Origin of the sequence: Streptococcus sp. BS35b (genome assembly GCF_000286475.1) — a bacterium.
In the GTDB taxonomy this organism is placed as follows: domain Bacteria; phylum Bacillota; class Bacilli; order Lactobacillales; family Streptococcaceae; genus Streptococcus; species Streptococcus oralis_W.
Genome location: NZ_ALKH01000001.1, coordinates 1 through 57,671, shown reverse-complemented (window position 1 = coordinate 57,671; position 57,671 = coordinate 1). Strand labels below are relative to the sequence as shown.

The window sequence follows — 57,671 nt, the reverse complement described above, 5'->3', positions numbered from 1 at the left end:
ATTTCTTCAGCTGCCTCTGCTGTTCTAGCTACAATTAAGATAGAATCATCATCAGCTAGACAGCTAAAAATCTGTTCAGAAAATGCTTCAACCAACTGACTCTTCACAAAAGTAGTATTTCCAGGGATGACAGAAAGATTGATCATATTTCCCATTAACTCAGAACTCACAATGTTGTCCTCAGCCAACTGCAAACTTTTGACGATTGATTTTGGCAACTCATAGATATAGGTGTTGTTCTTCAAAGGAATTTTAACAATCCCGAGCTCCTTGATATCCCTTGAGACAGTGGCTTGAGTAGCAGAAATACCTGCTTTCTTCAAATGCTCAACAATTTCTTCCTGAGTCCCGATTTGATAATCCGTAACAAATCTTCTAATTTTTTCAAGTCTCTCTTTTTTATTCATCTTTAAATTCTCTATGTGCTCTCTCTACAACTTTTTCTATTTCAGGGGCAACTTGATTACTTGCTCCCTCTTCCTTTTTCAAATATGCCAGAAATTCGATGTTTCCATGTCCACCTTGGATTGGTGAATAGTCTAATCCAAGCACTGAAAAACCTTGTTCAACTGCCATAGCAGTGACAGATTCAAGGACATGTTGATGAACCTTGGCATCGCGAATGATTCCATTCTTCCCGATTTGCTCACGACCTGCTTCAAACTGGGGCTTAACTAGAGCCACAACCTGCCCTTGATCAGCCAAGACACGGTGCAAGGCAGGCAAAATCAAACTTAGAGAAATGAAACTCACATCAATACTGGCAAAGCTTGGTTCCTGCTCAAAATCAGTCTTTTCAGCATAGCGAAAATTGAACTGCTCCATGCTGACAACTCGTGGGTCTTGGCGTAATTTCCAAGCCAACTGATTGGTACCGACATCGACTGCAAAAACTAACTCAGCACCATTTTGCAACATGACGTCAGTAAATCCTCCAGTGGAGGCCCCAATATCAATCGTGGTCGCTCCCTCCACTGACAAATCAAAGACCTGCAAAGCCTTTTCCAGTTTTAGACCACCTCGACTGACATACTTGAGTTTTTCACCCTTGAGTTTTAGTTCAGTATCATCTGGGATTTTCTCTCCTGGCTTGTCAAAGCGTTCTCCATTAAGGACTGCTACGACTAGTCCAGCCATGACACCGCGCTTGGCTTGTTCACGCGTTTCAAACAAACCCTGTTTATAAGCTAGTACATCCACTCTTTCCTTAGCCATTGATTCTCAAACTTTCTACTATTTTCACAATCGGTGCTGTTTCAAAGGGAATCTGCTGGGCAATTTCTTCTAATTTAGCCTCGGCTTGATCTAAAGTTTGGTTACAAAAGGCAATGGCCTCTTCCAAGCCCAACAAGGCTGGATAGGTTGATTTTTCAGCCTGTAAATCCTTTTGTGGAGTCTTACCGATTTCCTCAAAACTAGCTGTCACATCCAGCACATCATCTCTGACTTGAAAGGCCAGTCCGATTAATTCACCAACCGTTTTCAGTTTTGCTTGGATTTCAGGCGCTAATTCTGCTATGATAGCGGCGGCTTGGAAAGGATAGGCTAGTAATTTTCCAGTTTTATTGGCATGAATGGTCTGGAGTTCTTCCAAGGACAAATGCTGGTGTTCGCCTTCCATATCTAAAACCTGCCCTGCAACCATGCCTAGACTTCCTGAAGCAAGGGATAAGTTGGCAATCAAGTCCACCTTGATCTGACTTGGCAAATCCGCCTGCGCTATTAAGGCATAGGGATCTAGGAACAAAGCATCTCCTGCCAATATTGCCATCGCTTCGCCAAATTTCTTATGATTGGTTAACCGCCCTCGACGGTAATCGTCATCATCCATAGCAGGAAGGTCATCGTGAATTAAGCTCCCTGTATGAATCATTTCCAAGGCCGCTGCCACCTGCGCGTGTGCTGGTTTAATGGCGACTTGCAAGGCTTCCAGAACCTCTAACAAGAGAAAAGGCCGAATACGCTTGCCCCCAGCATGAATGGAATAGAGAACGGACTCTCGCAAACTAGAGGCAAACTGCTGGTCTCCATAAAAATCTTCCAAAGCCGATTCAACAAGAGCTAATTTTTCTTGCTTCTTCATTCAAAATCACTTTCTGTTCCGTCTTCTTGCATGACCTTGACCAAGGTTTTTTCAGCCTTGTCCAGCGTCGCTTGGAGCTCTTTTGACAAGACCATGCCCTTTTGAAAGGCCGCAATCGCATCTTCCAAAGCAATTTCACCATTTTCTAAACTTTGGACAATGGTCTCCAGTTCTGCTAGATTTTCCTCAAATTTCTTTTGTTTTGACATCTTTAACCTCTAATTCTACTTGACCATCTCGCATCAAAAGCGTCACTTGGTCTTTTTTATTCAACATCTCAACCGAATCTACTACTGACTCTTCTTTTTTGACAATAGCATAACCACGCGCCACGATTCGACTGGTATCCAACATCAGTAGAGTTTCTGAAAGTCTCTTGACTTCAGCAACCTTGGCATCATAAACCAGCGCCATTTGGCTACGTAGGAGCTTGTCCAACTGACCTAAACGGTCTTGATAACGCTGGATTTTGGTTATAGGTGATAATTGGACTAGTTGATGCGTCCTTGCTTGGACTAGCTGTTTATTATCAGAAATCCGTGTTCGCAAACTTTGTTTTAATCGCAGTTGCAGTTGATCTAACCGTTGCAAATAACCATCATACAAACGCTCTGGTTGTCTAAAGATTACTGACTGACTGCATTTTTTCAGAGCTTCTTTTTTTCTTGACAGGACATTCTGAACTGCTGTCGCCATCCGCTTTTCTTGATTTTGCAAATGGGTCAGAAGATCCAACTTGGTTACAGGTGTTGCCAGTTCAGCTGCAGCTGTTGGCGTCGCAGCACGGCAATCAGCTACAAAGTCCGCCAAGGTCACATCTGTCTCATGCCCCACACTGGAGATAACTGGCAAACGGGATTCAAAAATAGCCCGTACCACAATCTCTTCGTTAAAAGCCCAGAGATCCTCAATGGAACCCCCACCACGACCAATGATGAGAACATCTAGGTCCTCACATTGATTGGCACGTGCAATATTTCGAGCAATTTCCTCCGCTGCTCCATCACCTTGCACCTTAGTCGGATAGAGAAGGATATCAACACCTGGAAAGCGTCTGCTGACAGTCGTGATAATATCTCGAATAACAGCTCCACTGCGACTGGTTACCACACCGATTCTCTTAGAAAATTGGGGAAGAGGTTGCTTGAAGCGTTCATGAAATAAACCTTCTTCTGTCAATTTTTTCTTGAGTTGTTCAAACTGAATCGCAAGCGCCCCAACCCCATCAGGCTCAGCTTTTTCAATGATGATAGAATAGCTACCGCTCGGTTCATAAACCTGAACTCGCCCAATCACATTGATTTTCATCCCTTCTTCGAGGTCGAAGCCTAATTTCTGATATATCCCTGACCAGATGGTCGCTTGAATGACTGCATGATCATCTTTTAAGGAGAAATATTGGTGAGTAGGTCGTTTACGAAAGTTGGAAACTTGGCCAGTTAAATAGACCCGTTCCAAGTAAGGGTCTTTATCGAATTTCATTTTCAGATACTTGGTCAAAGTTGTTACCGATAAATACTTTTCCATCTCCACCTACTATTCATTTTCTTGCTTTTCCATGGGTATTATTATACCAAAAACATGCTTAAAAATCTCCTTTTGCATACCGAAACGAAAGGAAAAATAGAAAAAGGAGGCATTGCCTCCTCATCTGATTATTTGCTGTTTCGTGCTTCTTCCAAAATCTTAGAAATTTTGGTGGTCAAAAGGTCGATAGCAACAGTATTGCTGACCCCTTCAGGAATGACGATATCGGCATAACGCTTGGTCGGCTCAATGAACTGGTGGTACATAGGTTTTACCACACCTAGATATTGGTCAATCACGCTATCCAGACTACGGCCACGCTCTTCCATATCACGCTTGATCCGACGAATAATACGCACATCATCATCTGTATCCACAAAAATCTTGATATCCATCAAATCGCGCAGACGCTTGTCCTCCAAGACCAAAATCCCCTCAACGATAAAGACATCCTGAGGCTCCTGACGATAGGTCTTGCTACTCCGTGTATGCGCTGTATAGTCATAAGTCGGGATATCCACTGGGCGCCCTGCCAACAATTCCTTAATCTGCTCGATCATCAAGTCTGTATCAAAGGCAAATGGATGGTCGTAGTTGGTTTTGACACGCTCTTCAAAAGTCAAGTGAGACTGATCCTTGTAGTATGAATCATGCTCAATCATGGAAATCTTTTCATCAGGAAAATGCGATAAAATGGCTCTTGAAACACTTGTTTTTCCTCCACCAGAACCACCTGTCACTCCGATAATGATTGGTCTATTTTGCATGCTATCCTCCGTTTTTTTATCCGTCGTCTATTTTATCACATTTTTAGCAAAAATTATAGTCTGATTTGGATAGTCTAGGGGAAACAAATCCATCCCCACACTCCAAGTTAGACTAGCCAAAAACCTTTCTTGGCTTGTAGAGATTGCCCCTTTTTTCTAGAATGGCTAGCAATGTATCTCCCTCAAAGGCAGCTAATTCTTGGTCCGTTTGGTCTAGCTTGATAAAACGACCAAAGCGCACTTCTGTAGCCTCTTCTGGACTTAGGAAAACTTTGACAAGATCCCCCGTTCCAATTTCAAGAGGATGGAGAAAGTCCAGTTGACCAGCCTCCACTTTTTCAGCAATTTCGTCCAAGGTAAGAGCATCCTCCAGTTGTAACCCTGCAGCACTAGTCCGTGTCAGATGGGACATATGGGCTGCATAACCAAGCTTCTCTCCCAAGTCAACTGACAAGGTACGGATATAAGTCCCCTTACTGCATTTCACACGAAATGTAAAACGTGCGAGGTGATTCTCATAAGAAATCGGACTAGTCCGCTCAAATTGATAAATAGCCACCTGACGTTCTGGACGCTCCACTTCCTGACCAGCACGCGCATACTCATAGAGCTTGCGACCATTGACCTTGACAGCCGAATACATAGGTGGAATCTGAGTAATAGGCCCAGTCAGACTCGCAATCGCTTCATCGACAGTGGTTTCATCCAAGGGCGACAAAACAGGTGTCTCTGCGACCACTTCTCCACTGGCATCCTCAGTCGTCGTTGAATAGCCAAGAGTGATTTCCCCCTCATAGACCTTGCCCTCGTCCTGCATAAATTCGACCATACGGGTTGCCTTGCCAACCGCGATTGGCAGAACTCCCACTACATCCGGATCCAAGGTCCCACCATGACCAATCTTCTTGGTTCCCAAAATCTTACGCAGTTTAAAAACCGCATCATGCGAAGTCATCCCCGCTTCTTTTTTTAAATTGATAATACCGTTCATTCATTAACTTTCTAAAAATACTAAAACTCTCTTTTGGAAATCCTTATTCTGCTCATAAAGTGCATGGCCGCACTCTGGCAAAATAGTGAGCTGGCTATCTTTGATATGCTGATGCAATTCAAGTGAAGCTTCTACGCCTAGAACATCATCCTTTTCTGCTCCAATGATTAGCGTAGAACAGTTTATTTTTTCCAAAATGGTTAGGCTATCGTGTTTCAAACAAGATACAGCCTGAATAGCAATGCGTTGTTTATCTTTAATACGGCCAAAAATTCCCATTATTCGATAAAGGTATTTGAATTTTCCGAAGGATTTAGTTGTGTAAGAGTGACTAGCAATATCAACCATCAGTTCTTTATAAGTCCCTATTTGACTCAGGCTTAGCCAGCGTCTAATCCGCTCCCTACCAAGCTCACTTAGTTTTGCAGTTGTAACAGCTAAAATCAATCTTTCAACCTTTTCTGGGAAATCTACAGCCACCCATTGAGCAATCATGCCACCCTGGGAAATCCCCATGACGGCAGAACTTTTTAATTTCAATACATCCATAGCTTCCGCTACATCAGCAGCCATATTTCGTGTTGTATAATTTTCTGGCACCTTATTGATGCGACTAAAAACATAAACTTTATAAAGCTTGGCAAATTCTCGGTAAGTTAAAGCTAGCATTTGAGCCATGCCCTTAACTGTCTGTAATCCATCCCCCAACCCTGGTATGATAACGAGAGACTTCTTTCCTTTACCAAAGGTCACATAATCCATGCTTTTCTGATCTAGTTGAAGGACTTTATTTTTCGAAGAGTAAAACATTATTTCCTCACCCCCCCTTCAGCGCTTCAAACTTCGCTTTCATAGTTGGATTTTTTCGGGTCAATTTTTTAACCGAAACATCTTCCAACTTGTTATTAGCGAGGCGGAGTTGGTTTTCAGATATGGTTAGGAACTTCTTGACCTCTTCCATCCGTTTGATAGCCTTGTCGATTTCATCAATTGCTTTACCAAAGTTGGTCGAAGCAGAGTTGTAGTTTTTGGCAAAAGCTACTTTGAAGGCATCCAAATCTTCCTCAAAATGTGTAATATCGATATTTTGCTCTCGAACCAAGGCCAACTCTTGCTTGTATTTAAGGGAATTAAGCGCTGCATTTCGCAGGAGACCAATCAACTGAATAAAGAATTGAGGGCGAACCACATACATCTTTTCATACTCGTGGCTGACATCAACAATCCCTGTGTTAAAGTAGTCATTATCTGCTTCTAACATAGTCACCAAAACTGCATACTCACAGTTCTTCTCCCAACGGTCCTTGTCTAATTCCTTGTAGAAATCGGCATTCTTGTGCTTCTTCTCTGTTCCATCCGCTTCATTTTTCATTTCAAACATGATGGAAATGATTTCGATACCATTTTCATCACATTCACGGAAGATAAAATCTCCCTTAGAGCCTCGCGCAGAGACCTTGTTATCCTTCTCAAAGTAGGCATTTGGAAAGGCAAAACTACGAACCTTGTTAAACTCACTCTCTGCATATTGTTCCAAACTTTCACCGATAGCTTTTGTGGATTGTTGAGCTTTGAAATTCTTGTAGAATTCGACTTGTTCACTGGCTGCCTTGAGCTGGGCTTCATAGTTTTGTTTAACAGAAGCAAGAGAAAGCTCATTTTCCTTTTCCTGCAAGAGGAGCTGGTTTTTGACCTGATCACGCTCTCTTTCTAAATCAGAGAGAGTCTTTTGCAGTTGATTTTCATACTCCAAACGCAAGGTAGCCAATTGGTTTTCCAAGGCCTGTACTTCCTTGTCCTTTGCTAATAAGGCCTGGTGACTTGTCTGCTCAACTTCCTTCTTAGCTAACTCTTTCTCTGTATCAAAGTTTTGGATTTGACTCTGCAATTGCGCAATTTCTTGGTCCTTCTGAGCCAGTTTAGTCTGTTGCTCATTCATGGCCTTTTGCTCAACCAAGGCCAGCTCCTGCTTCATGCGATCGTGTAATTCCTTATCAAACTCTGTCGTTCTCACTTGAGATATGAGTTCGGCATACTGGCTTTCATTTACTGTAAAGACTTCCCCACAGTTGGGACATTTGATTTCGTTCATAACTTTCCTCTTTCTAGACTTCTTTATCCATTATATCATGCCTGAGGGAAAATCAAAAACAGCGAGTCGAAACCCACTGTTTATATCTGTTACTTTAAATTTTTTCCAAGGCCAAACGCAAATCTTCAATCAAATCCTCTACATTTTCAAGACCGATAGACAAGCGGATTTGGTTTGGTGTGACTCCTGCTGCTTCTAGGTCTTTTTCTGACAACTGACCGTGAGTGGTTGTCGCAGGATGGACAACAAGCGATTTAGCATCCGCTACGTTTGCAAGGTCAGAGAAGATTTCCAAATTATCAATTACCTTGCGAGCTTCTGCCTCTCCGCCTTTAACATGGAAGGTAAAGATTGAACCAACACCTTTTGGCAAATATTTCTCAGCCAAGGCATGATATGGACTGTCAGCTAGTTTTGGATAATTTACCTTCTCTACCTTAGGATGATTTACAAGGAAATCAACAATTTTCTCTGCATTTTGCACGTGACGTTCAACACGAAGAGAGAGGGTTTCAAGTCCTTGAAGTAAGAGAAAGGCATTAAATGGTGACAAGGCAGCACCTGTATCACGAAGCAATTGAACACGAACAGCGATAATAAAGGCTGCTGCACCCACATCCCGAGTATAGCTCAAGTTATGGTAGCTCGGGTCTTCCTCAACAAATTGAGGGAACTTCCCTGAAGCTTCCCAGTCAAAACGACCGCTATCAACAATCACTCCTCCAATAGTCGTACCATGCCCACCGATAAACTTAGTTGCTGAGTGAATGGCAATATCTACACCGTGAGAGAAGACGTTAATCAAATATGGTGTGGCAAAAGTGTTGTCTGAAATGAGAGGAATATTGTGCTTATGCGCAATCTCAGCCAATTTTTCTAAGTCAGGAATGTTAATCAAGGGATTCCCCAAGGTTTCAATCAAGACAAGTTTGGTATTGTCATTGATAGCTGCTTCTACTTCCTCCAAATTATCCACATCCACAAAGGTTGTTGTAATCCCATAACGAGGAAGGGTTTCTTTCAAGAGGTTGAAGGTCCCACCGTAAATAGTTGACGCAGCCACCACATGGTCACCTGCGTGAGCAAGCGCCAAAATAGTGTAGGTTACAGCAGCCATACCTGATGCTGTCGCTAGCGCTCCAACACCACCTTCAAGAGCAGCTATTCTTTCTTCAAATGCCGCTGTTGTAGGGTTGGTAATACGAGTATAGATATTGCCTGGTTTTCTCAAGGCAAACAAATCGGCACCTTCTTGCGTGTCATCAAAAACGAAGGATGTTGTTTGATAAATCGGTACTGCACGGGATTTAGTCGCTGGATCAACTACTTGCCCAGCATGTAATTGTAGGGTTTCAAATTTAAAATCACGAGTCATAAGACGACCTCCAAATAGCTTCATTAGGGATATTGTATCATCTTGTGCTAGTCTTTTCCAATACCGTTTTTCTATATTTTGATATAAGGAACAACTATGACTAGTCTTACACATCAAACAAAAAAGCACGATTCACTCGTGCTCATTTCTTTAATCGACATAAGTATCTTCGTTTTTATTGAGGAAGGCGTAAGGCAAGCCCATCAAGAGACCTCCTCCGATAAAGTTTCCGACAAAGGTTACACCCCAGTGACGAAGAATATTAGGTATGTCAAAATTAGCAATTGAATCTGCTGCAACACTAAACTTAACAATCGCAAAAGAAGCAAAGTTCGCAGCAATGTGTTCGTTTGTTAAGAATACAAACATGTAAATTGCTGATAAGACAAGCCAAAGTTTGGCCCCACCATCTTTCACCAAAACGAATGAAAGAATGGCAATGTTTACAAAGATATTGGCTAAAACCCCTTCAAGTAAGACTAATTCATTTGAACGGCCTAACTTCATCTCTACAACCCCTGAAATGAAGCTATCATGTGTCAGATTTGCATAGGCTGCTGAGTGGGCAAAGCCCCAACCTGCAATCAAAGCTCCGATAAGGTTGAACAAGGTACAGTAAAGTAAAATCTCAGCTGTTTTTCTCCAAGAGATTTTTTTCAAGAAACTACCAGCTGTCAAGAACATCATATTTGAAGTTACTAGCTCAGCATTCAAGAAAACAATGTAGGCCAATCCCCAAGCAAAAACAAATGGGAAAAGGAAACGTCCACTACCAGGTGCGATTTTATTAATCAAGTCAGCCCCAACTGCACCCGCAGCTGTACTAAATGTTAAAAAAGCACCTGCAAACATGGAACGAATCGCATATTTGAATTTACTTTGACTATAAAGACTTTCTTTCTTCTTGCAAGCAAATTCAATCTTTGAAATAAATTCTGAAGAGACCATAAAAAACTCCTAAACTTTTATTTGTGAATATTATAACATAAAGCACGCATTTTGAAAAGCCTTTCTTGTATACGTTTTCTACAAAGAAAATCAAGGCATTGGGGGAATTCCATAAATCTCTCCTTTACCCATTAACAGAAAAACATTTCAATGTTTCAAATTGATCATCCCAAAATTCAAACTCAAATAGGTGCCAGTCATCGAAGGTTTGCTCACAATAACTAACTGTTCCTTGATTGTAGTCAATGATAGGTTTCCCCAGCTTGTTCTTCACATCTTCCTCGCTGACTGCTCCATACATTTCCTTAAGATCAGCTAGCATAAAGTTGATAATTCTATTGAGATTTTCCTGATAATTTTTTGATAACAGTTCAACTTCATCTATAAAGTCACAATCAGGCTCTTTGTCCCAAACAAAGATCACTCCCTCATGCTCATAAGTGTATTGCTGTAAACTCTCATCAAAATTCATTGTTCACTCTCCAAATCATTATCATTTACTAAAAATTTAGTAACATTAATCAAAATGTTCACTCGCTTGTTGCACAAACTCGAAAATATTCAAAGATATGGATTTCATTCCAGTGAACCTAATGCCCCCAAATCATTCATATAAATAGTGTCATCAGAATCTTTCTTTATAAAAAAAGCGACATCCCCATCTTGCCCAATCAGGAAAAAATCAGGTTCCCACCCTTCTATTTGGTAGGTGGAGTTTTTTTCTAACAAATCTAGTATTGAGTATAAGGTGATGCCTGTATTCTCTATTATCAACTCTCCTGCTTTGTCGATTTTACTCAAGAATTCTGCGTATAGGTTCGGAAGTGCCAAGTCAATCTGATTATTCATTCTCAACTCCTCATCTATTTTTCCTACTGCGAAAGTCCTATATCTCATCTTCACTTAGTTCTCTAAAATGTGAAATATGATATCCAAAATAACACTTTCCCCGATTTTCCTATGAAGATTCAGTGTCCAGCCATATTGGCAATTCCTCCCAAGAATATCATAGGAAGATCCTTGTCAAATAGAGAACTACTTGTTATGTCTTCTTTGAGCGTAACGAAAGACTTTTCTCTTAACTGACTCATTATCTATCCTCTCTTATGCCAGGCATCCTTCGGTTACTTACGATAAACCTTTCAACCTACTGACCGGTTTCCTTTCACATTGAAAAGATACCATTAAAGTTGAATAATCATCTTACAAGCATCATACATTATCAAGTTTTATAGCTTTCGATTTCTTCTCTACTCATTCCTACAAGTTCTGTCGTCCACAAGCCCACAATGTCCGACAAGACTGAATCACAGGTATATTCTTCTTCACCGTCTATATACTTACAGGAAAAGACAGGCTTCCTTGTCGCTGCTTGATAAAATGCCATGGCTACTTTTTCTAGTTTTTTAGGATTGAAATCAAGTGATAGTTTTTGAGCCATATTTCCTCGTACCAGATTCCAATTTTCCTGCTTAACCTGATAGCTTTCTCGTATTTTAGACACATATCCCCTACAAAATGCTTTCAATAAGTCTGTGTTCTGATAAAGATACTGACAGCTAAAATCCGAAATACAACCTGCGTGAAGTAGGAATGTCAGTAAGTCATCCAGACTTTCTGCTACTCTTCCCACTTGGCCCTCACTTCCGATAAAGCCTATGCTGTTATCTTCAAGAAAAACATATTCTCCCCCACTACCGTCTTGAGCAAATGCCTTACAGGCAAGAGAGTATTCCTCATTGTTCCCTGAAAACTGAACTTCACTTATCTTGTCATAAAAATAAATATCACATTCAGTCATCAGTAAGGTCCTTAACTGTTTATTTTCTCTGACTTCTTGTAGCTTATCCATGATCATTCCTTTCTTAAGCTAAACACTTATCCATCTATTACAATTCTAATATGGTAGTTTTTAGTTTCATTCTTTAGATTCTTCACAAGGAGATCATTCTGTTTTGATTGTCCGAAGAAAAAACTGACAGCTTTTCCATCTTTTCTTTCGATACACAAATGATAACTTGCCCCATTCAATTTGACACTTCGAATATATTTGACTTCAATCCTTCTGATGTTATTCAGCGGAATGATTCTCTTCACAAATACAAAAGCATTGTGAATATAAAATCTCCCATTGGAAATGTGAAACGGGGCAAAAAAATCACCACCACTACGACGGACAATTATAAAACGTCGCCAAAAGATTAGTAAAAGAATAGAGGCTAATAAGTAAAAGGCAAAACTAAAGACAGGACTTTCCCACATCGTTTTCATTCCAAACAAAAAATATTCGAACATGCATCATTCTCCTTTGACCGATGTCTCAATTTGACAAAAAACCAGTGAAATTGCTTCTTCACTGGTTTTTGAGGTTAATAACGTTGTTTATATGGCTTATTAAAGGCGCTTAGGATATCATCAGATGTTTCAGAATAAGCTTTAACTTCTTTAAAAATCCCCTTAACAATTATACGCTCAGTCGCATTATAGTCCACACAAGTTACCAGCGTAATCTCCTTAACTCCTTCACGATCTTCGATTTCATCTACTCGGTCCGGAGTAACGTGTTTAACTTCCGTAATCTCATAAGTATAAACCTTATCCTTATCGGTCAGGTAAATTTTCATGCCCGCTTTAGCGTTAACTAAAGGTGAGAAGAGCATTTGACTGGCATTTTCAGCAGTAAAGATATGGTGACTGGCTAGAGAATAGTTGCCCTCTCCCATTTTTTGGTCTGGTTTCATGGTTCCTGCTCCGTAAAACAAGTTTACATTATCCAACCCTTTGAAAATCGGCAAGTTAATCTCCACTTCGGGAATAGCAATTCCTCCAATAACGGGAAGCTTCTGAGCGTCCCACTGAGCGGCTAGAACTGCTTCAGATGAAATAGATTTAACCGAATCAAAATCAAAATTTCCTTCTGTTTTGAGATTTTCATCTATATTTTCTTTAGTAACCTGATTGACTTGGTATTTATTGGTATTCCACACCATAAAGAGATCTCGAATCTTTGAATTAAAAATCAAAGCTAAGGATAAAAGAATTAAGAAAACCGCTAAAATATTGAGAAATAGATTCCTACGCTTATTCTTCTTACTTTTCGTTTTTTTATGAGACATTATGCTTTACCTTCTGTTTCGTTTTCAGTCCCAACTTCTTCTTTTTCTACCGCATCAACCGTTGTAAAGGTCACAATCTTGGCATCCTGGTCTAGACGCATCACCTTAACTCCCATAGTTGAGCGTCCTGTTTGTGAAATATTGGCAACATTTGTTCGAATCATGACACCTGTATCCGTGATAATCATCAGGTCTTCATCTCCTTTAACAGTGAGGAGACCTGCAAGAGGGCCGTTTTTCTCAGCAACATTGGCTGTCTTCATTCCTTTACCACCACGACCTTTTGTTGGATATTCAGTTGCAAGAGTACGTTTACCATACCCTTTTTCAGTGATGATAAGGACCTCGTCCTGGTCAGTGATGACACTAGCACCAACTACAGTGTCTCCATCACGGAGGTTAACACCTCGGACACCTGTCGCGATACGGCTCATACCACGAACAGCTGATTGATTAAAGCGAACGGCATAACCAAATTTGGTACCAATGATGATATCTGTATCTTCTTCTGTCAGCAAGACGTTAATCAGTTCATCTTCATCCTTGAGATTCAAAGCCTTAAGTCCATTTTGACGGATATTAGCAAATTCTTTAACACTGGTTCGCTTCACGATACCGTGACGGGTTGTGAAGAAGAGATAGGCGTCATCACTACGTTCAGATTTAACATTAATGATGGTCTGTATACTTTCCCCTTCATCCAGCTTCAAAAGATTGACAACCGGCAATCCCTTGGCTGTGCGACCGTATTCAGGAATTTCATAACCTTTTAGTCGGTATACACGACCTTTATTGGTAAAGAAGAGCAAATGATCATGGGTGCTGGTTGAAACCAACTCACGCACAAAGTCATCATCCTTAACTCCCGTACCTTGGACCCCACGACCACCACGTTTTTGAGCAGTAAATTCACCTTGGTCCAAACGTTTGATATAGCCCTTGTTAGAAAGAGTGATTAAGACATCCGACTCCTCAATCAAGTCTTCGTCTTCAAGAGTTAAGACTTCTCCAACCATTAACTCGGTACGACGTTTGTCACCAAATTTACGTTTTACTTCATCCAATTCATCTTTTATGATTTGTGCCACACGTTCTGGTTTAGCAAGAATATCAGCCAAATCTGCAATCAAGGCAATCAATTCATCATATTCAGACTGAATCTTATCGCGTTCCAATCCTGTCAAGCGGCGAAGACGCATATCAAGGATAGCCTGACTTTGGCGTTCAGAAAGCTTGAACTTGCTCATCAACTCAGCTTGCGCTTCGGCATCCGTTTCACTAGCACGGATGATACGAATCACTTCGTCGATATGATCTAACGCGATTAAAAGACCTTCTAAGATGTGCGCACGCGCTTCTGCTTTTTCCTTGTCAAAACGAGTACGACGAACAACCACTTCTTTTTGGTGCTCGATATAAGCATCCAAAATTTGACGAAGAGACAAAATCTTTGGTACGCCATTTTGAATCGCCAGCATGTTGAAACCAAAGTTAGTTTGCATCTGCGTCATCTTGAAGAGGTTATTGAGGATAACATTTGCAGAAGCATCACGCTTCACCTCGATAATGAAACGAACCCCTTCACGGTTGGATTCATCACGTACAGCTGTAATTCCCTCAATTCGTTTTTCTTGCGCCAAACGAACGATATGCTCATGGACCTTGGTTTTATTGACCATATAAGGAAATTCTGTTACCACGATTCGCTCACGCCCTGTCTTAGTCGTCTCAATCTCTGTTCGAGAACGGAGAACAATCGAACCCTTACCAGTCTCATAAGCCTTATGAATACCTGATTTCCCCATGACAAGGGCACCAGTTGGAAAATCTGGACCAGGTAAAACTTCCATCAAATCCCTAGTGGTTACTTCAGGATTGTCCATAACCAACTTCACCGCATCAATGGTTTCGCCCAGGTTGTGAGGTGGGATATTGGTTGCCATCCCAACAGCGATACCAGTTGCCCCATTGACCAAAAGGTTTGGAAAACGAGCCGGCAAGACCAAGGGCTCACGCTCATTGGCATCGTAGTTGTCTACGAAATCAACTGTGTTTTTATTGATGTCACGAAGCATTTCAAGAGCAATCTTGCTCATACGAGCCTCAGTGTAACGCTGTGCGGCGGCACCATCCCCGTCCATGGAACCAAAGTTTCCATGTCCATCGACAAGCATGTAACGGTAGCTCCACCACTGAGCCATACGAACCATGGCTTCATAAATAGATGAATCCCCGTGTGGGTGGTATTTACCCATAACATCCCCTGTAATACGGGCTGATTTTTTATGAGGTTTGTCTGGTGTAACACCTAGTTCATTCATTCCGTAAAGAATACGGCGGTGAACAGGTTTTAAACCATCTCGAACATCAGGAAGAGCCCGCGCAACGATAACACTCATAGCGTAATCGATAAAGCTGGTCTTCATCTCCTTTGTCAGATTGACATTCACTAAATTTCTATCCTGCATTAATAAATGCCTCATTTCACTATTAGTAATTAGATATATTATACCATAATTTGTCCTTCATTTCAGTCTTTGAAAACCACTAAAACGTTTACATCGATAACCGAATAGAATATTCGTGACAAAGTTTTTTAAAAGTGATAGAATGAAAGTGTCTGGGGATTCCCCTAAAAAAAAAATGAAGGAGATGTTTAGATAATGACTTCAACTAAACAACACAAAAAAGTGATCCTTGTTGGTGACGGTGCCGTAGGTTCATCTTACGCTTTTGCACTTGTTAACCAAGGAATTGCACAAGAGCTTGGAATTATCGAAATTCCACAATTACACGAAAAAGCTGTTGGTGATGCGCTTGACCTTAGCCACGCCCTTGCCTTCACTTCACCTAAAAAAATCTACGCTGCTCAATACTCTGACTGTGCAGACGCTGATCTTGTTGTTATCACTGCAGGTGCTCCTCAAAAACCAGGTGAAACTCGTCTTGACCTTGTAGGTAAAAACTTGGCTATCAACAAATCAATTGTAACACAAGTTGTTGAATCAGGTTTTGATGGTATCTTCCTTGTTGCGGCTAACCCAGTTGACGTTTTGACTTACTCAACTTGGAAATTCTCTGGATTCCCTAAAGAACGTGTTATCGGTTCAGGTACTTCACTTGACTCAGCACGTTTCCGTCAAGCACTTGCTGAAAAATTGGATGTTGATGCTCGTTCAGTTCACGCCTACATCATGGGTGAACACGGAGATTCTGAATTTGCGGTTTGGTCACATGCCAACATCGCTGGTGTAAACCTTGAAGAATTCCTTAAAGATACTCAAAACGTTCAAGAAGCTGAATTGATTGAATTGTTCGAAGGTGTTCGTGACGCTGCTTACACAATCATCAACAAAAAAGGTGCTACATACTACGGTATCGCAGTAGCACTTGCTCGTATCACAAAAGCAATCCTTGATGACGAAAATGCAGTACTTCCACTTTCAGTCTTCCAAGAAGGTCAATACGGTGTTGAAAACGTCTTTATCGGTCAACCAGCTGTTGTTGGTGCACACGGTATCGTTCGTCCAGTAAACATCCCATTGAACGACGCTGAAACTCAAAAAATGCAAGCATCTGCTAAAGAATTGCAAGCTATCATTGATGAAGCATGGAAAAACCCTGAATTCCAAGCAGCTTCTAAAAACTAATAAAAAAAAGGTTCTCAAACATGGGAACCTTTTTTCTTTTACTGTAAAGGCTTAAACCCTATTTTTCAAAAGACTACTTATCTCAGAAGTTATATAGCATATCAAAGACTCAGTTGAAAAACACCTAAATTTATACATATATAACTAAAGAAATGAAATCAACAGTGGTAGATATCATGAAGAAATATTCGTCTTTGCCCCCTTTTTACCCCCTATACACAAAAAAAGCCTATTGACCAAGCTAGAAAGCTTGATACAATAGGCTTTTTCTAAATTCATTATTTAACAGCGTCTTTAAGAGCTTTACCAGCTTTGAATGCTGGAACTTTAGAAGCTGCGATTTCGATTTCTTTACCAGTTTGTGGGTTGCGACCTTTACGTGCAGCACGTTCACGAACTTCAAAGTTACCAAAACCAATCAATTGAACTTTTTCACCAGCTGCAAGGTATTCAGTTACTGCTGCAAATACAGCATCAACTGCTGCTGCTGAATCTTTCTTAGTCAAGTCTGTAGCTTCTGCCACTTTAGCGATCAAATCTTGTTTGTTTGCCATGTTAACAAATCCTCCAAATAATTTCTGATTAACAAATATAATCATATCCTAAAATTGCCCATAGGTCAAGTCAAAAACGCCATTTCAAACATTTTTCTCTATTTTTTTAGGAATTATAGCGGATTAGAATTGCCCAAGCATTCTCTCCAGTATGAGTTTGAATAATAGAGCCAGTTTCCAGTACAGAGATTGGTTTCTCAACATAGGATTGCAATAAACTCTTCATCTCATTTGCCCATTCATTCGTTCCAGCATAGGAAATTCCAATTTCTGCAACCGATTTATGAGTAAGGGCCACCGTTAACTCTTCAAGCCATTTTTTGAAAGTTTTCGCACCACGTCCTTTGACGATTGGTTGGAGTTCGTGGTTTTTCATCTGCATCACTACACGAATATTTAATAGTGAGCTTAATAGTCCCGTCACACGTCCAATACGCCCACCTTTCACTAGGTTTTCTAGAGTCGAAACACCAATATAAAGCTCTGTGTGATTCTTCACTTCTTCTATACGTGCTAGAATAGTTTCTAAATCTTTACCCTCTTTAGCAAGTTTTGCAGCTTCAACAACTTGAAACTTCATAGCCTGATCTGTAAAGGAACTATCAATAACCGTCACATCAGAACTTGACAGACTTGCGCCTTGGCGAGCAGCTTCAACCGTTCCAGACAAAGCATGAGACATATGAATAGCAACAACCTGACTGCCATCTTTTCCCAGCTCTTCAAAGACTTCAGCAAACACTCCTACTGGAGGTTGACTCGTTTTAGGGAGATTCTTGCTTTGTTGCATGAGATGAAGGAATTCCCCCTCTTTTAGATCAGCATCTGAGTAGAGTACGCCATCAATCATAACTGATAAAGGGACAATAGTGATATTTAATTCTTTAACTACTTCTGGTTCGATAGTAACAGAAGAGTCCGTTACAATTTTTACTTGTGTCATAAGTTCAATCTTTCTATTCTTCTCAATAGGATTGGGATTTTTCACTCTTATTATATCAAAAAAATGATAAAAAATCATAAGTAATCCAATTAAAAAAACTGAATTTTTGGTATAATCTATCTATAGAAAAGCGAGGAACAGCTATGATTCGAAAAGTTCAACCGATTATTACGATTATATTTGGAGCAGCTATCTATGCCTTTGGTCTCACCTACTTTGTTGTTCCTTATCATCTATTCGAGGGAGGGGCGACAGGTATCACCTTGATTACCTACTATCTTTTTAAAATCCCTGTCTCATTGATGAATCTCTTAATCAATATTCCTTTATTTATTTTGGCTTGGAAGATATTTGGTTCCAAGACCCTCTACTCCAGCCTTCTGGGTTCTATTTCTCTCTCTATTTGGCTCGCAATCTTTGAGCGTATCCCCTTGCGGTTTGATTTACAAGGTGACCTCATCATCGTTGCTTTAGTCTCAGGGGTTTTACTGGGAGTTGGTTTAGGAATTATCTTTAATGCTGGTGGAACCACTGGTGGTTCTGATATCGTTGCCCGCATCCTCAACAAGTACACCAATCTTTCGATTGGGAAATTGCTTTTTGGAATTGACTTTTTCATTTTAATGTTAATTCTGCTTATTTTCCAAGATCTCCGTCTTGTGACCTATACTCTCTTGTTTGACTTCATCATCGCTCGCGTTATTGACCTGATTGGCGAAGGGGGATACGCTGGTAAAGGATTTATGATTATTACTCAATATCCTGACCAACTGGCTGATAAGATTAATGAGGAGCTTGGACGCGGTGTGACCTTTATATCTGGTCAAGGTTATTACAGTAAGAAAGATTTAAAAATTATTTACTGTATCGTCGGTCGGAACGAAATCGTCAAAATGAAGGACATGATTCACCAAGTCGATCCTCAAGCCTTTATCACCATCACAGAGGCCCATGAAATTCTGGGTGAAGGCTTTACTTATGTGAAAGATTAAAAAGCTGGGATGTCCCAGCTTTTATTTTTCTTCTGTGAGGGTTGAATGGCGGAACCCATAAGTAAAGTAAATGACTAGACCAACTACAAGAGCAATGCCAAAGGCAATCCAGGTATCTAGACTATATTGAAGCATAAAGGAAACACAGATAAGGATGGAAAGGATTGGCAAAAGTGGCACCAAAGGAGTTTTAAACTCTCCCTCTTTTGGCATGCCCTTATCCTTTCTGAGTTTTATTATTCCGTAGGCTAGCAAAATGAGATAAGCTAAGGTACAGATATTTAAGAAGGCTGCAATACTGGCTAGAGGAAACACTCCTGCAGCAAGGGCTGAAACAACTCCTGTTAAGAGGGTCGCATTTTTAGGAACTCGGCTAGTTTTACTTAGTTGTTTAAAGCTTCGAGGTAAAAGTCCATCACGTGCTAAGCTATAAATCATCCGAGACAAAGCATAAGTCATGGAAATACATACCGTTATCAGGGTAAGAATGGCTACGAGCGAAACATAATTGGCTGCCCAACCGATACCAATACTCCGTAATGAAAATGCTACTGCATCGTCCACATTGAGCTTACTGTAGTGAACAATCCCTGTCAATACTAAGGTTACCAAGGCATAGAGAATGGTGACGATTGTCAGAGAAAGTACAATTCCTCGAGGAATATTTTTTTGCGGGCTTTGGATCTCATCAACTGCCATGGAAATAGACTCAAATCCGAGAAATCCAAAGAACATCAAAGATGCACCTGCCATGATCCCAGTGCTTCCTCCATAAATCTGGCCAAAGCCAAAAGGAGCAAAATTCGACCAATTTTCAGGTTTGATGTACCAAATACCAACTAGGATAAATAAGGCTAGAGCAGAAAATTTCAAGATTACTAGAAGCGAATTAAAGCGTAAGGCTGCCTTGGAATTTAATAAAACCAATCCCGTTACCAAGGTCAGCACTAAAATAGGCAGAAGATCGATATAAGTCCCCTGTTCAGGATTAAAGGTACCATTCAAGGCTTGGGGCATGGAGATACCATAATCACTGAGTAAGCCCTTAAAGTAAGCTGCCCAGCCAGATGCCACACCTGAAACAGCTGTCATGAATTCCATGATGGTCAACCAGCCAGCAATCCAGGCTGGCAATTCTCCCAAAATCGCATAGAGATAACTATAAGCACCCCCAGTTGCGGGTACACGAGAGGCAAATTCTGCAAAAAAGAGAGCTGATAGAGAAACACACAGGGCAGAAATCACAATGGAAATCACTAGTGAGGGACCAGCTAGAGTAGCCGCTGCTGTTCCTGTAATGGTGAAAATCCCCGTCCCTACCATGGCACCAATCCCCAATAGAATCAAATCCCACAATTTCAAATGGCGACGCATCTCTGTCTGTCTCAGACTAACATCCTTGGTTCTAAAAATATTTATACTCCATCTCCACTAAATGTAATTGTTTTATTTTACCATATAAAAGCATTTTTGTGAATATTTATTAGGTTTTTTTTGAAAAAAATTCTGAACAGAAAGGATTCCTGTTCAGATTTTGCATATTCTTATCCGACTGAACCTTCCATTTCATAGCTAATCAAGCGGTTCAGCTCAACCGCGTATTCCATTGGAAGTTCTTTGGTGAAGGGTTCGACAAATCCCATGACAATCATCTCGGTTGCCTCAGATTCTGACAATCCACGGCTCATGAGGTAATACAATTGTTCTTCTGAAATCTTAGATACCTTGGCTTCGTGCTCTAATGCAACTTGCGAGTTGTGAATTTCATTAAATGGAATGGTATCTGACGCTGATAAGTCATCCATGATAATGGTATCACACTCGATGTGAGAAACAGATTTCTTAGAGTTCTTGTTAAAGGTTACTTGTCCACGGTAGTCCACCTTTCCTCCGCCTTTAGCGATGGATTTAGACACGATAGAGGAGCTTGTGTGTGGAGCGTTGTGGATCATCTTGGCACCCGTATCTTGGTGTTGCCCTGCATTAGCAAAGGCGATCGAAAGCATGGTACCACGGGCCCCTTCTCCATCTAGGTAAACAGATGGGTATTTCATGGTTGTTTTGGCACCCAAGTTACCATCAATCCACTCAACAGTCGCATCTTTCAAGGCTTTGGCACGTTTTGTTACCAAGTTATAGACATTATCAGACCAGTTTTGGATGGTTGTATAACGCATATAAGCTCCATCTAAAGCGAAAATTTCTACAATGGCAGCGTGCAAGCTGTTGCTAGAATAAGTTGGTGCTGTACATCCTTCTACGTAGTGTACGCTTGCTCCCTCATCAACGATAATCAAGGTACGTTCAAACTGACCTGTATTTTCATTGTTGATACGGAAATAAGTTTGAAGCGGAATATCCACTTTCACCCCTTTTGGCACATAGATAAAGGTTCCACCTGACCATACTGCCGAGTTGAGGGCTGCCAACTTGTTATCAGTCGGTGGTACCAACTTAGCGAAGTATTGTTTAAACAAGTCTGGGTATTCCTTGAGGGCAGAATCTGTATCTGTAAAGATAATCCCTAATTTCTGGAACTCTTCCTTCATGTTGTGGTAAACTACTTCTGACTCGTACTGGGCAGAGGCACCTGCTAGATAAGCACGTTCAGCTTCTGGAATCCCGATACGTTCAAAGGTCTCTTTAATTTTTTCAGGAACTTCATCCCATGAACGGGCTGGTTTGTCAGATGGTTTTTGGTAGTAGATCAAATCATCAAAGTCAATCTCTGACAAGTCTGCTCCCCAGGTTTGCATAGGCATTTTTTTGAAGGTTTCATAAGACTTCAAACGGAATTCTAACATCCACTCAGGTTCTCCTTTAGCAGCTGATAATTCGCGAATGACATCTTCGTTCAATCCTTTTCCTGTCGATAGGACAGGCTCTACATCGTCATGGAAACCAAATTTATATTCACCAAGGTCAATTGGTTTTGGTTCTACTCTTTCTTCAGCCATAATATCCTTTCTTTCATTCTTCATTTCTAATGATTCGTAAGACAAAAGAAACTTGTCTTACTGTTTTTCTTGATCTTCAATTGTTTTCTTAAGGGCATTCCAAGCTAGAGTTGCACACTTAATCCGTTGTGGGAATTTGGCAACACCTGATAAGAAAGCTGCATCGCCAAGTTGGTCTTGGCGGTCATCTTTTTGACCTTGAACCATTTCTGAAAAAATGGTCGCAAGCTCTAGAATTTCTTGTTTGGTCTTGCCCAAAACGGCATCTGTCATCATACTAGCCGAGGCTGTTGAGATGGTACAACCTGAATTTAGAAAAGCAATATCTTCCAAACGGTCCTCTGCGTCAAACTTAACAGAGAGATTAATAACATCCCCACAGGTTGGATTGTTGAGGCTGATTTGTTCAGCGTCTTCTAACTTCCCTTGGTGATGTGGATTTTTCGAATGGTCCGCTACCACTGCCATATAAAGGCTATCTAGTTTAGAAAGTGCCATTGAAAAACTCCTTTGTCTTTTGTAAGGCATCGACTAGCTTGTCGCAATCTGCCTTGGTATTGTAGATATAAAAACTTGCGCGAGCTGTTGCTGGGACATCCAAATACTGAAGCAAGGGTTGTGCACAGTGGTGACCAGCACGAACAGCTACTCCTTCATAATCCAAAGCGGTCGCAAGGTCGTGAGGATGGAGATCACCTAGGTTAAAGGCAATGACACCTGAACGTTGAGCCAAGTCCTGAGAACCATAAATGGTCAAACCTTCAATGGCCTGTAGTTTTGGAAAGACGTACGCGATCAATTCTTGTTCATGAGCTTCAATCGCATCCATACCAATATTTTCTAGGTAATCCACTGCTGCTGCAAGTCCGATAGCACCTGCCATATTTGGCGTTCCAGCCTCAAATTTCCAAGGCAATTCCTTCCAACTAGCAGATTGCTCATAGACGAAATCAATCATCTCACCGCCAAATTCTACTGGAGACATTTGCTCAAGATACTTTTCTTTGCCGTAAAGAACACCGATACCAGTTGGACCAGCCATCTTGTGACCTGAAAAGGCAAAGAAGTCCACATCCAAGTCCTGCACATCAATCTTCATATGAGGCGTAGACTGAGCACCATCCACCACCATAATGGCTCCAACTTGGTGAGCCATTTGTGTGATTTCTTTGATTGGATTGACCACACCAAGGACATTTGAGGCGTGAGCTAGCGAAACAAACTTAACCTTGTCAGTCAATTTAGAACGCAAGTCATCCATATCCAGAGCTCCGTCCTTGAGATAAACATAGACAAGCTCTGCTCCAGTCTTACGGCAAGCTTCCTGCCAAGGAATAATATTGGAATGGTGTTCCATGATAGAAATCAAGACCTGGTCTCCCTCAGTGAGAATTTCCTCAGCAAAGCGTGCCACCCAGTTAAGGCTGGTTGTCGTTCCTCTGGTAAAGAGTACTTCCTTTGTAGAGTCTGCATTGATAAACTTACGAATAGTTTCACGAGCAGCTTCATAGGATGCTGTTGCTCGCTCAGCCAAGGTATGAACACCACGGTGAACATTGGCATTGTCCTGCTTATAGTAGCGGTTGATTGTTTCCAGAACTGCTAATGGTTTTTGTGTCGTCGCAGCATTGTCCAGATAGACCAGAGGTTCATCGTTGACAATCTGGTCTAAAATTGGAAAATCCTTGCGAATCGCTTCTACATCTAACATAGGCTTCCCCTTAGCGTTTTGACAATTTTTCTTCGATCGTTGCAATCATTTCATCACGAACTTCTTTGACTGGAATCTCAACGATAACAGATCCAAGGAAACCACGAACAACCAAGCGTTCTGCAGTTGCTTGATCTAAACCACGGCTCATGAGGTAGTACATATCTTCTGGATCCACCTGACCGATAGAGGCCGCGTGACCTGCAGTTACGTCATTTTCATCAATCAAAAGAATTGGGTTGGCATCTGAACGTGCTTGGTCTGAAAGCATGAGAACACGGCTTTCTTGTTGCGCATCTGCTCCCTTGGCACCCTTGATGATGTGGCCAATACCATTGAAGGTCAAGGTTGCTTTTTCAAGGATAACCCCATGTTGCAGGATATTTCCGATAGAATTGCATCCGTAGTTAGTTACACGGGTATCAATCCCTTGTACTTGACGGCCACTTGAAAGAGCTACGGCTTTCAGGTCAGCATGGCTACCATTCCCAATCAAATCGCTATCAAAGTCCGCAACAACATTTCCTTCGTTCATGACACCAATGGCCCAGTCAATGCTGGCATCGTTGCCTAGTTTACCACGACGGCTAATATAGGCCGTGACATTTTCACCCAGACGATCAATAGCAGCAAATTTCACTTGCGCACCAGAACGAGCAATCACTTCGACTGTGATATTGGCAGTTGCTTTGGCACTTCCTTCACCGCGTGACTCTAAACGTTCTAGATAACTAATCTTAGAGTTTTTACCAGCGATAATCATAATATGCTTATTAAACGGCACATCACTATCGCTGTCTTGGTAGAAAATACCTTCGATTGGCTCTGTAATTTCCACGTTATCTGGAATATAAAGAACCGCACCACTATTGAAATAAGCTGTGTGGTAGGCTGCTAACTTGTCATCGTCATACTTAACAGATGACATGAAGAATTCCTCAATAAGCTCTGGAATTTCTTCTAAAGCTGAGTGGAAGTCTGTAAAGACTACTCCTTGTTCAGCCAATTCAACTGGAGTTTGTTCAAAAACAGTCTGCGTTCCTACTTGCACCAACTTCAAGTGGTTATCTAAAGCAGTGAAGTCAGGAACATTTGCTGACGGTTCACTTTCTGTGATGGTACCATCTCCCAGATTCCAACGGTGAAATTTGACACGCTCAATGACTGGTAATTCCAAACTCTCAATCTTATCAAAAGCTTTTTGACGGAGGTCTGACAACCATCTTGGTTCAGCGTGCATTTCTGAAAAAAGTTTAATAGTTTCTTTAGTCATTTACTTCTCCTAAAAGATACGAGGGAATTACAATTCTTCCTTGTAGTCGTAGCCAAGTTCTTCAGCTAGTTTTGCGTATCCTTCACGTTCCAAACGCGCAGCCAATTCCGGACCACCAGAAAGGACAACACGCCCTTCCATCATCACATGTACCACGTCTGGCGTGATATAGTTCAAAAGACGTTGGTAGTGAGTGATAATCATAGCACCAAAACCTTCGCTACGCATGGCATTCACACCTTTAGATACAACTTTAAGGGCGTCAATATCGAGACCTGAGTCAATCTCATCCAAAAGGGCAAAAGTTGGTTCCAACATTAAGAGTTGAAGAATTTCATTACGTTTTTTCTCACCACCGGAGAAACCTTCGTTGAGGTAACGCTCTGCCATTTCTTCTTTCATGTTGAGCAATTCCATCTTCTCGTCTAATTTAGTGATGAACTCACGAACTGAAATCTTTTCATCGTCTTCTTTACTAGCATTCATGGCTGCACGAAGAAACTCAGCGTTGGTAATTCCTGGAATTTCAGATGGGTATTGCATCGCAAGGAAAAGTCCCATACGCGCGCGTTCGTCCACTTCCAACTCAAGGATATTTACGCCATCAAACAAGACTTCACCTTTGGTAACTTCATAGTTTGGATTTCCCATGATAGCGGCTGAAAGAGTCGATTTACCAGTACCATTTGGTCCCATGATAGCTGCGATTTCTCCTGTTTTCAGAGTCAGATTGACTCCTTTCAAAATTTCTTTTCCTTCAATCTCAACGTGAAGATCTTTGATCTCTAATACTGACATGATAATTCCTTTCTTTTTCTGGCCTACTTCCTTTATCATTAGAGAAATCACTTACATTTCTCTAAAAAACACAAGAAAAGGTCCATAAATATACTCTACTAGTATAACAAAAAAAAGCCTAAAAGGCTTTGATTTTGTCTAGAAGCTGGGAGCTAGTCCTTGCGGTTTAGGTGCTGATCAATGGTGTCTACAATTTTTCCCATCACGTAACTTAACCTAAAATTTCGAAAGAGTAGAATCGCCCAAAAAACTGCCATAATATAGCGACCAGTCATCCAGGCTTCATTGAAAAAATAAGTCTCAGCAGCCGTAAATAACGCTATCATAATAAATTGTTGTCTATTCATAAACTTATTGTATCATGAAATCTTTCTTTAGTCTTCCTCTACCTTCACTTTATCAGCCAAAAATTCAAATCCTTCTGGAATCAGACTTTCTTCTGCTTCTTTTTCAACTTGAGAAGATTTAGCTTTAGCTGAAAATACTGCGCGAACCTCTTTCCATTCCTCTAGGGAAATGGCTAAAATCTCAGGTGAAAAACCTGCTGCCTGACTGAGGATGTTGCCAAACATGGTGTTAAGATTATCCCGTTTCATGGTTTGCCCAGCATTGAAATTAGACTCAAAAGCTAAAATAGCATGGTGTTCGTTTGCCGCAACTGGCTGAGAACCAACAAGCAGAGCCTTATCAGGACCAGCTAAGCTTTCGATTACTTCTCCCCATGCATTCTGGAGGCGAATCAAGTTTTGCCGTGCCAATTCAGGATTTTCAACAGCTTCTTGTAGGATAGCCTGAACTTTGTTGCGATCCACTCGATAGACTGTCTTGGAAATGGCTGGACGGCTAGGGACTGGCGCCACTTGTTTAGGCACCGTTCCAACATTAGCAAGTTCTTGCTTGAGACGAACTACTTCCTGTCTCAGTGCAGAAATTTCACTTTCGACAGCTCCTGAAAGCACTGGTTCAGGCTTAATCTCAGCTAAACGAATGGTCATCATCTCAGCATAAATCTTAGGTTGCAGGCTTGCTTTCATATCTGCCAAGCTCACAGTCGCTATTCGAATCATTTCAAAGAGACTTTCCTGAGAAAGAGCTAGATTATCCATAAAAACTGGACTATGATGAGTATTTTCGCCACCTGTCTGAACAACTAGTAGATCACGCAAATACTGCAAGAGATCCGTCACAAAACGAGTCATACTCTTACCATTTTCAAATAAAAGATTCAGAGAATCAAGCGCTTTTGAAACATCCTGCTGAGACAAGGCGGCTACATAGTCATCTAGTGCTGATAGACTAATGGTGCCTGTAATCTCCTCAGAGATAGCAGTCGTGAGCTCATTTCCCTGTGTCAAGCTCAAGGCTTGGTCCAGAATAGACAAGGCATCCCGCATTCCACCTTCAGCTCGTCTGGCAATGATTTCCACAGCCTCCGGTTCAGAACTGATATTTTCTTTCTCTAGAATATGATAAATATGCTCCTTGATATCTTGAGTTTTAATCGATTTGAACTCAAAACGTTGAACACGCGATAAAATAGTTGCTGGAATCTTGTGCAATTCGGTGGTCGCCAAGATAAAGACAACATTTTGAGTTGGTTCTTCTAGGGTCTTCAAAAGCGCATTAAAGGCTCCCGTAGACAACATATGGACCTCGTCAATAATATAGACCTTGTAACGTGCCAAGCTAGGTGCATAGGTAGATTTGTCACGAATTTCACGGATTTCATCAACTCCATTATTTGAAGCCGCATCCATTTCAATAACATCTTCTAGGCTACCTTCTGTCACTGCCTGACAGATATAGCAGTGATTACATGGTTCTCCATCCACTTGATTTGGACAGTTCATAGCCTTGGCAAAAATCTTGGCTACACTGGTCTTCCCTGTTCCACGAGGACCTGAGAAAAGATATGCATGACTAATCTTTTCCTGCTCGACCGCTTGTTTTAGAGTTTTAGCCACAACCTCTTGCCCGACCAATTGCGAAAAAGTCTGGCTTCTATATTTTCGATAAAGTGCTTGATACATTAGGCTTTCTCCTCAAACATCGTAAAGTCCCATTCTGTCTTCTCAAGCAAAATAGCGACAAATTGTTCCAAGTAATCGCGGTCAATGGCATTATAATCATCGATAAGAGAAGAATCCAGGTCTAAAACACCGACTAATCTCCCATTCTTGAGCATGGGAACTACGATTTCACTCTTGGCCTTACTATCGCAAGAAATGTAGTTTGGATAGGTGCTCACATCCCCTACTAAAACAGTCTCTTGAAACTCGGCAGCTTCTCCACATACGCCTTTCCCAAGCACAATGCGAATACAAGAAACACCACCCTGAAAAGGACCTAAAATCAACTCACTACCATCAAACAGATAAAAACCTGCAAATACAGTATTTGGAAAGCGAGATTTTAGGAGGGCACTAGCATTCGAAAGATTGGCAAGAACATTGCTCTCACCTTCAAGTAAATAAGAGAGTTCCTCATTTAACAATTGATATTGTGATTGTTTTTCTGAATCTAACATAGAACTATTATATCAAAAATGGGAAAGAGACAAAAGAAAAATCCCTTGTTTTAAACAAAGGATTTTGCGATTATCAATTTGATTAAAGTTCGATATCACCGAACAAGTCAGCCATTGAGAATCCTGTTTGTGTTTCTGGAAGTTCGAAATCACGTTTTTCTTGACGTTTTGGACGACGTGGACGAGCAGCACGTTTTTCTTCTTTTTGTCCTTCTTCTTGAGCTGGACGTTCTTCAAGAGCTTTGATAGAAAGTGATACACGTTCTGCGTCAGCGTTAACATCAAGGACTTTAACAGTAACTTCTTGACCAACAGTAAGAGCTTCTTTTGGATTTTCGATACGTTTGTGTGAAATTTGTGATACGTGAACAAGTCCATCGATACCTGGCAACACTTCAACAAATGCACCGAAGTCAGTCAAACGTTTAACTGTTCCTTCTACTACATCACCTTTAGCCAATTTTTGCTCAACGCCATCCCATGGTCCAGGTGTTGTTGCTTTAAGTGAAAGGGATACGCGTCCTTCTTCTTCATTAAGATCAAGGACTTTAACCTCGATTTCTTCACCAACAGTTACAACTGATTTAGGTGATACGTTACGTTCATGTGACAATTCAGTCAAGTGAACCAATCCGTCAACACCACCGAGATCGATGAAAGCACCGAAGCTAGTGATACGAGCAACTTTACCAGTTACGACATCACCAACAGCTAATTTACTGAATACTTCAGCACGAGCTGCTGCAGTAGCTGCTTCAACAACTTCACGACGTGAAAGGATGAAGCGATTTTCTTTAGGATCAACTTCTTTGATTTTAGCATCAAATTCTTGACCTACGAAACGCTCAGTGTTACGTACGAAACGAGTATCCAACATTGAAGCTGGGATAAATCCACGAACACCTTCAAATTCTACTGAAAGTCCACCTTTAACGGCACGAGTTCCTTTAACAGTAACAACTTCTTCTTCGCGTCCTACAAGTTTGTCCCATGCTTTGCGAGCTTCAAGGCGTTTTTTAGATACAAGGTATGTAACTGTATCAGTATCTTTACCAACTACTTGACGAAGTACAAGAACATCCAATACTTCTCCTACTTTCACAAAGTCATTGATATCTGCATCGCGATCGTTTGTCAATTCGCGAAGAGTCAAGACACCTTCAACACCAGTCCCAGAGATTGCAACGTTAGCTTGAGTCGCATCAACTGTCAATACTTCAGCACTAACAACATCACCAGGCTCAACTTGGCTAACGCTATTTAGCAAATCTTCAAATTCGTTCATCTAAAAAATCCTCCAACAATCAAGTCTTTCCAAACTTGACATACTTATAATTTTTTTCCTAAGCACCCGCAAAGACATGTTCACATCGTTCACGCCTTTCAATTATAAAAATAAAATACCCTAAGATATTTTTCTTTTTATCTTGAACTTATTACCTAAGAACTGGGGTAGCTGGATTCGAACCAACGCATGAGGGAGTCAAAGTCCCTTGCCTTACCGCTTGGCTATACCCCAATGATGAATGGAGAGAGAGGGATTCGAACCCCCGAACCCGAAGGAGCGGATTTACAGTCCGCCGCGTTTAGCCTCTTCGCTATCTCTCCAATGTTCAACGAAAACTATTATATCATGAAATTTTCAATAAAACAAGTATTATTTTGTCAAATTATAGTTTTCAATCAAAATTTCCACAGCTTTTTCAAGTTTTTTATAAAAACTATCGACATTTCCATTCTTTATGATGGCAAATTGGTTATCTAATTCGGCAATTTCGCCAATGACCTTTTTCCCGATTGTCAAAACGTATCCTTCATAACTGTCTTTTCCAACAGTCACTTTAGCATCTGTTAATTGAATTTCAATTTTCTTATCTTTTTTACTCATACTGTACCTCTTTTCACTTTTTCTATTGTACAAGAAAAAGCTCAAACTAGCAAGAAAAAACTCCATTTCAGCTATTACAACTGCTATGGAGCTCTTCTTTATTTCATGTCTTTTAGTCCACTTTGACAATCCATCCTTCAGGCGCTTCTACATCACCAAATTGGATACCAGTCAATTCATCATAGAGTTTACGTGTAACAGGTCCTACTTCTGTTTCACTATAGAAAACATGGAAATCATCGCCATGTTGGATCCCCCCAATTGGAGAAATGACCGCTGCTGTACCACAAGCACCTGCCTCTACAAAACGATCCAAATTATCGATTGGGACATCACCTTCAATCGGTGTTAGGCCCAAGCGGTGTTCTGCCAAGTAAAGCAAAGAGTACTTGGTAATTGATGGCAAGATGGATGGACTCAATGGCGTAACAAATTCATTGTCTGCCGTGATTCCAAAGAAGTTGGCTGATCCGACTTCCTCAATCTTTGTATGTGTAGATGGGTCTAGGTAGATAACATCTGAGAAATGGCGTGATTTAGCCATTTTACCAGGGAGAAGGCTAGCAGCATAGTTTCCTCCAACCTTAGCCGCACCTGTACCATGTGGAGCGGCACGGTCGTACTCATCTTGAATCAAGAAGTTGGTTGGAACTAAACCACCTTTAAAGTAATTTCCAACTGGCATAGCAAAGATGGTGAAAATATACTCTTCTGCTGGTTTAACCCCAATAATATCCCCAACACCAATCAAAAGTGGACGAAGATAAAGGGTTCCACCTGTTCCGTATGGCGGGACATATTCTTCATTAGCACGCACAACTGCTTTACAAGCTTCTACAAACATTTCTGTTGGAACTTGTGGCATCAAGAGACGGTCGCAGGTACGTTGCAGACGCTTGGCATTTTCATCAGGACGGAAAAGTTGAATACTACCATCCTTCGTACGATAGGCTTTCAAGCCTTCAAATGCCTGCTGTCCATAGTGGAGGCTTGGAGAAGACTCTGAAATATGCAAGGTCGCATCCTCTGTCAATTCTCCTTGATCCCATTGACCATTCTTGTAATGAGCGATATAGCGATAAGGTAATTTCATATAAGAAAATCCAAGGTTTTCCCAATCAATTGCAACTGTCATGTGTTTCTCCTTTATACTATTCAAACTATGTGTTCTATTCTACACTTTTCTAGTAAAATTTCAAGTATTATTTGTAATTTTCTGAAAATTTTTTCAACACAAAAAGAATCAGCCCTCTGGACTGATTCTTTTTACGAACTCGCTTTATCCTCTTTAAAGACTTCTTTGAGGTAAGCATCGAAAACTTCTTCATCTGAAATCGTGTCTGAGATAAAGCTTCCATTGCTAGTACGTTCTGACAAGTTGAGATCTTGCAATCGACTCTCATAGATTGTTCCCTTGTTAGATTGGACAAGTAACGTTTGGTCGTTTTCTTCTACTTCTGTACTAAAGAGATCACCAACGAAACCATGCTCTGCAACTGCTCCTGCTAAAAAGACACGGTGCGGTTTGTTTTTCAACTCACGCAAAACTTGTAGGCCTCGTTTGGCACGGCTGGTCGCTGGAATTTCCTCAATGGAAACGCGTTTCAAGCTTCCACGTTGGGTCAAGAGGTAGAAGGATGAGGTATTACAGATGAAGGCAGCCTGAAGCGCATCATCTGCTTTCAGGTTCATAGCCTTGACACCCGCAGCCTTGGCACCAACAACCGGAACCTCTTCGATATTGAAACGAAGGGCGTAACCGTTTTGACTAATCAAGAGTACATCATCAAGTCCAATCGGAGCCACTGCTACAATTTGGTCTGTCTCGTCTTTGAGCTTAGCATACTTGACAGACTTCGACTTGTAGGTCCGCCATGGAGAGAATTCTTTGCGTTCTACACGCTTGATTTGACCAAGGCGAGTCGCTGCAAAATAAGTTGTCGCATCATCAAACTGATCCACTACTTCTGCATAGAGAATTTCTTCGTTAGTTTCGAAGTTTGTAATGGTCTGGCTCAGATGCTCTCCGATATCCTTCCAACGAATATCTGCCAATTCATGGATTGGTCGATAAATGACATTTCCAAGAGTCGTAAACATCAAGAGGTGCTGAGTTGTCTTGGCAGTTTGCACAAAGATCAGACGATCATCATCACGTTTGCCGATTTCCTCTAGCGTAGAAGCTGCAAAGGAACGTGGGCTGGTACGCTTGATATAGCCTGCCTTAGTTACGCTGACATAGGTATCTTCCTCGGCAATCAAACTAGCTGTATCAATCTCGATTGCTTTCGCAGTGTCTTCCAAAGTACTCAAACGTGGTGTCGCAAATTTCTTCTTGACCTCACGAAGTTCTTTCTTCATGAGATTGTACATAGTCCGTTCATCACCGATGATAGCCGCAAGCATGGCAATCTTTTCACGTAATTCTGCTTCTTCTTCCTGCAAGACAACCACGTCTGTATTGGTCAAACGGTAAAGTTGTAAGGTCACGATGGCTTCAGCCTGCTCCTCAGTAAACTCATAGCTGACCTTGAGGTTTTCCTTAGCGTCAGCCTTGTTCTCAGAAGCACGGATAAGGGCAATGACTTCGTCCAAAATCGAAATCACGCGAATCAAACCTTCGACGATATGCAGACGTTTCTCAGCCTTTTCCTTGTCAAAGCGGGAACGTGCCAAAATCACTTCACGACGGTGGGCGATATAGCTAGATAAGATTGGAATAATCCCAACCTGACGAGGTGTGAAATTGTCAATCGCCACCATGTTAAAGTTGTAGTTGATTTGTAGGTCAGTATATTTTAAGAGATAGTTGAGGACAAGCTCGGTATTCGCATCTTTCTTAAGTTCGATAGCGATGCGAAGACCGTCACGGTCAGACTCATCACGAATCTCAGCAATACCTGCCACCTTGTTATTGACACGAACATCATCAATTTTCTTGACTAGATTAGCCTTATTGATTTCATAAGGAATCTCAGTAATAACGATTTGTTCCTTACCACCTTTTAGCTTTTCAACCTCCGTCTTAGAACGAACAACGACGCGCCCTTTCCCGGTTTCATAGGCCTTCTTGATTTCATCACGCCCTTGGATGATAGCCCCTGTAGGGAAGTCAGGTCCAGGCAAGAATTCCATGAGTTTGTCCACCTTGGCTGTTGGGTGGTCAATCATGTAAACCGTCGCATCAATAACCTCAGCTAAATTATGCGGTGGAATATCTGTGGCATATCCAGCCGAAATCCCAGTCGAACCATTGACCAAAAGGTTTGGAAATGCTGCTGGCAAAACAGTGGGTTCTTTCTCGGTATCGTCAAAGTTCCAAGCAAAGGGAACTGTCTTTTTCTCGATATCCTGAAGAAGGTACCCTGCAATTTCAGACAAACGCGCCTCGGTATAACGCATTGCCGCAGGTGGATCTCCGTCCATAGAACCGTTGTTACCGTGCATTTCAACCAAAATCTCACGATTTTTCCAGTCCTGAGACATACGGACCATGGCATCATAGATGGAAGAATCCCCGTGTGGGTGGAAATTCCCCATGATATTCCCGACTGACTTAGCTGACTTGCGGTAGCTCTTGTCAAAGGTATTGCCATCTTTATTCATCGAATAAAGAATACGACGCTGAACCGGCTTCAAGCCATCTCGAATGTCTGGCAAAGCCCGATCTTGAATGATGTACTTGGAGTAGCGACCAAAGCGCTCTCCCATGATGTCCTCTAGGGACATGTTTTGAATGTTAGACATAGGATACTAAGCCCGTAAAATGCAAAGTAAAAATAGGAAATTCTTAAAGCGAGCGATGCTCGTAAGAGAATTTATCTTTTTCACACAGCATTTAGGGCGTGTTCAACTCCTTTCAAAGAATGTAGAGTAGGTTTTTATAGAATAAGGGATAATTTACAGAAATTAGTCTCGTGTTCAGTTACTATATATAACCAAACGATCCTTTCTGTAGTTTAATCTTTTAAATTATATATTTTTTTTAGTTAGTGATTTGAAAGTCTCTCCTCAGCATACTTAATCATCCTCTCTGCCACTTCCTTATCATAGTCAAGGCCCATCTTGTTAGCAAGGTATTGAGCTTCTTGGTGGAAATGTTTCATTGTTGCAAATAAAGACTGAGTGATTTTTTCTAAACTGGAGAAATCAAGCAGATTTAAGAATTCCTTCTCTTTCTCAGTAGGTAAATAGTTAAAGAGATATTTATAGTTCTTGCCAATATCGACAGTCCCCTTATCACTTGCTACCTGCCAGGCTAAGACCTTCAGGAGTTCTTGGTGACAAATCCCATAGAGATGGTCAGTAGCGTAGAGTAGTTGCTTGCGACAGATTCCTTTGACTACGTAGGCTGACACCCACCAAAATTCATTGCAGGCTTTTTCAAAATCTGTCTGACTAGCTGGACTTGTCCAGTAACGTTGAGGACTTGGTGAATAAGGGGCAAACAAACCCTTAGTGTCCTCTAGCACCGTGAAATCCGCTTCGCTTTCTACCCACTCCTTGATATACTCTTTAGGACATAGAGTCAAATCAATCCGATTGCCATCTTCAAAGAGCATGAGGTAGAGACGACGGTTGCCAAGGATATTATGCTGCTCAATGATACGTGTTCCAAACTGGTCCAACCAAGCAAGATTACTCGTCAGATTATCTAAGTCGTCCACGACATAAACAACATCATAATCTTGAAACTCATCTTTTGGAGCTTTTGGATTTGTCCGTGAACCAGACATGGCGATAGCCTCGACTTGGAGCACTTTTGCGGTTTGAAAAATTAAACCAAGCATTTTGGATTCTGTTTTCATGGTCATATCTGATTTATTAATTTTCATCTTGTTATAAAAGTGTAAAAAATCACATTAGTACACTTAAACATACTGTAATCTTGTCATTTATAAAGTAATAATTCTCTTCAGCGATATAATAGTTAGATAAAAATAATGCTCTATTCGATATTTGCATTAGTAGCAAGACTTGCAGCATAATATTTGTCATAAATTAAATTTTCATCTAAAGATTCTATTAAATCTTTGTTGTAGTCTATATCCTTCATTAAAGTAGGAGCATATTTTTGTAAAAGTAAATAGAAAATTCCATAAAAAACTCCCGTCTCCTGTTTATACACAGGAATTCGAATATCCAAAGAATATTTTTCTTTGCTCTTTATCCTTTTTTTACCGCACTTAATGGCAACGCGATATCTCAGGTTACAACTTCTATCAACCAATACATGAAACATAACATCATTAGTACCCTGTTTTAAACTTTGAGAGCAACTAACAGATTGTCTATTGATATCCTCGCGCAAATCAAGAATCGGGATTCCACCACCATTAAAACCGCCACGCCCCTCTTGAGGTCTATAGAATCGATTTTCCTTTCTGTTGTAGATTACAACCAACTTTAGACGAGGAAACTCATTTCCATTATCATCAAATACTGAAACTTTTAGAGTTTCTAAACTTCTATTCTTTTTGAACTCAGAAATAAATTCATCAAATTGATATATAAGTAAACTTTTGATATCTCCAGACTTTAAAACATGAGCTCCATCTATAACTTTCTCTATTTCATTAATTATTTTATAAGTGTCTTTCTCACAGAATGAAAATTTAACACTGCATTTCCGTAGCGACTCTTCCTTAGTTCCATTGTTATAAGCTAGCAGCACAAATTTTTGATTACCATCATAAAAACCGCCATCATATTGAATATCTGAAAAATCATTATTTTCTTTCTTGATATTATATAATTCAATATTTGTTACTGATTGAGTAGTACTTCTTTTATTTTCTACAGTTAAAATATTTAATATAAAATTTGAGTATAATCGTTGTCCAGAAGTTACTTGTTCAGGCATTCCATTCCTGTTATTTATGTTTGAAATATTACTCCCAATTATAGTTATTCTTTTTTATTATCAAATCTATTTTTTAAAACATGTACTGTAATCGGCCCCAAAATCGTAGTCACCATCAGAGCTATTATTATCCACCACCACTGTTGTGATAATGGTAGATTATTTTGCTGTACATTTTGTGTTACTATAAACATCCTTTTCAATATCTCCTCAAAACACCATTTCCCCACTCTCTTCCAATGTAAACTTGACATTATCCTCAATCCATTTACGGCGTGGTTCGACTTTATCTCCCATGAGGACATTGACACGGCGTTCAGCGCGTGCGAGGTCTTCAATCGTGACACGGATAAGGGTACGCGTTTCTGGGTTCATGGTTGTTTCCCAGAGTTGGTCCGCATTCATCTCACCAAGACCTTTGTAGCGTTGAAGGGTAGCGCCTTTACCGAACTGCTTACGAAGTTCTTCCAGCTCTCCGTCTGTCCAAGCATAGGCCACTTCTTCTTTTTTTCCTTTGCCTTTGGACATCTTGTAAAGAGGCGGAAGGGCGATATAGACATGTCCTGCCTCGACTAGCGGACGCATGTAGCGGTAGAAAAAGGTTAAAAGAAGAGTTTGAATGTGGGCACCATCGGTATCGGCATCGGTCATGATAATGATTTTGTCGTAGTTGGCATCTTCAAGGGAGAAGTCTGCCCCAACACCTGCCCCGATGGTGTAAATCATTGTGTTGATTTCTTCGTTTTTGAGGATATCCGCCATTTTGGCCTTGGCGGTATTGATAACCTTACCTCGAAGAGGTAAGATAGCCTGAAACTTACGGTCACGACCTTGTTTAGCAGAACCACCGGCAGAATCACCCTCGACCAGGTAGAGTTCATTCTTTGCTGGATTTTTAGACTGGGCTGGGGTCAATTTTCCAGACAGCAAGCCCTTGTCTTTCTTGTTTTTCTTACCATTTCGGCTCTCATCACGCGCCTTACGGGCCGCTTCACGAGCATCACGCGCTTTGATAGCCTTGCGAATGAGATTGGAAGCTAGTTCTCCATTCTCCATTAGGAAGAAGGTCAACTTATCAGATACTATACCATCCACAACGGGACGAGCCAGAGGGCTTCCAAGTTTGTCCTTGGTCTGTCCCTCAAATTGGAGGTGTTCTTCCGGAACTAGGATAGAAAGAACGGCCGCTAGTCCCTCACGATAATCTGAACCTTCTAGATTTTTATCTTTTTCCTTGAGAAGACCTGTCTTACGCGCATAGTCATTCATGACCTTTGTAATGGCAGACTTGAGTCCCGTCTCATGCGTTCCACCGTCCTTGGTGCGAACGTTATTGACAAAGGATAGAATGTTATCTGAAAATCCATCATTGTACTGGAGGGCAACTTCCACTTGGAAACCATTGTCTTCGCCTTCAAAGTACAGAACTGGTGTCAAGGTTTCCTTGTCTTCGTTCAAATAGGAAACAAAGTCCTGAACTCCATTTTCATAATGGTATTCAATCGCTTCATCTGTTCGTTTGTCTGTCAGAGACAAGGTCACATTTTTTAAGAGAAAGGCTGACTCATTGAGTCGTTCTGAAATGGTATTGTACTTAAAGTCAGTCGTAGAAAAGATCGTCGCGTCAGGCATGAAGGTGACTTTGGTACCTGTCTTAGTCTTGGGTGCTGTCCCAATTTTCTTCAAAGTCGTGGCAGGTTTTCCACCATTTTCAAAGCGTTGCTTATAAACAGCACCATCACGAGTGATTTCTACTTCTAGCCAACTAGATAAGGCATTCACGACGGAAGAACCAACCCCGTGGAGACCACCAGAAGTCTTATAACCACCCTGACCGAATTTTCCTCCAGCGTGAAGAATGGTGAAGATAACTTCAACGGTTGGGATACCCATGGCATGCATACCAGTCGGCATCCCACGACCATGGTCCTCTACTGTTAGACTTCCGTCTTTATTGATAGTCACATCAATGCGATCACCGAAGCCAGACAAGGCCTCATCGACTGCATTGTCCACAATTTCCCAGACTAGGTGATGGAGACCTGCACCGTCGGTCGAACCGATATACATCCCCGGACGTTTACGGACCGCATCCAACCCTTCTAGCACCTGAATGGCGTCATCATTGTAGTTATTAATATTGATTTCCTTTTTTGACACAAGGAACCTCCTATTTGTTCATCTTTTCTATTTTACAGGTTTTCTAGGGATTTTGCAAAGTTTCTTCCGTTCAGCTGTCACAATTTTAAAGGATATTCTCATCATTTCTACACTATTTCATGGTATAATAGGTCTATGATGACATTTGTATTATTAATTTCAGCTTATCTACTAGGCTCAATCCCTTCTGGTCTTTGGATCGGACAAATCTTCTTTCAAACAAATCTGCGAGAGCATGGTTCTGGAAATACTGGAACAACCAATACTTTCCGTATTTTGGGTAAGAAAGCAGGTATGGCAACCTTTGTAATTGACTTCTTTAAAGGAACCTTGGCCACTCTGCTTCCAATTCTTTTCCACCTACAAGGTGTATCACCTCTTATCTTTGGACTTTTGGCTGTCGTTGGACATACCTTCCCTATCTTTGCAGGCTTTAAAGGTGGTAAGGCTGTCGCAACTAGTGCTGGGGTTGTTTTCGGATTCGCGCCTATCTTCTGTCTCTACCTAGCAGTCGTATTCTTTGGAACCCTCTATCTTGGTAGTATGATTTCCTTGTCTAGCGTTGCCGCTTCTATCGCAGCCGTTATCGGAGTTCTCCTATTTCCACTATTTGGATTTATCCTAAACAGCTATGACCCTCTCTTCATTTTGATTATCCTAGCACTTGCTAGCTTGATTATCATTCGTCACAAGGATAATATCACACGTATCAAAAATAAAACTGAAAATCTCGTTCCTTGGGGACTAAACTTGACACATCAAAATCCTAAAAAATAAAACGCCAGTTTAAACTGACGTTTTTTTGTATGCTTATTTTGACTTGATGTAGTTGATACCGTCTGCCTTTGGTGCAACTGCTTTTCCAAAGAATGCTGCCAAGACAAGGATGGTCAAGACATAAGGGGCTATTTGAAGGTAAACCGCTGGCACTCCTTGTAGGAAAGGTAATTGAGAACCGATAACTGCCAAACTTTGTGAAAGTCCAAAGAAAAGACTAGAAAGCATAGCACCGATTGGGTTCCATTTACCAAAGATCATCGCAGCAAGAGCGATAAATCCAGGACCGACAATAGTTGTCACTGAGAAGTTGACGGAGATTGATTGAGCATAAATCGCTCCCCCAATTCCACCAAGGAAACCTGATATGATAACCCCAAGATATCTCATTTTGTAGACATTGATTCCCAAGGTATCCGCTGCTTGAGGGTGTTCACCGACAGAGCGAAGGCGAAGACCAAAGCGGGTCTTGAAGAGGATAAACCAAGCAAGGAATGAGAAGACAATTGCGATATAACCTAGTAGACTGGTAGACTTGAAGAAAATATCTCCAATCACAGGGATATCAGCCAAAACTGGGAAATCAAAACGTCCAAAAGTCTGGCTTAAGTTATCCGTTTGTCCTTTGTTATAAAGAACTTTAACCAAGAAAACCGCTAGGGCAGGAGCCATCAAGTTCAATACTGTACCACTGACAACATGGTCCGCACGGAAATGAACCGTTGCGACAGCATGGATGAGGGAGAAAATGGCTCCCACGACACCGGCAACTAACAAGGAAATCCAAGGGGTCGCTGCTCCAAGTTGTTCTGCAAACTCAAGGTTAAAGACAACCCCAGAAAAGGCTCCCATAACCATAATTCCTTCAAGACCGACATTAACGACACCACCACGTTCAGAGAAGACTCCTCCGATACTCGTAAAAATAAGTGGTGCTGAGTAAATCAGCATAGAAGAAACCAAGAGGGTGAGTAATGTTGTAATAGACATCCTTACTTACCTCCTTTAACTTGTTTTTTTGGTTTGACAAAATGTTCGATAATATAGTGAACACTGACAAAGAAGATAATGGACGCTGTTACAATGCTGACAAGCTCAGACGGAACTTGCGCAGCGTTCATACCCGGTGCTCCTACTTGCAAAACTCCAAATAAGAAGGCTGCAAAGAGAATTCCAATTGGTGAGTTTCCAGCAAGCAAACTAACTGCCATCCCGTTAAATCCGATAGCTAATGATGATCCCTGAACGTAAACGTTTTGGAAGGTTCCAAGACCTTCGACTGCTCCCCCAAGACCAGCCAAGGCACCAGAGATGATCATTGATAGGATGATTGTACGTTTTGCTGAAATACCAGCGTACTCTGAAGCATGGGGATTGAGACCAACTGCACGAATTTCAAAACCGAGAGTCGTTTTCTTGAGCAAGAACCAAATCACGCCAACAGCAATGATTGCAAAGAAGATTCCGATATTCATACGAGAATTTCCAGTCAACTCTGATAACCATGGGGTCTGGTATGTAGCGTTGGCACTAACACGAATCGTTGAGTCTGTACTTTGCATAATATCTTTAGGAAAGGCATGAATAAAGGCATTTCCCACATACAATACAATGTAGTTCATCATGATGGTCACAATGACCTCTGACGTACCGAGATAGGCTCTGAGGATACCTGGAATTGCTCCAACAATTCCACCTGCGATCAAAGCAATGATCACTGTCAATGGAATCAAAACGAGACGAGGCATGTCTGGATTTGACAAGGCAAACCAACCACTGAGAATCCAGCCTGCAAGTGCTTGACCAGGAAGTCCAACGTTAAAGAAACCTGCTCGACTGGCAACTGCGAAACCTAGACCTATCAAGACAAGAGGACCCATGGCACGGAAAATTTCTCCAATCCCACGGAGGCTACCAAAAGCTGTATAGAACAACTCCTCATAGCCCCAGATAGCATCATATCCGAAGATCCACATGACAATGGCTCCGAGCAAGATTCCTAAGAATACGGAAATCAAGGGAACCGAAATTTGTTGTAATTTTTTAGACATCACTCTTCTCCTTTCCCAAGTTTCCACCTGCCATCAAGACACCAAGTTCTTGTTTGTTAGTTGTTTCTGGCGATACAATACCTTGAATCTTACCATCGTGAATAACAGCAATTCGGTCTGAGACATTTAAAATCTCATCCAATTCAAAGCTGACAACAAGGACAGCCTTACCGTTATCACGCTCTTCAATCAAACGTTTGTGGATATATTCAATGGCACCGACATCCAAACCACGAGTTGGCTGGCTGACGATAAGGAGATCAGGATCACGATCAATCTCACGAGCAATAATCGCTTTTTGTTGATTTCCTCCTGAAAGAGCTGCCGCTGGAACAAATTCGCTTGCCGCACGGACGTCAAATTCTTCCATCAATTTCTTAGCATGTGAAGTGATATTGGCATAGTTCAAGATACCATTCTTGCTGAGTGGTTCTTTGTAGTAGGTTTGAAGAGCGATATTTTCTGAAATCATCATCTCCAAAATCAAACCATCGCGGTGGCGGTCTTCAGGAACATGCCCCACGCTTAGTTCTGTAATTTGTCGAGGATGCATCCCCACGATTGATTTGCCTTTTAATTCAACGCTACCTGACTCAACCTTACGAAGGCCTGTAATGGCTTGAATGAGTTCAGATTGACCATTGCCATCAATACCTGCAATACCGACAATCTCACCAGCACGAACATCCAAAGAAAGATTTTTCACTGCTGGTACACCGCGGTTTTCATTGACAACCAAGTCTTTGATAGACAAGACCACTTCTTTGGGTTGTGGTGCTTGTTTTTCCGTTTTAAAGGAGACAGAGCGTCCAACCATCATTTCTGCCAAGTCAGCATTTGTTGCTCCTGCGATTTCAACCGTCTGGATTGATTTCCCACGACGGATAACCGTCACTCGATTCGATACCGCACGAATCTCATCTAACTTGTGGGTAATCAAAATAATGGACTTCCCTTCTTTGACAAGGTTTTTCATGATTGCCATCAACTCATCAATCTCTGAAGGGGTCAATACGGCTGTAGGTTCGTCAAAGATAAGGATGTCAGCACCACGATAGAGTGTTTTCAAGATTTCTACACGTTGTTGGGCACCAACGGAAATATCCGCCACCTTAGCAGAAGGATCCACTGCCAAACCATAACGTTCAGAAAGAGCCTTGATTTCTTTAGTAGCACCAGCTATATCTAGAACACCATTTTTAGTGATTTCACTCCCTAAAATGATATTCTCAGCTACTGTAAAAGCCTCAACCAACATGAAATGTTGGTGAACCATCCCAATTCCAAGACCAGCGGCTTTAGATGGTGAGTCTAGTTTTACAACCTGACCATTCACCACAATTTCACCACTCGTTGGTTCAAGAAGTCCTGCCAGCATATTCATCAGAGTGGATTTACCCGCTCCATTTTCTCCTAAAAGTGCATGGATTTCACCTTTTCGCAGTTGCAAGTTGATTTTGTCGTTTGCTACAAATTCACCAAACACCTTGGTAATATCCCGCATCTCAATGACATTTTCGTGTGCCATATGCTCTTCCTTTCAGAGGTTTATTTTATTTCAATAAAACCTGCTAATCACATTAACAAGCTCTATTGAGACAAAAATTGCCTCAATTCTTAAAGAAGCGACCGATGGCCGCTTCCTAAGAAATGACTTTTATCCATTATTTTTCAGGAACTTTTACACTTCCGTCAAGGATCTTAGCTTTTGCATCTTCAACAGCTTTTTTACCTTCTTCTGAAAGGTTTGTTACTGCTAGCTCAACCCCTTTATCTTTCAATGAGTAAACAATCACTTGTCCACCAGGGAATTCACCTTTTTCTGTTTTGTTGGCAATATCTTTTACAGTTGTACCAACTTGTTTCAATGTAGATACAAGAACGAAGTTAGATTCTTTACCATCTTTAGAAGTGTATTTACCTTCTGCTGCTTGGTCACGGTCTACACCGATAACCCAAACTTTTTCGTTTTCATTTTTGTTTTCGTTCAATGATTTTGCTTCAGCAAAGACACCAGCACCTGTACCACCAGCTGCTTGGTAGACAACGTCTGCACCGGCAGCATATTGAGCTGCTGCAATTGTTTTACCTTTGGCAGCATCACCAAATGAACCAGCATAGTCAACTTGGACTTTGATAGATGGGTCTACTGACTCAACACCAGCCTTAAATCCAGCAGCGAAACGTGAAATAACTTCAGATTCGATACCACCTACAAAACCAACTTGTTTTGTTTTAGTTGTTTTAGCTGCTGCAACACCAGCAAGGTAAGCCGCTTCGTTATCAGCAAATGTTACGCTCGCAACATTCTTTTGATCTTTGATCACATCATCAATCAAGACATAGTTTAAGTCAGAGTGGTCTTTTGCTGCCTCTTCAACTGCATTGTGAAGTGCAAAACCAACACCGAAGATCAGGTTGTAACTTCCAGCCGCTTGTTGCAAGTTGTTAGCATAGTCAGCTTCACTTGTTGATTGGAAATAAGTAAAGCCTTTATCTTTAGAAAGATTGTGTTCTTTACCCCAGTCTTGCAAACCTTCCCAAGCTGATTGGTTAAATGATTTATCATCAACACCACCAGTATCTGTTACGATCGCTGCTTTCGTCTTCATTTCAGATGAAGATGAAGCTGCGTTACGAGAAGAGCGGTTACCACATGCAGCAAGTCCAACTGCTGCCACTGCAACTAGACCAAGGCCTAGCCATTGTTTCTTGTTCATTACTGAACCTCCTAAATAAGATGTGCAACGATGTTGCAAGTATGGATTGATTGGCCACAAGGACCGCGTCACTCAAAGAGTGACTCAGACTAGTTTAAGTCTGTAAAAGAGTATGGAAGTAACTCCCCGACCGTCATCTCGACCGTCGATTTATCTTTTGCGACAAGTGTCACTTTTAGATCTTTTTCAAAAAATTCAGCCATCACTTGGCGACAAGCGCCACATGGCGAGATAGGTTTTTCAGTCTGTCCGTAGACAATCAACTCTGAAAACTCTCTTTGGCCTTCGGAAACTGCTTTGAAAATCGCTGTACGCTCTCCACAGTTTGTCAAAGAATAGCTAGCATTCTCAATATTAACACCTGTATAAACGTTACCATCTTTCGCCACTAGAACAGCACTAACAGGAAAGTGAGAATAGGGTACATAGGCTTGCTTGCTGGTTTCAATTGCTAAGTCAATCAACTCAGTAGTCGCCATCTGCTAATTCTCCTTTTAAAATTGCAACGCCAGCTGACGTTCCTATACGGGTAGCACCTGCTTCCACAAAAGCAACAGCATCCGCATAAGAACGAGCACCACCAGCTGCCTTAACTCCCATATCTGGTCCGACTGTTTTACGCATCAACTTAACATCCTCTATAGTGGCACCACCAGTTGAAAATCCAGTTGATGTTTTGACAAAGTCAGCACCTGCTTTCTGGGATAATTGGCAAGCCACAACCTTTTCATCGTCTGTCAACAAGCAAGCTTCAATAATGACCTTAACCAACTTGTCACCACTTGCTTCTACGACAGCACGGATGTCCGATTCAACCAAATCAAGATTTCCTGATTTGAGAGCACCGACATTGATAACCATATCAATCTCATCTGCACCATTTTGGATGGCTTCCTTGGTTTCAAAAGCTTTTACAGCTGAAGTTGTCGCTCCCAAGGGGAAACCAACTACTGTACAAACCTTTACATCTGAGCCTTCAAGTCCTGTTTTCGCATGTTTAACCCATGTGGGATTAACACAAACGCTGGCAAAGTCATACTCACGCGCTTCAGATAGCAAACGATCAATTTGTTCTTGACTTGCATCTTGTTTTAAAAGCGTATGATCAATATATTTGTTTAATTTCATATTCGGATTCCTCTCTTTTTCATGAGATGATTTCAATTATTTCCTGCAAACGTTTCATTCTATCATTTATTTTAACATATTTTTGGAATTCTGTAACTAGTTGAGGGGAAATTTTTCCATTTGTATAAACTTTTGCGACAATTTCTCCCTTTTGCACGGAGTCACCGACCTTCTTCTCAAAAACGATTCCAGTTTCATAGTCTAAATCATCAGACTTGACTGCGCGACCAGCTCCCAATCTCATGGCATAGAGACCAAATTCCATCGCTGGAAGGGCTGAAATGACACCTGACTCTTGAGCCGGGATATCTACTACATGCGCCACCTTGACTGGGCGATAGAGATCTTCTAAATCACCACCTTGAGCTGCCACCATTTCTTCAAACTTAGTCAGCGCTTGGCCGTTTTCAAGGTGTTGGCGGACTTCTTCAACCGTCTTCTCGACATTTGCCAAACCAAGCATAATCTGAGCTAGTTCACAAATAAAGTGACTAATATCTTCTCGGCCTTTTCCTTGAAGAATTTCAATTGCTTCTAGGATTTCGAGACGATTGCCAATGGCTCGTCCCAAGGGTTGACTCATATCGGTAATAACCGCTACTGTCTTTCGACCAACGGCCTTACCCAAATCGACCATGGTTTGAGCCAATTCACGCGCCTCATCAACCGTCTTCATGAAGGCACCCTCACCGACCGTTACGTCTAGCAAAATAGCATCCGCCCCAGCAGCAATTTTCTTGCTCATGACAGAACTAGCAATCAAAGGAATCGTGTCGACAGTCGCCGTCACATCACGGAGGGCATAGAGAAGTTTGTCTGCTTTAACCAGCTGATCTGACTGCCCAATGACAGATACACCAATGTCCTGTACCTGACGAATGAAATCTTCTTGACTACGCTCTACTTGGTAGCCCTTGATTGCTTCCAACTTATCTAGGGTTCCGCCAGTATGGCCAAGTCCACGGCCACTCATTTTTGCGACCGGAACACCAAAACTGGCTACTAATGGCGCTAAAATCAAAGTCACCTTATCCCCAACTCCACCCGTAGAATGTTTGTCAACTTTAACCCCATCAATAGCTGACAAGTCAAACTCCTGACCTGTCTTGACCATATTCATCGTCAGGTCAGAAATCTCTCGTGTGGTCATTCCTTTAAAATAAACAGCCATAGCAAAGGCAGACATCTGATAGTCTGGAACAGTTCCTGCTACATAGCCTTCTACTAGCCACTTGATTTCATTTGAAGTCAGTTCTTGGCCATCTCGTTTCTTTTGAATTAAATCAACTGCTCTCATGCTTTCACACTTCTAAGGATATAATATCCCTTGTCTTTCTTTATAATTTCACAATTTCCAAAAACATCTTCCATCTTGCTTTTGGCGCTTGGAGCACCTTGCTTTTTCTGAATGACAATGGTTAAATCACCTCCGTCTTTCAAGAAATCTCTGCTCTTTTTGATAATCTCATGAACAACTTGTTTGCCCGCTCGAATGGGCGGATTGGAAATAACATGGTCAAATTTCCCTTCAACTTGTTCATAGATATTGGATTGGAAAATCGTCGCTTCTACTTTATTTCGTTCAGCATTTTGTCGCGCTAAGTCTAGGGCGCGATTATTGATATCGACCATGGTTGCCTGAACTCCATAAGCCTTGACCAATGACAAACCTAATGGCCCGTATCCACAGCCTACATCAAGGACCGCTTCTCCTTTGTTAACCTCCAAACACTTCAATAAAAGTTGACTCCCAAAGTCAACCATTTTCTTGCTAAAAACACCCGCATCTGTTAAAAAGGTCATATTTTCTCCCAACAACTCCACTCTCAACTCATGTATGTCGTGAGCAGCATCAGGATTTTCTGCATAATACATTTTACTCATAAAACTATTTTACCATAATTTGGCTTGAATTGTAAATCGTTTACAAAGTGATGATCAAATGAAAAAGACTGAAGAAAGCTAGTAAGTAAAACCTTTTCTTCAATCTCTTTCAATGATTAGAAATACATTACAATCTATCGGGAACTACAAATTATCATAGTCAGAAAAAAACAGTTCGTCTGTAATCAGGCGCATTTTTATTACCATTTCTTAACCTTAAAATACTTTATTATCAACAGGATTCCCAATATGATGTTTAGATAAAAGCCCAACTGATAAGTTTGTGTCAAGATTTCCAAACTTGTCCAAAGTCGTATCAAATCTTCTAGTGACATACGGAATAGATATCCTTCTGTAGCAATCCACAAAATCAAAAATAGATAACTACCAGCAGCAAGCCATTTCGTCCACTGCTTTTTTACTAGCCAGGCAATCAAGAGCGAACAGATAAAGACAGCTGTTACAAGGAGATGATCCATTAAGAAGGTAAAACCGTAATAGGTTTCTACAAAGCGTCTACCATTATCCGCATTCGCTCCCCTTATAAAAGGTAGTGCAAAACTTAAAATAAAACAGAGTTCCAATATGTAACATCTCAAGATTTTCATTGTGTGCCTCCTATAAGTTGCGAACTAAAAAAGCCCACTTTTAATAACTGATAAGTCTTCAGAAACAATTCCCTATTTCATCATTAAATTATTCAACCTCTATCTACCTCTATTATACGATATTGACTTACTACCATCAAGAAACCGCTTTATTTTTTTAGCTTTTTATGGTACGATAGACAAAATATCTAGGGGAAAACAATGACCAACGAATTTTTACATTTTGAAAAAATCAGTCGCCAGACTTGGCAATCTTTACATCGAAAGACAACACCTCCTTTGACAGAAGAGGAACTAGAATCCATCAAGAGTTTCAATGACCAGATTAGTCTGCAAGATGTGACAGATATTTATTTACCTTTAGCTCATCTCATCCAAATTTACAAACGCACCAAAGAGGATTTAGCCTTTTCTAAGGGGATTTTTCTCCAAAGAGAGAGTAAATCTCAACCCTTCATTATTGGAGTTTCAGGAAGTGTAGCTGTAGGAAAATCAACAACTAGCCGACTTCTGCAAATCCTTCTCTCTCGTACAGTTACTGATGCTACTGTAGAATTGGTGACAACTGACGGCTTTCTCTATCCCAATCAAACCTTGATGGACCAAGATATCTTAAATCGCAAAGGTTTTCCTGAAAGTTATGATATGGAAGCTTTACTGGATTTTCTTGATCGCCTAAAGAATGGACAAGATGTCGATATTCCTGTCTATTCTCATGAAGTGTATGACATCGTTCCTGGAGAGAAACAACGTGTCAAAGCTGCTGACTTTGTTATTGTCGAAGGCATCAATGTCTTTCAAAACCCTCAAAATGAGCGCCTTTACATCACTGATTTCTTTGATTTCTCCATCTATGTGGATGCTGCTGTCGAGGACATTGAAAGTTGGTATCTGGATCGTTTCTTAAAACTGCTCAGCTTTGCCCAAAATGATCCCAACAGCTACTACCACCGCTTTACGCAAATGCCGATTGGAGAAGTTGAAGCCTTTGCACATCAGGTTTGGACCAGCATTAATCTCACAAATCTACAAAACTATATCGAACCAACAAGGAATCGCGCCGAGGTCATTCTCCACAAGACTAAAAACCATGAAATCGATGAAATTTACCTAAAAAAATAATTTCCCCTTGTCAAAACCTAAGTTTTCATATATAATGGTATAGTTAGTAAATATGGAGGTAAGAACATTGGCAAACATTAAATCAGCTATCAAACGCGCTGAATTGAACGTTAAACAAAACGAAAAAAACTCAGCTCAAAAATCAGCTATGCGTACTGCTATCAAAGCTTTCGAAGCAAACCCTTCTGAAGAACTTTTCCGTGCTGCTAGCTCAGCTATCGACAAAGCAGAAACTAAAGGTTTGATTCATAAAAACAAAGCAAGCCGCGATAAAGCTCGTCTTTCAGCTAAACTTGCTAAATAAGAAACAGTCCATAGAGGCTGTTTTTTTGTCCTCTAATCAGAAAAGGAAGAAAATGAAAATAGCAATCATCGGATATTCTGGAGCCGGCAAGTCAACTCTAGCTGAAAAGTTGTCAAACTACTACTCCATCCCCAAACTGCATATGGATACACTCCAATTTCAACCTGGTTGGCAAGACAGTGACCGCGAATGGATGTTGACCGAGATGAAAAACTTTCTCACAAAGCATGAAGCTTGGGTCATTGATGGCAACTACTCTTGGTGCTATTACGAGGAAAGAATGCAAGAAGCTGACCAAATCATCTTCCTCAATTTCTCACCTTGGACTTGTCTCTTTCGAGCCTTTAAACGGTATCTCACATACCGAGGCAAGGTCAGAGAAAGTATGGCAGCAGGTTGCCCTGAACGCTTTGACTGGGAGTTTATCCGATGGATTCTCTGGGATGGGCGGACAAAGAATGCTAAAGAACGTTACCAACGGGTTCAAGAAAACTACCCAGAGAAAGTAATTGTCCTCCGGTCGCAAAAGGAGATGGACTACTTCTTAGAAAATCTCGCGCATAACAAGAAAAACCAACGTGTCTAACGTTGGTTTTTTGCTTTTAGCCAATCACACTTCCGTTTGGTACAGCTGGATCAACTGTGAGAAGTGTTAATTGTCCATCATGTTCAGCTGAGAGGATCATGCCTTGGCTGACATATTTTTTCATCATCTTACGCGGTTTAAGGTTGGCAACGATTTGGACTTTCTTGCCGACCAATTCTTGTTCGTTTGGATAAAATTTCGCAATACCAGAAAGGATTTGACGGTCTTCACCATCTCCAGCATCCAAGCGAAATTGGAGCAACTTATCAGAACCTTCCACTTTAGACACTTCTTTGACCTCTGCGACACGGATTTCAACCTTGTCAAAGTCTTCGAACTTGATTTCATCCTTGTTGAGTTTGAGTTCAACTTCATCTGGATTCCATTCTTTTTCGACTGCTGGTTTGTTGCTTTCCATTTGTTCCTTGATATAGGCAATCTCTTCTTCCATGTCCAGACGTGGGAAGATTGGTGTTCCTTTGGCAACAACAGTCACACCAGCAGGGAAATCTGCCAAGCTCAAGTTTTCAAGACTCGCCACTTCTTCCAAGCCAAGTTGAGTCATGACCGCACGACTAGTTTCCATCATAAATGGTTCAATCAAGTGAGCTACAACACGAAGGCTGGCTGCCAAATGGCTCATAACACTTGCCAATTGGTCACGAAGGGCTTCATCCTTAGCCAAGACCCATGGGGCAGTCTCATCGATGTATTTGTTGGTACGTGAGATAAGAGTCCATACTGCTTCAAGGGCACGCGGGTAATCAACTGCTTCCATGTGTGTATGGTAGTCAGCGATAGATTGCTCTGCTACTTGAGCAAGAGCATTATCAAACTCTGTCACCCCTTCTACATAGGCAGGGATTTGACCATCAAAATACTTGTTAATCATAGAGACCGTACGGTTGAGGAGATTTCCAAGGTCATTGGCCAATTCATAGTTGATACGGCCGACGTAGTCCTCAGGAGTGAAAGTTCCGTCTGAACCAACTGGAAGGCTACGCATGAGGTAGTAACGAAGAGGATCCAGTCCATAGCGCTCTACCAACATTTCAGGATAAACGACATTCCCTTTAGACTTAGACATCTTGCCGTCTTTCATGACAAACCAACCATGGGCAATCAAACGTTCAGGCAACTTCATATCCAACATCATGAGAAGGATTGGCCAGTAGATTGAGTGGAAACGAAGAATGTCTTTTCCGACCATGTGGAAGACTGTTCCATTCCAGAATTTATTGTAGTTAGCATGTTCGTCTTGACCGTAACCAAGAGCAGTCGCATAGTTGAGAAGGGCATCAATCCAAACGTAGACAACGTGTTTTGGATTGGATGGGACTGGCACACCCCAGGTAAAGGTTGTACGAGAAACCGCTAAGTCTTCCAAACCTGGCTCAATAAAGTTACGCAACATTTCATTGAGACGACCATCTGGAGTGATAAATTCAGGATGGGCTTTGAAAAATTCGACCAAACGGTCTTGGTATTTGCTGAGGCGAAGGAAGTAAGACTCTTCTGAAACCCATTCCACTTCATGTCCTGATGGAGCGATACCGCCCGTTACATTTCCAGCTTCGTCACGGAAAACTTCCGCAAGCTGGCTTTCTGTAAAGAACTCCTCATCTGATACTGAATACCAACCAGAATATTCACCCAAGTAAATATCATCTTGAGCAAGCAAGCGTTCAAAGACCTGAGCCACTACTTTTTCATGGTAGTCATCAGTTGTACGGATGAATTTATCGTATGAGATATCAAGTAATTGCCAGAGTTCTTTGACTCCAACCGCCATCCCATCAACATAAGCTTGAGGTGTGATGCCAGCTTCTTCCGCTTTTTGCTGGATTTTCTGACCATGCTCGTCAAGACCTGTCAGATAAAAGACATCGAAGCCCATGAGGCGTTTGTAGCGAGCTAGGACATCACAAGCGATGGTTGTGTAGGCAGAACCGATATGAAGTTTACCAGATGGATAGTAAATCGGTGTTGTAATATAAAAATTCTTTTCAGACATAATTTTTCCTTTCCAGGCAAATGAAACCTGATTTTCTAACACTTCATTATATCATATTTTTAGTGATTTTCGATAGGAAAATCCATACAAAAACAAGACAGATAAATGTCCATCTTGTTTTTTCTGTTCTATATCTTATTCATAACGAAGAGCTTCGATTGGATCGAGCTTAGAGGCTTTATTGGCTGGCAAGACTCCGAAGATCATACCAACGCTGGCTGACACAGCCAAGCTAAAGAGAGCGATTGGGAGGGAAACCCCAACTTCGATACCTGCAATCATGTTTTGAAGCAATACTCCAGCTAACATGGTCATTCCAGCAGCAATCCCAAGACCGATGACACCACCTAGCAAGGTTAAGATCATGGATTCAATCAAAAACTGTACCAAGATATTAGCCCGAGTAGCTCCGAGAGCTTTCCGCAGACCAATCTCACGCGTGCGTTCTGTCACCGAAACCAGCATGATATTCATAACACCAGTTCCCCCGACAAAGAGAGAGATTCCTGCGATGGCACTGATAATGGTTGTCATAAAACCAAATAGTTGTTGTACCTCTTGGAAGGCGGCAGTTGCATCCGCAACTTGGTACTCTCCTTGCTGAAGACCAGCAATCTCGGTCAGTTTTCGAGCCAACTCTGGTCCCAAGGTCTGCGTTAGACTAGTATCATTAACACGAAAGACGATATTCGAGATTTCATCAGTATTAAAATTGGCTGCGAGAGAGATATTGGTCGTAATTGGAAGACCACCAATCCCAAAGGCTTTCGCAGTTTTGGCTTCATTGCTAGTATAAACACCAATCACACGGTAACTAAATTCATTAACAGAAATGATTTGATTAATCGCAGCTTCTGGACTATCAAACAAACTCTTGGCTAGTTCTTCATCCAACAAAATCACACTGGCAAATTCCTTGTAGTCTTGCGGTCTTAGACTTCTACCCGCAACGATTTCATTTTCAACTGCGTTCATGTAGGTACTATTTCCGCCTGTCAGAGTCGCTCGTTCAACCTTCTTATCCTTATAAGATAGGGTGACGTTGGTCGAGTTGGTGACATAGTAACTGTCTACTCCTTTGAGTTTGGCAGCTTCCTTGACCCAGGATTCTAGTGGTTTTGGTGGTTCAACATGAACATCCTCTTCTTTCCCGCTGACTGTCAAAGCGGATTGTTTCTGCGTAAAGGAGCCGTCCTTGCTTTTGATAGGAGAGAAAAAGACATGGATATCCTTCTGTGATTTGGTCATGTTTTTATTAACCTGACGAGACATGGAGTCTCCCAGAGCCATGATGACAACGACAGACGAAACTCCGATGATAATCCCGATCATGGTGAGGAAGGAACGCATCTTGTGGGCCATGATGGATGAAAAGGCAAATTTCAGATTCTGCATCTTAGTTTTCCTCCTTTTCTACCTGAGCACTGTCGGACGAGATGATCCCATCACGAATAACAATCTGGCGTTTGGCATAGGCCGCAATCTCAGGCTCGTGCGTGACCATGATAATGGTTTTCCCTTCCTTGTTTAACTCCACCAACAGCTGCATGATTTGATTTCCTGTCTTGGTATCCAAGGCTCCTGTGGGTTCGTCTGCTAGGATGATAGAGGGATTATTTACCAAGGCACGCGCAATCGCTACACGTTGCTTTTGACCACCTGATAACTCGGAAGGTAAATGATGACTGCGCTCCGTCAGCTCAACCTTTTCCAGAAATTCCTCAGCCAATTTCCGACGTTTTGAAGCCGAAACACCAGCGTAAATCAAGGGCAATTCGATATTTTGAAGCGCATTGAGTTTGGACAAGAGAAAGAACTGCTGAAAGACAAAGCCGATTTGCTGGTTGCGGACCTTGGCCAGTTGTTTCTCTCCAAGACCTGCTACTTCTTGGCCATCAAGATAATACTCTCCACTGGTTGGTGTATCCAGCATTCCAATAGTATTCATCAAGGTAGACTTACCAGAACCAGAAGGTCCCATAATGGCAACAAACTCACCTTCATGAACTTCTAGATTGATATTTTTAAGGACCTGCAGTTCTTGGTCACCATTTCGGTAACTCCTGCAAATATTTTTGAGACTAATTAGTTTCTTCATCAGCCTTCACCTCTTTTCCTTCTTCCAAGGAAGATGTTGGATTACTGATGACCTTGGCACCGTCTGTCACACCTGAAGTAATTTCTTGGTTGTCTGCGTCCGCATTCCCCAAAGTAACTTCTACCTTCTTCGCTTTTTTCTGGTCGTCAACGACCCAGACATAGTTTTTGTCATTTTCGGTAACAACACTTGTCAAAGGAACAAGGATGGCCTTACTCTTGTTTTTGACTTCAACACTGACTGAGAAACCTTGTTTCAACTCACCGATATCGCTAGTCACATCAACAGTATAAGGGTACTTAGATCCAGTATTCCCTCCAAGGGCTGCATTTGCCGCTTCTCCATTGTTTTTAGGATAATCAGAAATATAGCTAATTTTTCCTGTCCAGCTCTTATCTTGATAAACCTTCGAAGTAAAGGTAACTTCTTGCCCAACAGAAAGGTTAGCAAGGTTGTATTCAGACAACTCCCCTTTGACCTGCAAGTTTTCATTACTCACAACATGTACTACCACTTGGCTATTACCTGTTGGCGATTTGGAAACATTACGATTGACTTCAACTACAGTCCCTTCTAGTGTACTCAGGACAGTTGCAGCATCTAGCTGAGCTTGAGCCTTGTTGAGCTGAGCCACAGCATCTGCACGATTATCCTTGGCATCACTGATTTGAGAATCAATAGAAGATACTGAAGAAGTCGCTGCTTGCGCTTGTTCTGGAAGTCCTGCTTCTGTTGGAACTTGTGGGGAAGCTGGTGCAGCTGATGCATTTTCACGAGCCTTATTTAACTCCTCGATATGACGGTCTGCCTTTGCAACTGCACGATCGGCTGCATCATAGGCAGCTTGAGCATCTACACTGCTGTATTTGACCAAAGCTTGCCCTTCTTCGACCTTGTCTCCAACCGAAACTAGAATTTCATCTAAATCTCCCTTACTACCATCAAAATAAACGTATTGTTCATTTTTTGCTGTAACCGTGCCTGACAAGAGAACCGATGAAGCAACAGAACCTTCCTTAGCAGTAACGATATGAGAGGTTTCCTCCTTGACAGCTGACTGGGAAGGTTGTCTAAAAATCAAAATCCCCGCAGCACCGATAACAATAGCACTGGCAACACCAATCGCTGTGTATAATTGCCATTTTTTTGCCTTCTTATTTCTTTTCATTTTTAAGCTCCTTTATTCTTTTGCCTTACAAAAACCATTATATCAGAAATACCAAGCCCAAACAATGACAGTTCAGATGGAAACAATGACAATTCAGGATCATTATTTCGTTCGGTATTCGTTTATTGGATTATTGTGCTAGATATATAATACAATATCTTTTTGAATTTGACAAGCGTTTTTATAATTTTTTTATCGTAGCAGATTTTTGCATTCAAATAGTAAAAACGATAGAATATGACTATCAAAGCTATAAGGAGTTTTCTATGAGAGAATATGATATCATCACCATCGGTGGAGGAAGCGGCGGCATTGCCACTATGAACCGAGCTGGCGAACACGGTGCTAAAGCTGCTGTTATCGAAGAGAAAAAATTAGGTGGAACCTGCGTTAATGTCGGCTGTGTTCCTAAAAAAATCATGTGGTATGGAGCGCAAATCGCTGAAAGCTTCCACCACTACGGCCCTGACTATGGGTTTACGAGTTCAGATGTTCAATTTGATTTCGCAAAACTTCGTCAAAACCGTGAAGCCTACATCGACCGTGCTCGCTCATCTTATGATAGAAGTTTCAAGCGCAACGGTGTTGATTTGATTGAAGGTCGTGCTCATTTCGTTGATGCTCATACGGTCAGCGTTAATGGTGAATTGATTCGTGCCAAACATATCGTGATTGCGACTGGCGCTCGCCCAAGCATCCCAACTATTCCTGGAGCTGAACTCGGTGGCAGCTCAGACGATGTCTTTGCCTGGGAGCAACTTCCTGACTCCGTTGCGATTCTTGGAGCTGGTTATATCGCGGTTGAGCTAGCAGGTGTTCTCCACGCGCTAGGAGTAAAAACGGATTTGTTTGTCCGTCGTGATCGTCCCTTGCGTGGTTTTGACAGCTATATCGTTGAAGGACTTGTCAATGAAATGGAAAAAACAGGTCTACCTTTGCACACACATAAGGTACCCATCAAGCTCGAAGAAACGGAGCAAGGTATTACCATTCATTTCGAAGACGGTTCTAGTCACACCGCCAGCCAAGTTATCTGGGCTACCGGTCGCCGTCCAAATGTAGACGGTCTAGAGTTAGAAAAGGCTGGCGTCACACTCAACCAACGTGGATTTATCCAAGTAGATGAATACCAAAATACAGTTGTAGATGGCATCTATGCTCTTGGAGATGTTACTGGTGAGAAGGAACTGACCCCGGTAGCCATCAAGGCAGGACGTACCATATCTGAACGCCTCTTCAACGGGAAAACAAATGCCAAGATGGACTACACGACTATCCCTACTGTTGTCTTCTCCCACCCAGCAATCGGAACAGTCGGTTTAACTGAGGATCAAGCTATCAAAGAATACGGCCAAGATAACATCAAAGTCTACAAGTCAAGCTTTGCATCTATGTACTCAGCCGTTACAAGCCATCGTCAAGAATCTCGCTTTAAACTCATCACCGCCGGTGCTGACGAAAAAGTTGTTGGCCTACACGGAATTGGTTACGGAGTGGATGAGATGATTCAAGGATTCGCTGTTGCTATCAAGATGGGGGCTACCAAGGCAGACTTTGATGCTACAGTAGCTATCCACCCAACTGCCTCAGAAGAATTTGTAACCATGCGTTAATTATCGCAAGAGACCTCTTGAGGTCTCTTTTTACTTGCAAAATCGGCTGTTACAAAATTGTTACCTCGTTATAAAAAATTGGTTGACTTTTGTTTCTGAATTAGTATAATAGTTACTATAATTTTGAAAAGAGGTTAACAGTTTTGAAAAAATCTCATATCTATGCTATTCCTGCTATCGGCGCTGCTCTTATCGCCGTTTTGGCACAAATCAGTCTCCCTATCGGTCCTGTCCCCTTCACTCTACAAAACTTTGCGATCGGTCTGATTGCTACTGTTTTTAGACCCAGAGAAGCTGTTCTATCTGTAGCTCTCTATCTCCTGCTGGGTGCCATTGGTTTACCTGTTTTTGCAGGGGGAGGAGCTGGATTTCACGTTTTAGTCGGTCCAAGTGCAGGCTATCTTTGGTTCGACCTTGTCTATGCTGGACTTACATCTTATCTCATCCATCAAAATAGTGGCTATATTCGCATTTTCCTAGCCAATCTCTTGGGTGATTCACTCGTCTTTGTCGGAGGTATTCTCAGCCTCCACTTCCTTGCTGGTATGCCACTTGACAAGGCACTAGCTGTCGGTGTCCTTCCCTTTATCCTCCCTGACCTTGGTAAGATCATTGCCATTAGTTTCATCAGCTGTCCACTACTCGAACGATTGAAAAGTGTCACTTATTTCTCAAGATAAAAAAATAGTCCAGAACAAATGTTCTGGACTATTTCCTTTCCAATTACTTCCTAAGAACTAACTGAAAATCAACTCTCATCTAGAGATTATTTATTTTTACGGCTTACAAAGTACAATCCACCAGTCACTGCCATCAAAGCAAGTCCTGCAACTACTGCTGCGTTAGATGCTTTTTCACCAGTGTTAGGAAGTTGAGGTTTTGGACCTGGTTTTCCTGGTTCATTTGGTTTACCTGGTGTTGGTTTTTCTGGAGTATGTGTATTTGTGATATTGAAGCCTTCTACTTCAGATGTATAACCATCAACTGGAACTTCTACTACAGAGTATTTGATTTCTTGACCATTTTCTTTGTAACGATCAAGCCCTGTAAACTCATAAGTCCAACCAGTTGCTTCTGAAACTGTAGCTTCTTGAACGGTTTCTTTACCATCCGCAAGAAGTTTCACTGTGATAGAATCTGGACGGATACCGTCTTTGTTATTGGCATCATTCCAGATCTTCTTACCTTTTACAGTAGTTTTCTCTGGTGTATGTTTGTTGGTAATAGTGTACTTACCGTCTTTTTCTGAAGTAATTGTTGTTTCGTATGATGCAACAGCTACTTCTTTGACAGTGTACTTGATTTCTTGACCATTTTCATACTTAGGAAGTGCTTTTGATTCGAACTTCCAACCAGTTGCTTCTGAAACTTCAATTTCTTGAA

General features: G+C 41.4%; 58 protein-coding genes and 2 tRNA genes (1 of these 60 running past the window's edge). 8 read left to right on the top strand and 52 right to left on the bottom strand.

Annotation, left to right across the window (positions count from 1 at the left end; genetic code table 11):
• The 18 genes from HMPREF1149_RS02545 to gyrA all read right to left on the bottom strand — a co-directional run.
• On the bottom strand, positions 1-407 hold the 5' portion of the coding sequence (locus HMPREF1149_RS02545; RefSeq protein WP_001034405.1) for an arginine repressor. It extends 25 nt beyond the left edge of the window; 407 of the gene's 432 nt are visible here — the first part of the coding sequence; it begins with the start codon at positions 405-407; the stop codon falls past the left edge of the window.
• Complete coding sequence (locus tag HMPREF1149_RS02540) at positions 400-1,215, bottom strand: TlyA family RNA methyltransferase (protein ID WP_001041082.1); 816 nt, start codon at positions 1,213-1,215, stop codon at positions 400-402. The genes HMPREF1149_RS02545 and HMPREF1149_RS02540 overlap by 8 nt, the downstream gene beginning before the upstream one ends.
• A complete protein-coding gene (locus HMPREF1149_RS02535; protein ID WP_000743800.1) occupies positions 1,208-2,083 on the bottom strand; it encodes a polyprenyl synthetase family protein in 876 nt (291 codons plus the stop codon). The genes HMPREF1149_RS02540 and HMPREF1149_RS02535 overlap by 8 nt, the downstream gene beginning before the upstream one ends.
• Positions 2,080-2,292 carry an exodeoxyribonuclease VII small subunit gene (locus HMPREF1149_RS02530; RefSeq protein WP_000043226.1) on the bottom strand — a complete coding sequence of 71 codons (213 nt, stop codon included), beginning with the start codon at positions 2,290-2,292 and terminating at the stop codon, positions 2,080-2,082. Before HMPREF1149_RS02530 ends, HMPREF1149_RS02535 begins: the two co-directional genes overlap by 4 nt.
• Entirely contained in the window at positions 2,270-3,610 is a 1,341-nt protein-coding gene (gene xseA / locus HMPREF1149_RS02525; protein WP_000417455.1) for an exodeoxyribonuclease VII large subunit, read from the bottom strand. Before xseA ends, HMPREF1149_RS02530 begins: the two co-directional genes overlap by 23 nt.
• Before the next feature lie 128 nt (positions 3,611-3,738).
• The gene (gene udk / locus HMPREF1149_RS02520) at positions 3,739-4,377 is read right to left on the bottom strand and encodes a uridine kinase (RefSeq protein WP_001181370.1); all 639 of its coding nucleotides are present in this window, start codon (positions 4,375-4,377) and stop codon (positions 3,739-3,741) included.
• A 112-nt stretch (positions 4,378-4,489) separates the two neighbouring features.
• Positions 4,490-5,368 (bottom strand): tRNA pseudouridine(55) synthase TruB, encoded by an 879-nt coding sequence (gene truB / locus HMPREF1149_RS02515; RefSeq protein WP_001013281.1) that lies wholly within the window; start codon positions 5,366-5,368, stop codon positions 4,490-4,492.
• Between the two features lie 3 nt (positions 5,369-5,371).
• On the bottom strand, positions 5,372-6,178 hold the full coding sequence (locus HMPREF1149_RS02510) for an alpha/beta fold hydrolase (protein ID WP_000500079.1): 807 nt from the start codon (positions 6,176-6,178) through the stop codon (positions 5,372-5,374).
• Positions 6,179-6,185: 7 nt separating this feature from the next.
• Entirely contained in the window at positions 6,186-7,460 is a 1,275-nt protein-coding gene (locus tag HMPREF1149_RS02505; protein ID WP_001002595.1) for a DUF2130 domain-containing protein, read from the bottom strand.
• A 94-nt stretch (positions 7,461-7,554) separates the two neighbouring features.
• Positions 7,555-8,835 carry an O-acetylhomoserine aminocarboxypropyltransferase/cysteine synthase family protein gene (locus tag HMPREF1149_RS02500; protein ID WP_000196315.1) on the bottom strand — a complete coding sequence of 427 codons (1,281 nt, stop codon included), beginning with the start codon at positions 8,833-8,835 and terminating at the stop codon, positions 7,555-7,557.
• A 150-nt stretch (positions 8,836-8,985) separates the two neighbouring features.
• Positions 8,986-9,783, bottom strand: coding sequence for a formate/nitrite transporter family protein (locus HMPREF1149_RS02495; protein WP_000254788.1), 798 nt, complete (start codon positions 9,781-9,783; stop codon positions 8,986-8,988).
• Positions 9,784-9,907: 124 nt separating this feature from the next.
• On the bottom strand, positions 9,908-10,255 hold the full coding sequence (locus HMPREF1149_RS02490) for a hypothetical protein (protein ID WP_001008302.1): 348 nt from the start codon (positions 10,253-10,255) through the stop codon (positions 9,908-9,910).
• 104 nt (positions 10,256-10,359) lie between these two features.
• Positions 10,360-10,632, bottom strand: coding sequence for a hypothetical protein (locus HMPREF1149_RS02485; RefSeq protein WP_009066887.1), 273 nt, complete (start codon positions 10,630-10,632; stop codon positions 10,360-10,362).
• A gap of 119 nt (positions 10,633-10,751) precedes the next feature.
• Positions 10,752-10,874 (bottom strand): hypothetical protein, encoded by a 123-nt coding sequence (locus HMPREF1149_RS11610; RefSeq protein WP_009066810.1) that lies wholly within the window; start codon positions 10,872-10,874, stop codon positions 10,752-10,754.
• Positions 10,875-11,005: 131 nt separating this feature from the next.
• Entirely contained in the window at positions 11,006-11,635 is a 630-nt protein-coding gene (locus tag HMPREF1149_RS02480) for a hypothetical protein (protein WP_000359635.1), read from the bottom strand.
• 26 nt (positions 11,636-11,661) lie between these two features.
• Entirely contained in the window at positions 11,662-12,078 is a 417-nt protein-coding gene (locus tag HMPREF1149_RS02475; protein ID WP_000464445.1) for a hypothetical protein, read from the bottom strand.
• A gap of 74 nt (positions 12,079-12,152) precedes the next feature.
• Positions 12,153-12,899 (bottom strand): class A sortase, encoded by a 747-nt coding sequence (locus HMPREF1149_RS02470; RefSeq protein ID WP_000018515.1) that lies wholly within the window; start codon positions 12,897-12,899, stop codon positions 12,153-12,155.
• Entirely contained in the window at positions 12,899-15,367 is a 2,469-nt protein-coding gene (gene gyrA, locus HMPREF1149_RS02465) for a DNA gyrase subunit A (protein WP_001154054.1), read from the bottom strand. The genes HMPREF1149_RS02470 and gyrA overlap by 1 nt, the downstream gene beginning before the upstream one ends.
• 195 nt (positions 15,368-15,562) lie before the next feature.
• Here gyrA and HMPREF1149_RS02460 point away from each other — a divergent pair, with 195 nt between their 5' ends.
• Positions 15,563-16,549 (top strand): L-lactate dehydrogenase, encoded by a 987-nt coding sequence (locus HMPREF1149_RS02460; protein WP_000204720.1) that lies wholly within the window; start codon positions 15,563-15,565, stop codon positions 16,547-16,549.
• 278 nt (positions 16,550-16,827) lie between these two features.
• On the opposite strand, the gene HMPREF1149_RS02455 is transcribed toward HMPREF1149_RS02460, so the two are convergent.
• Both HMPREF1149_RS02455 and HMPREF1149_RS02450 read right to left on the bottom strand, forming a co-directional pair.
• Positions 16,828-17,103, bottom strand: a complete 276-nt coding sequence (locus HMPREF1149_RS02455) for an HU family DNA-binding protein (protein ID WP_001284630.1) — start codon at positions 17,101-17,103, stop codon at positions 16,828-16,830.
• A 106-nt stretch (positions 17,104-17,209) separates the two neighbouring features.
• Positions 17,210-18,046, bottom strand: a complete 837-nt coding sequence (locus HMPREF1149_RS02450; RefSeq protein ID WP_000195449.1) for a DegV family protein — start codon at positions 18,044-18,046, stop codon at positions 17,210-17,212.
• A 143-nt stretch (positions 18,047-18,189) separates the two neighbouring features.
• Here HMPREF1149_RS02450 and HMPREF1149_RS02445 point away from each other — a divergent pair, with 143 nt between their 5' ends.
• Complete coding sequence (locus HMPREF1149_RS02445; protein WP_000619964.1) at positions 18,190-19,038, top strand: YitT family protein; 849 nt, start codon at positions 18,190-18,192, stop codon at positions 19,036-19,038.
• Between the two features lie 21 nt (positions 19,039-19,059).
• Here HMPREF1149_RS02445 and HMPREF1149_RS02440 read toward each other — a convergent pair whose 3' ends face one another.
• The 18 genes from HMPREF1149_RS02440 to parE form a co-directional block, all read right to left on the bottom strand.
• A complete protein-coding gene (locus tag HMPREF1149_RS02440; protein WP_001020304.1) occupies positions 19,060-20,457 on the bottom strand; it encodes an APC family permease in 1,398 nt (465 codons plus the stop codon).
• A 125-nt stretch (positions 20,458-20,582) separates the two neighbouring features.
• On the bottom strand, positions 20,583-21,995 hold the full coding sequence (gene sufB / locus HMPREF1149_RS02435) for a Fe-S cluster assembly protein SufB (RefSeq protein ID WP_000797053.1): 1,413 nt from the start codon (positions 21,993-21,995) through the stop codon (positions 20,583-20,585).
• Between the two features lie 57 nt (positions 21,996-22,052).
• Complete coding sequence (gene sufU, locus HMPREF1149_RS02430; protein ID WP_001218473.1) at positions 22,053-22,493, bottom strand: Fe-S cluster assembly sulfur transfer protein SufU; 441 nt, start codon at positions 22,491-22,493, stop codon at positions 22,053-22,055.
• On the bottom strand, positions 22,480-23,706 hold the full coding sequence (locus HMPREF1149_RS02425) for a cysteine desulfurase (RefSeq protein ID WP_000887709.1): 1,227 nt from the start codon (positions 23,704-23,706) through the stop codon (positions 22,480-22,482). The genes sufU and HMPREF1149_RS02425 overlap by 14 nt, the downstream gene beginning before the upstream one ends.
• A 10-nt stretch (positions 23,707-23,716) precedes the next feature.
• On the bottom strand, positions 23,717-24,979 hold the full coding sequence (gene sufD, locus HMPREF1149_RS02420; RefSeq protein WP_000159843.1) for a Fe-S cluster assembly protein SufD: 1,263 nt from the start codon (positions 24,977-24,979) through the stop codon (positions 23,717-23,719).
• Positions 24,980-25,006: 27 nt separating this feature from the next.
• The gene (gene sufC / locus HMPREF1149_RS02415; RefSeq protein WP_000114496.1) at positions 25,007-25,777 is read right to left on the bottom strand and encodes a Fe-S cluster assembly ATPase SufC; all 771 of its coding nucleotides are present in this window, start codon (positions 25,775-25,777) and stop codon (positions 25,007-25,009) included.
• A gap of 152 nt (positions 25,778-25,929) precedes the next feature.
• A complete protein-coding gene (locus HMPREF1149_RS0101860; RefSeq protein ID WP_001081613.1) occupies positions 25,930-26,124 on the bottom strand; it encodes a DUF3272 domain-containing protein in 195 nt (64 codons plus the stop codon).
• A 27-nt stretch (positions 26,125-26,151) separates the two neighbouring features.
• Positions 26,152-27,807 (bottom strand): DNA polymerase III subunit gamma/tau, encoded by a 1,656-nt coding sequence (gene dnaX / locus HMPREF1149_RS02410; RefSeq protein WP_000283836.1) that lies wholly within the window; start codon positions 27,805-27,807, stop codon positions 26,152-26,154.
• Positions 27,807-28,304 (bottom strand): GAF domain-containing protein, encoded by a 498-nt coding sequence (locus HMPREF1149_RS02405; RefSeq protein WP_000887136.1) that lies wholly within the window; start codon positions 28,302-28,304, stop codon positions 27,807-27,809. The genes dnaX and HMPREF1149_RS02405 overlap by 1 nt, the downstream gene beginning before the upstream one ends.
• 82 nt (positions 28,305-28,386) lie before the next feature.
• Positions 28,387-29,589, bottom strand: a complete 1,203-nt coding sequence (rpsA, locus tag HMPREF1149_RS02400; protein WP_001001620.1) for a 30S ribosomal protein S1 — start codon at positions 29,587-29,589, stop codon at positions 28,387-28,389.
• 162 nt (positions 29,590-29,751) lie between these two features.
• Positions 29,752-29,823, bottom strand: a tRNA-Gln gene (locus tag HMPREF1149_RS02395).
• Between the two features lie 8 nt (positions 29,824-29,831).
• Positions 29,832-29,912: transfer RNA gene (locus HMPREF1149_RS02390), tRNA-Tyr, on the bottom strand.
• A gap of 49 nt (positions 29,913-29,961) precedes the next feature.
• Positions 29,962-30,192, bottom strand: a complete 231-nt coding sequence (locus HMPREF1149_RS02385; RefSeq protein ID WP_000037105.1) for a DUF2969 domain-containing protein — start codon at positions 30,190-30,192, stop codon at positions 29,962-29,964.
• A 112-nt stretch (positions 30,193-30,304) separates the two neighbouring features.
• Positions 30,305-31,342, bottom strand: coding sequence for a branched-chain amino acid aminotransferase (locus tag HMPREF1149_RS02380; RefSeq protein ID WP_324250344.1), 1,038 nt, complete (start codon positions 31,340-31,342; stop codon positions 30,305-30,307).
• 116 nt (positions 31,343-31,458) lie between these two features.
• Positions 31,459-33,939 (bottom strand): DNA topoisomerase IV subunit A, encoded by a 2,481-nt coding sequence (gene parC / locus HMPREF1149_RS02375; protein WP_081502325.1) that lies wholly within the window; start codon positions 33,937-33,939, stop codon positions 31,459-31,461.
• Positions 33,940-34,181: 242 nt separating this feature from the next.
• Positions 34,182-35,000, bottom strand: coding sequence for an aminoglycoside 6-adenylyltransferase (locus HMPREF1149_RS02370; RefSeq protein ID WP_155991707.1), 819 nt, complete (start codon positions 34,998-35,000; stop codon positions 34,182-34,184).
• A 140-nt stretch (positions 35,001-35,140) separates the two neighbouring features.
• Positions 35,141-36,055, bottom strand: coding sequence for a hypothetical protein (locus tag HMPREF1149_RS02365; protein ID WP_001115080.1), 915 nt, complete (start codon positions 36,053-36,055; stop codon positions 35,141-35,143).
• Between the two features lie 210 nt (positions 36,056-36,265).
• Positions 36,266-38,215: a DNA topoisomerase IV subunit B gene (gene parE / locus HMPREF1149_RS02360; RefSeq protein WP_000037249.1), complete on the bottom strand. Its 1,950-nt coding sequence runs from the start codon at positions 38,213-38,215 to the stop codon at positions 36,266-36,268.
• Positions 38,216-38,350: 135 nt separating this feature from the next.
• On the opposite strand from parE, the gene plsY reads away from it, so the two are divergent.
• On the top strand, positions 38,351-38,992 hold the full coding sequence (gene plsY, locus HMPREF1149_RS02355; RefSeq protein ID WP_000988208.1) for a glycerol-3-phosphate 1-O-acyltransferase PlsY: 642 nt from the start codon (positions 38,351-38,353) through the stop codon (positions 38,990-38,992).
• Positions 38,993-39,025: 33 nt separating this feature from the next.
• Here plsY and HMPREF1149_RS02350 read toward each other — a convergent pair whose 3' ends face one another.
• The 9 genes from HMPREF1149_RS02350 to HMPREF1149_RS02310 form a co-directional block, all read right to left on the bottom strand.
• Positions 39,026-39,982 (bottom strand): ABC transporter permease, encoded by a 957-nt coding sequence (locus HMPREF1149_RS02350; protein WP_000029139.1) that lies wholly within the window; start codon positions 39,980-39,982, stop codon positions 39,026-39,028.
• Between the two features lie 2 nt (positions 39,983-39,984).
• On the bottom strand, positions 39,985-41,043 hold the full coding sequence (locus HMPREF1149_RS02345; protein WP_000038683.1) for an ABC transporter permease: 1,059 nt from the start codon (positions 41,041-41,043) through the stop codon (positions 39,985-39,987).
• On the bottom strand, positions 41,036-42,571 hold the full coding sequence (locus HMPREF1149_RS02340) for an ABC transporter ATP-binding protein (RefSeq protein ID WP_000929837.1): 1,536 nt from the start codon (positions 42,569-42,571) through the stop codon (positions 41,036-41,038). Before HMPREF1149_RS02340 ends, HMPREF1149_RS02345 begins: the two co-directional genes overlap by 8 nt.
• Positions 42,572-42,707: 136 nt before the next feature.
• On the bottom strand, positions 42,708-43,763 hold the full coding sequence (locus tag HMPREF1149_RS02335) for a BMP family lipoprotein (protein WP_001036147.1): 1,056 nt from the start codon (positions 43,761-43,763) through the stop codon (positions 42,708-42,710).
• A gap of 89 nt (positions 43,764-43,852) precedes the next feature.
• Positions 43,853-44,242, bottom strand: coding sequence for a cytidine deaminase (locus HMPREF1149_RS02330; RefSeq protein ID WP_000246081.1), 390 nt, complete (start codon positions 44,240-44,242; stop codon positions 43,853-43,855).
• Entirely contained in the window at positions 44,229-44,891 is a 663-nt protein-coding gene (deoC, locus tag HMPREF1149_RS02325) for a deoxyribose-phosphate aldolase (protein WP_000773698.1), read from the bottom strand. Before deoC ends, HMPREF1149_RS02330 begins: the two co-directional genes overlap by 14 nt.
• 19 nt (positions 44,892-44,910) lie before the next feature.
• The gene (locus HMPREF1149_RS02320; protein ID WP_001202938.1) at positions 44,911-46,188 is read right to left on the bottom strand and encodes a pyrimidine-nucleoside phosphorylase; all 1,278 of its coding nucleotides are present in this window, start codon (positions 46,186-46,188) and stop codon (positions 44,911-44,913) included.
• Positions 46,185-46,775 carry a class I SAM-dependent methyltransferase gene (locus HMPREF1149_RS02315; protein WP_080568274.1) on the bottom strand — a complete coding sequence of 197 codons (591 nt, stop codon included), beginning with the start codon at positions 46,773-46,775 and terminating at the stop codon, positions 46,185-46,187. The genes HMPREF1149_RS02320 and HMPREF1149_RS02315 overlap by 4 nt, the downstream gene beginning before the upstream one ends.
• Before the next feature lie 200 nt (positions 46,776-46,975).
• Complete coding sequence (locus HMPREF1149_RS02310) at positions 46,976-47,383, bottom strand: hypothetical protein (protein ID WP_000698664.1); 408 nt, start codon at positions 47,381-47,383, stop codon at positions 46,976-46,978.
• 201 nt (positions 47,384-47,584) lie between these two features.
• Between HMPREF1149_RS02310 and coaA the strand changes: the two genes are divergently transcribed.
• From coaA to HMPREF1149_RS02295, 3 genes are all read left to right on the top strand, one after another.
• A complete protein-coding gene (gene coaA, locus HMPREF1149_RS02305; protein WP_000180503.1) occupies positions 47,585-48,505 on the top strand; it encodes a type I pantothenate kinase in 921 nt (306 codons plus the stop codon).
• Between the two features lie 67 nt (positions 48,506-48,572).
• A complete protein-coding gene (gene rpsT, locus HMPREF1149_RS02300; protein WP_001274000.1) occupies positions 48,573-48,809 on the top strand; it encodes a 30S ribosomal protein S20 in 237 nt (78 codons plus the stop codon).
• Positions 48,810-48,861: 52 nt separating this feature from the next.
• On the top strand, positions 48,862-49,395 hold the full coding sequence (locus HMPREF1149_RS02295; RefSeq protein WP_000684215.1) for a DNA topology modulation protein: 534 nt from the start codon (positions 48,862-48,864) through the stop codon (positions 49,393-49,395).
• 16 nt (positions 49,396-49,411) lie between these two features.
• On the opposite strand, the gene metG is transcribed toward HMPREF1149_RS02295, so the two are convergent.
• From metG to HMPREF1149_RS02275, 4 genes are all read right to left on the bottom strand, one after another.
• Positions 49,412-51,409 carry a methionine--tRNA ligase gene (gene metG, locus HMPREF1149_RS02290; protein ID WP_001291346.1) on the bottom strand — a complete coding sequence of 666 codons (1,998 nt, stop codon included), beginning with the start codon at positions 51,407-51,409 and terminating at the stop codon, positions 49,412-49,414.
• Positions 51,410-51,544: 135 nt separating this feature from the next.
• Positions 51,545-52,804 (bottom strand): ABC transporter permease, encoded by a 1,260-nt coding sequence (locus tag HMPREF1149_RS02285; protein ID WP_001180391.1) that lies wholly within the window; start codon positions 52,802-52,804, stop codon positions 51,545-51,547.
• Between the two features lies 1 nt (position 52,805).
• Positions 52,806-53,507 carry an ABC transporter ATP-binding protein gene (locus tag HMPREF1149_RS02280; protein ID WP_000733787.1) on the bottom strand — a complete coding sequence of 234 codons (702 nt, stop codon included), beginning with the start codon at positions 53,505-53,507 and terminating at the stop codon, positions 52,806-52,808.
• Positions 53,491-54,675 (bottom strand): efflux RND transporter periplasmic adaptor subunit, encoded by a 1,185-nt coding sequence (locus HMPREF1149_RS02275; protein WP_000827880.1) that lies wholly within the window; start codon positions 54,673-54,675, stop codon positions 53,491-53,493. Before HMPREF1149_RS02275 ends, HMPREF1149_RS02280 begins: the two co-directional genes overlap by 17 nt.
• 266 nt (positions 54,676-54,941) lie before the next feature.
• Here HMPREF1149_RS02275 and gor point away from each other — a divergent pair, with 266 nt between their 5' ends.
• Both gor and HMPREF1149_RS02265 read left to right on the top strand, forming a co-directional pair.
• Positions 54,942-56,288: a glutathione-disulfide reductase gene (gor, locus tag HMPREF1149_RS02270; protein ID WP_001209607.1), complete on the top strand. Its 1,347-nt coding sequence runs from the start codon at positions 54,942-54,944 to the stop codon at positions 56,286-56,288.
• 143 nt (positions 56,289-56,431) lie between these two features.
• A complete protein-coding gene (locus HMPREF1149_RS02265; RefSeq protein ID WP_000748142.1) occupies positions 56,432-56,968 on the top strand; it encodes a biotin transporter BioY in 537 nt (178 codons plus the stop codon).
• Positions 56,969-57,054: 86 nt separating this feature from the next.
• Here the strand turns inward: HMPREF1149_RS02265 and HMPREF1149_RS02260 are convergent.
• A partial coding sequence (locus tag HMPREF1149_RS02260) for a Cna B-type domain-containing protein (RefSeq protein ID WP_000300413.1) occupies positions 57,055-57,671 on the bottom strand: 617 nt, incomplete at its 5' end.

Coding starts and splice junctions, on each gene's coding strand:
- HMPREF1149_RS02540 (WP_001041082.1), bottom strand. CDS start 1,215: ATGGCTAAGGAAAGAGTGGATGTACTAGCTTATAAACAGGGTTTGTTT.
- HMPREF1149_RS02535 (WP_000743800.1), bottom strand. CDS start 2,083: ATGAAGAAGCAAGAAAAATTAGCTCTTGTTGAATCGGCTTTGGAAGAT.
- HMPREF1149_RS02530 (WP_000043226.1), bottom strand. CDS start 2,292: ATGTCAAAACAAAAGAAATTTGAGGAAAATCTAGCAGAACTGGAGACC.
- xseA (WP_000417455.1), bottom strand. CDS start 3,610: ATGGAAAAGTATTTATCGGTAACAACTTTGACCAAGTATCTGAAAATG.
- udk (WP_001181370.1), bottom strand. CDS start 4,377: ATGCAAAATAGACCAATCATTATCGGAGTGACAGGTGGTTCTGGTGGA.
- truB (WP_001013281.1), bottom strand. CDS start 5,368: ATGAACGGTATTATCAATTTAAAAAAAGAAGCGGGGATGACTTCGCAT.
- HMPREF1149_RS02510 (WP_000500079.1), bottom strand. CDS start 6,178: ATGTTTTACTCTTCGAAAAATAAAGTCCTTCAACTAGATCAGAAAAGC.
- HMPREF1149_RS02505 (WP_001002595.1), bottom strand. CDS start 7,460: ATGAACGAAATCAAATGTCCCAACTGTGGGGAAGTCTTTACAGTAAAT.
- HMPREF1149_RS02500 (WP_000196315.1), bottom strand. CDS start 8,835: ATGACTCGTGATTTTAAATTTGAAACCCTACAATTACATGCTGGGCAA.
- HMPREF1149_RS02495 (WP_000254788.1), bottom strand. CDS start 9,783: ATGGTCTCTTCAGAATTTATTTCAAAGATTGAATTTGCTTGCAAGAAG.
- HMPREF1149_RS02490 (WP_001008302.1), bottom strand. CDS start 10,255: ATGAATTTTGATGAGAGTTTACAGCAATACACTTATGAGCATGAGGGA.
- HMPREF1149_RS02485 (WP_009066887.1), bottom strand. CDS start 10,632: ATGAATAATCAGATTGACTTGGCACTTCCGAACCTATACGCAGAATTC.
- HMPREF1149_RS11610 (WP_009066810.1), bottom strand. CDS start 10,874: ATGAGTCAGTTAAGAGAAAAGTCTTTCGTTACGCTCAAAGAAGACATA.
- HMPREF1149_RS02480 (WP_000359635.1), bottom strand. CDS start 11,635: ATGGATAAGCTACAAGAAGTCAGAGAAAATAAACAGTTAAGGACCTTA.
- HMPREF1149_RS02475 (WP_000464445.1), bottom strand. CDS start 12,078: ATGTTCGAATATTTTTTGTTTGGAATGAAAACGATGTGGGAAAGTCCT.
- HMPREF1149_RS02470 (WP_000018515.1), bottom strand. CDS start 12,899: ATGTCTCATAAAAAAACGAAAAGTAAGAAGAATAAGCGTAGGAATCTA.
- gyrA (WP_001154054.1), bottom strand. CDS start 15,367: ATGCAGGATAGAAATTTAGTGAATGTCAATCTGACAAAGGAGATGAAG.
- HMPREF1149_RS02460 (WP_000204720.1), top strand. CDS start 15,563: ATGACTTCAACTAAACAACACAAAAAAGTGATCCTTGTTGGTGACGGT.
- HMPREF1149_RS02455 (WP_001284630.1), bottom strand. CDS start 17,103: ATGGCAAACAAACAAGATTTGATCGCTAAAGTGGCAGAAGCTACAGAC.
- HMPREF1149_RS02450 (WP_000195449.1), bottom strand. CDS start 18,046: ATGACACAAGTAAAAATTGTAACGGACTCTTCTGTTACTATCGAACCA.
- HMPREF1149_RS02445 (WP_000619964.1), top strand. CDS start 18,190: ATGATTCGAAAAGTTCAACCGATTATTACGATTATATTTGGAGCAGCT.
- sufB (WP_000797053.1), bottom strand. CDS start 21,995: ATGGCTGAAGAAAGAGTAGAACCAAAACCAATTGACCTTGGTGAATAT.
- sufU (WP_001218473.1), bottom strand. CDS start 22,493: ATGGCACTTTCTAAACTAGATAGCCTTTATATGGCAGTGGTAGCGGAC.
- HMPREF1149_RS02425 (WP_000887709.1), bottom strand. CDS start 23,706: ATGTTAGATGTAGAAGCGATTCGCAAGGATTTTCCAATTTTAGACCAG.
- sufD (WP_000159843.1), bottom strand. CDS start 24,979: ATGACTAAAGAAACTATTAAACTTTTTTCAGAAATGCACGCTGAACCA.
- sufC (WP_000114496.1), bottom strand. CDS start 25,777: ATGTCAGTATTAGAGATCAAAGATCTTCACGTTGAGATTGAAGGAAAA.
- HMPREF1149_RS0101860 (WP_001081613.1), bottom strand. CDS start 26,124: ATGAATAGACAACAATTTATTATGATAGCGTTATTTACGGCTGCTGAG.
- dnaX (WP_000283836.1), bottom strand. CDS start 27,807: ATGTATCAAGCACTTTATCGAAAATATAGAAGCCAGACTTTTTCGCAA.
- HMPREF1149_RS02405 (WP_000887136.1), bottom strand. CDS start 28,304: ATGTTAGATTCAGAAAAACAATCACAATATCAATTGTTAAATGAGGAA.
- rpsA (WP_001001620.1), bottom strand. CDS start 29,589: ATGAACGAATTTGAAGATTTGCTAAATAGCGTTAGCCAAGTTGAGCCT.
- HMPREF1149_RS02385 (WP_000037105.1), bottom strand. CDS start 30,192: ATGAGTAAAAAAGATAAGAAAATTGAAATTCAATTAACAGATGCTAAA.
- parC (WP_081502325.1), bottom strand. CDS start 33,939: ATGTCTAACATTCAAAACATGTCCCTAGAGGACATCATGGGAGAGCGC.
- HMPREF1149_RS02370 (WP_155991707.1), bottom strand. CDS start 35,000: ATGAAAACAGAATCCAAAATGCTTGGTTTAATTTTTCAAACCGCAAAA.
- HMPREF1149_RS02365 (WP_001115080.1), bottom strand. CDS start 36,055: ATGCCTGAACAAGTAACTTCTGGACAACGATTATACTCAAATTTTATA.
- plsY (WP_000988208.1), top strand. CDS start 38,351: ATGATGACATTTGTATTATTAATTTCAGCTTATCTACTAGGCTCAATC.
- HMPREF1149_RS02350 (WP_000029139.1), bottom strand. CDS start 39,982: ATGTCTATTACAACATTACTCACCCTCTTGGTTTCTTCTATGCTGATT.
- HMPREF1149_RS02345 (WP_000038683.1), bottom strand. CDS start 41,043: ATGTCTAAAAAATTACAACAAATTTCGGTTCCCTTGATTTCCGTATTC.
- HMPREF1149_RS02340 (WP_000929837.1), bottom strand. CDS start 42,571: ATGGCACACGAAAATGTCATTGAGATGCGGGATATTACCAAGGTGTTT.
- HMPREF1149_RS02335 (WP_001036147.1), bottom strand. CDS start 43,763: ATGAACAAGAAACAATGGCTAGGCCTTGGTCTAGTTGCAGTGGCAGCA.
- HMPREF1149_RS02330 (WP_000246081.1), bottom strand. CDS start 44,242: ATGGCGACTACTGAGTTGATTGACTTAGCAATTGAAACCAGCAAGCAA.
- deoC (WP_000773698.1), bottom strand. CDS start 44,891: ATGAAATTAAACAAATATATTGATCATACGCTTTTAAAACAAGATGCA.
- HMPREF1149_RS02320 (WP_001202938.1), bottom strand. CDS start 46,188: ATGAGAGCAGTTGATTTAATTCAAAAGAAACGAGATGGCCAAGAACTG.
- HMPREF1149_RS02315 (WP_080568274.1), bottom strand. CDS start 46,775: ATGAGTAAAATGTATTATGCAGAAAATCCTGATGCTGCTCACGACATA.
- HMPREF1149_RS02310 (WP_000698664.1), bottom strand. CDS start 47,383: ATGAAAATCTTGAGATGTTACATATTGGAACTCTGTTTTATTTTAAGT.
- coaA (WP_000180503.1), top strand. CDS start 47,585: ATGACCAACGAATTTTTACATTTTGAAAAAATCAGTCGCCAGACTTGG.
- HMPREF1149_RS02295 (WP_000684215.1), top strand. CDS start 48,862: ATGAAAATAGCAATCATCGGATATTCTGGAGCCGGCAAGTCAACTCTA.
- metG (WP_001291346.1), bottom strand. CDS start 51,409: ATGTCTGAAAAGAATTTTTATATTACAACACCGATTTACTATCCATCT.
- HMPREF1149_RS02285 (WP_001180391.1), bottom strand. CDS start 52,804: ATGCAGAATCTGAAATTTGCCTTTTCATCCATCATGGCCCACAAGATG.
- HMPREF1149_RS02280 (WP_000733787.1), bottom strand. CDS start 53,507: ATGAAGAAACTAATTAGTCTCAAAAATATTTGCAGGAGTTACCGAAAT.
- HMPREF1149_RS02275 (WP_000827880.1), bottom strand. CDS start 54,675: ATGAAAAGAAATAAGAAGGCAAAAAAATGGCAATTATACACAGCGATT.
- gor (WP_001209607.1), top strand. CDS start 54,942: ATGAGAGAATATGATATCATCACCATCGGTGGAGGAAGCGGCGGCATT.